This window comes from Ruegeria sp. BE10, from assembly GCF_056538905.1.
This window is the reverse complement of record NZ_JBQFTX010000003.1, coordinates 114,349-168,757: the sequence shown is the minus strand read 5'-3', so window position 1 is coordinate 168,757 and position 54,409 is coordinate 114,349. Positions and strand designations below refer to the sequence as shown.

Annotated in this window: 59 protein-coding genes (1 of these 59 cut by a window edge); 28 read left to right on the top strand and 31 right to left on the bottom strand. The window is 58.2% G+C overall.

Features of this window, described 5'->3' with window-relative positions; translation table 11 throughout:
- Nucleotides 1–54: 54 nt before the first annotated feature.
- Nucleotides 55–1,431 (bottom strand): multicopper oxidase family protein, encoded by a 1,377-nt coding sequence (locus tag ACR0M2_RS08945; RefSeq protein WP_480704697.1) that lies wholly within the window; start codon nt 1,429–1,431, stop codon nt 55–57.
- A gap of 157 nt (nt 1,432–1,588) precedes the next feature.
- Here ACR0M2_RS08945 and era point away from each other — a divergent pair, with 157 nt between their 5' ends.
- From era to ACR0M2_RS08930, 3 genes are all read left to right on the top strand, one after another.
- Complete coding sequence (era, locus tag ACR0M2_RS08940; RefSeq protein WP_170360038.1) at nt 1,589–2,497, top strand: GTPase Era; 909 nt, start codon at nt 1,589–1,591, stop codon at nt 2,495–2,497.
- Nucleotides 2,494–2,823: a DUF1491 family protein gene (locus tag ACR0M2_RS08935; RefSeq protein WP_170350375.1), complete on the top strand. Its 330-nt coding sequence runs from the start codon at nt 2,494–2,496 to the stop codon at nt 2,821–2,823. The genes era and ACR0M2_RS08935 overlap by 4 nt, the downstream gene beginning before the upstream one ends.
- A 112-nt stretch (nt 2,824–2,935) precedes the next feature.
- Nucleotides 2,936–3,835 (top strand): hypothetical protein, encoded by a 900-nt coding sequence (locus tag ACR0M2_RS08930; protein WP_480704695.1) that lies wholly within the window; start codon nt 2,936–2,938, stop codon nt 3,833–3,835.
- A 190-nt stretch (nt 3,836–4,025) separates the two neighbouring features.
- Here the strand turns inward: ACR0M2_RS08930 and ACR0M2_RS08925 are convergent, their stop codons facing one another.
- The gene (locus tag ACR0M2_RS08925) at nt 4,026–4,466 is read right to left on the bottom strand and encodes a cupin domain-containing protein (RefSeq protein ID WP_480704693.1); all 441 of its coding nucleotides are present in this window, start codon (nt 4,464–4,466) and stop codon (nt 4,026–4,028) included.
- 207 nt (nt 4,467–4,673) lie between these two features.
- Here ACR0M2_RS08925 and recO point away from each other — a divergent pair, with 207 nt between their 5' ends.
- Entirely contained in the window at nt 4,674–5,399 is a 726-nt protein-coding gene (gene recO / locus ACR0M2_RS08920) for a DNA repair protein RecO (protein ID WP_170398698.1), read from the top strand.
- On the opposite strand, the gene ACR0M2_RS08915 is transcribed toward recO, so the two are convergent.
- The 3 genes from ACR0M2_RS08915 to ACR0M2_RS08905 all read right to left on the bottom strand — a co-directional run bounded on the left by ACR0M2_RS08915 (nt 5,383) and on the right by ACR0M2_RS08905 (nt 8,222).
- A complete protein-coding gene (locus tag ACR0M2_RS08915; protein ID WP_425081475.1) occupies nt 5,383–5,775 on the bottom strand; it encodes an META domain-containing protein in 393 nt (130 codons plus the stop codon). The two genes, recO and ACR0M2_RS08915, sit on opposite strands and share 17 nt — an antisense overlap.
- Nucleotides 5,776–5,816: 41 nt before the next feature.
- The gene (locus ACR0M2_RS08910) at nt 5,817–6,371 is read right to left on the bottom strand and encodes a hypothetical protein (protein WP_480704692.1); all 555 of its coding nucleotides are present in this window, start codon (nt 6,369–6,371) and stop codon (nt 5,817–5,819) included.
- Between the two features lie 159 nt (nt 6,372–6,530).
- Nucleotides 6,531–8,222 carry an acyl-CoA dehydrogenase family protein gene (locus tag ACR0M2_RS08905; RefSeq protein ID WP_480704690.1) on the bottom strand — a complete coding sequence of 564 codons (1,692 nt, stop codon included), beginning with the start codon at nt 8,220–8,222 and terminating at the stop codon, nt 6,531–6,533.
- Nucleotides 8,223–8,367: 145 nt separating this feature from the next.
- On the opposite strand from ACR0M2_RS08905, the gene ACR0M2_RS08900 reads away from it, so the two are divergent.
- Nucleotides 8,368–9,132 (top strand): sulfite exporter TauE/SafE family protein, encoded by a 765-nt coding sequence (locus ACR0M2_RS08900; protein ID WP_170377528.1) that lies wholly within the window; start codon nt 8,368–8,370, stop codon nt 9,130–9,132.
- Here the strand turns inward: ACR0M2_RS08900 and ACR0M2_RS08895 are convergent.
- The 3 genes from ACR0M2_RS08895 to ACR0M2_RS08885 form a co-directional block, all read right to left on the bottom strand.
- Complete coding sequence (locus tag ACR0M2_RS08895) at nt 9,129–9,593, bottom strand: hypothetical protein (protein WP_480704688.1); 465 nt, start codon at nt 9,591–9,593, stop codon at nt 9,129–9,131. The two genes, ACR0M2_RS08900 and ACR0M2_RS08895, sit on opposite strands and share 4 nt — an antisense overlap.
- A gap of 111 nt (nt 9,594–9,704) precedes the next feature.
- Nucleotides 9,705–9,995: a hypothetical protein gene (locus ACR0M2_RS08890; RefSeq protein ID WP_170350384.1), complete on the bottom strand. Its 291-nt coding sequence runs from the start codon at nt 9,993–9,995 to the stop codon at nt 9,705–9,707.
- A 360-nt stretch (nt 9,996–10,355) separates the two neighbouring features.
- Complete coding sequence (locus ACR0M2_RS08885; RefSeq protein ID WP_170350385.1) at nt 10,356–11,954, bottom strand: phosphoenolpyruvate carboxykinase; 1,599 nt, start codon at nt 11,952–11,954, stop codon at nt 10,356–10,358.
- Nucleotides 11,955–12,299: 345 nt separating this feature from the next.
- Here ACR0M2_RS08885 and ACR0M2_RS08880 point away from each other — a divergent pair, with 345 nt between their 5' ends.
- The 7 genes from ACR0M2_RS08880 to ACR0M2_RS08850 are packed head-to-tail and all read left to right on the top strand — an operon-like array spanning nt 12,300 to nt 17,723.
- Entirely contained in the window at nt 12,300–13,004 is a 705-nt protein-coding gene (locus ACR0M2_RS08880; protein WP_170350387.1) for a response regulator transcription factor, read from the top strand.
- Nucleotides 13,005–13,036: 32 nt separating this feature from the next.
- Nucleotides 13,037–14,755 (top strand): ATP-binding protein, encoded by a 1,719-nt coding sequence (locus ACR0M2_RS08875; RefSeq protein WP_170377531.1) that lies wholly within the window; start codon nt 13,037–13,039, stop codon nt 14,753–14,755.
- A 4-nt stretch (nt 14,756–14,759) separates the two neighbouring features.
- On the top strand, nt 14,760–15,230 hold the full coding sequence (locus ACR0M2_RS08870) for an HPr kinase/phosphorylase (RefSeq protein WP_480704686.1): 471 nt from the start codon (nt 14,760–14,762) through the stop codon (nt 15,228–15,230).
- On the top strand, nt 15,215–16,108 hold the full coding sequence (gene rapZ, locus ACR0M2_RS08865) for an RNase adapter RapZ (protein ID WP_480704685.1): 894 nt from the start codon (nt 15,215–15,217) through the stop codon (nt 16,106–16,108). Before ACR0M2_RS08870 ends, rapZ begins: the two co-directional genes overlap by 16 nt.
- Nucleotides 16,105–16,512 (top strand): PTS sugar transporter subunit IIA, encoded by a 408-nt coding sequence (locus ACR0M2_RS08860; RefSeq protein WP_170350392.1) that lies wholly within the window; start codon nt 16,105–16,107, stop codon nt 16,510–16,512. The genes rapZ and ACR0M2_RS08860 overlap by 4 nt, the downstream gene beginning before the upstream one ends.
- A 2-nt stretch (nt 16,513–16,514) precedes the next feature.
- Nucleotides 16,515–16,784: an HPr family phosphocarrier protein gene (locus tag ACR0M2_RS08855; protein ID WP_170328297.1), complete on the top strand. Its 270-nt coding sequence runs from the start codon at nt 16,515–16,517 to the stop codon at nt 16,782–16,784.
- Between the two features lie 39 nt (nt 16,785–16,823).
- Nucleotides 16,824–17,723, top strand: coding sequence for a lysophospholipid acyltransferase family protein (locus ACR0M2_RS08850; RefSeq protein ID WP_425081470.1), 900 nt, complete (start codon nt 16,824–16,826; stop codon nt 17,721–17,723).
- 57 nt (nt 17,724–17,780) lie between these two features.
- Here ACR0M2_RS08850 and ACR0M2_RS08845 read toward each other — a convergent pair whose 3' ends face one another.
- Nucleotides 17,781–18,656, bottom strand: a complete 876-nt coding sequence (locus ACR0M2_RS08845; RefSeq protein WP_170350396.1) for a 3-hydroxybutyryl-CoA dehydrogenase — start codon at nt 18,654–18,656, stop codon at nt 17,781–17,783.
- 163 nt (nt 18,657–18,819) lie between these two features.
- Here ACR0M2_RS08845 and ACR0M2_RS08840 point away from each other — a divergent pair, with 163 nt between their 5' ends.
- On the top strand, nt 18,820–19,641 hold the full coding sequence (locus ACR0M2_RS08840) for a DUF6473 family protein (protein WP_480704683.1): 822 nt from the start codon (nt 18,820–18,822) through the stop codon (nt 19,639–19,641).
- Nucleotides 19,642–19,701: 60 nt separating this feature from the next.
- On the opposite strand, the gene ACR0M2_RS08835 is transcribed toward ACR0M2_RS08840, so the two are convergent.
- The 6 genes from ACR0M2_RS08835 to ACR0M2_RS08810 all read right to left on the bottom strand — a co-directional run bounded on the left by ACR0M2_RS08835 (nt 19,702) and on the right by ACR0M2_RS08810 (nt 23,915).
- A complete protein-coding gene (locus tag ACR0M2_RS08835) occupies nt 19,702–20,631 on the bottom strand; it encodes an electron transfer flavoprotein subunit alpha/FixB family protein (protein ID WP_226688925.1) in 930 nt (309 codons plus the stop codon).
- Nucleotides 20,631–21,389 (bottom strand): electron transfer flavoprotein subunit beta/FixA family protein, encoded by a 759-nt coding sequence (locus ACR0M2_RS08830; protein WP_170360063.1) that lies wholly within the window; start codon nt 21,387–21,389, stop codon nt 20,631–20,633. Before ACR0M2_RS08830 ends, ACR0M2_RS08835 begins: the two co-directional genes overlap by 1 nt.
- A 163-nt stretch (nt 21,390–21,552) precedes the next feature.
- The gene (locus ACR0M2_RS08825) at nt 21,553–22,125 is read right to left on the bottom strand and encodes a cob(I)yrinic acid a,c-diamide adenosyltransferase (protein ID WP_480704681.1); all 573 of its coding nucleotides are present in this window, start codon (nt 22,123–22,125) and stop codon (nt 21,553–21,555) included.
- Nucleotides 22,126–22,329, bottom strand: coding sequence for a twin transmembrane helix small protein (locus tag ACR0M2_RS08820; RefSeq protein ID WP_170350405.1), 204 nt, complete (start codon nt 22,327–22,329; stop codon nt 22,126–22,128).
- Nucleotides 22,330–22,409: 80 nt separating this feature from the next.
- A complete protein-coding gene (locus tag ACR0M2_RS08815) occupies nt 22,410–23,237 on the bottom strand; it encodes an SDR family NAD(P)-dependent oxidoreductase (protein WP_170398727.1) in 828 nt (275 codons plus the stop codon).
- A gap of 69 nt (nt 23,238–23,306) precedes the next feature.
- Nucleotides 23,307–23,915 carry an SH3 domain-containing protein gene (locus tag ACR0M2_RS08810; protein ID WP_480704678.1) on the bottom strand — a complete coding sequence of 203 codons (609 nt, stop codon included), beginning with the start codon at nt 23,913–23,915 and terminating at the stop codon, nt 23,307–23,309.
- A 203-nt stretch (nt 23,916–24,118) separates the two neighbouring features.
- Here ACR0M2_RS08810 and ACR0M2_RS08805 point away from each other — a divergent pair, with 203 nt between their 5' ends.
- The 3 genes from ACR0M2_RS08805 (at nt 24,119) to tuf (ending at nt 28,448) form a co-directional block, all read left to right on the top strand.
- Nucleotides 24,119–26,467 (top strand): DNA topoisomerase IV subunit A, encoded by a 2,349-nt coding sequence (locus ACR0M2_RS08805; RefSeq protein ID WP_170398730.1) that lies wholly within the window; start codon nt 24,119–24,121, stop codon nt 26,465–26,467.
- 98 nt (nt 26,468–26,565) lie between these two features.
- Nucleotides 26,566–27,159 (top strand): hypothetical protein, encoded by a 594-nt coding sequence (locus tag ACR0M2_RS08800; protein WP_170350410.1) that lies wholly within the window; start codon nt 26,566–26,568, stop codon nt 27,157–27,159.
- A 113-nt stretch (nt 27,160–27,272) separates the two neighbouring features.
- Nucleotides 27,273–28,448: an elongation factor Tu gene (gene tuf / locus ACR0M2_RS08795; RefSeq protein WP_170362959.1), complete on the top strand. Its 1,176-nt coding sequence runs from the start codon at nt 27,273–27,275 to the stop codon at nt 28,446–28,448.
- Nucleotides 28,449–28,549: 101 nt separating this feature from the next.
- Here the strand turns inward: tuf and ACR0M2_RS08790 are convergent, their stop codons facing one another.
- The gene (locus tag ACR0M2_RS08790; RefSeq protein WP_170351824.1) at nt 28,550–28,891 is read right to left on the bottom strand and encodes a RidA family protein; all 342 of its coding nucleotides are present in this window, start codon (nt 28,889–28,891) and stop codon (nt 28,550–28,552) included.
- Nucleotides 28,892–29,408: 517 nt separating this feature from the next.
- On the opposite strand from ACR0M2_RS08790, the gene ACR0M2_RS08785 reads away from it, so the two are divergent.
- Nucleotides 29,409–30,074: a Crp/Fnr family transcriptional regulator gene (locus ACR0M2_RS08785; RefSeq protein WP_170351823.1), complete on the top strand. Its 666-nt coding sequence runs from the start codon at nt 29,409–29,411 to the stop codon at nt 30,072–30,074.
- Here the strand turns inward: ACR0M2_RS08785 and rpe are convergent.
- Nucleotides 30,071–30,757 carry a ribulose-phosphate 3-epimerase gene (gene rpe, locus ACR0M2_RS08780; RefSeq protein WP_480645325.1) on the bottom strand — a complete coding sequence of 229 codons (687 nt, stop codon included), beginning with the start codon at nt 30,755–30,757 and terminating at the stop codon, nt 30,071–30,073. The genes ACR0M2_RS08785 and rpe overlap by 4 nt on opposite strands.
- Before the next feature lie 292 nt (nt 30,758–31,049).
- Entirely contained in the window at nt 31,050–31,760 is a 711-nt protein-coding gene (phnF, locus tag ACR0M2_RS08775) for a phosphonate metabolism transcriptional regulator PhnF (protein WP_480637548.1), read from the bottom strand.
- Nucleotides 31,761–31,863: 103 nt separating this feature from the next.
- On the opposite strand from phnF, the gene phnG reads away from it, so the two are divergent.
- The 9 genes from phnG to phnN are packed head-to-tail and all read left to right on the top strand — an operon-like array spanning nt 31,864 to nt 37,511.
- A complete protein-coding gene (gene phnG, locus ACR0M2_RS08770) occupies nt 31,864–32,322 on the top strand; it encodes a phosphonate C-P lyase system protein PhnG (protein WP_480704675.1) in 459 nt (152 codons plus the stop codon).
- A complete protein-coding gene (gene phnH / locus ACR0M2_RS08765; protein ID WP_480704673.1) occupies nt 32,322–32,897 on the top strand; it encodes a phosphonate C-P lyase system protein PhnH in 576 nt (191 codons plus the stop codon). The genes phnG and phnH overlap by 1 nt, the downstream gene beginning before the upstream one ends.
- Before the next feature lie 3 nt (nt 32,898–32,900).
- Complete coding sequence (locus ACR0M2_RS08760) at nt 32,901–33,992, top strand: carbon-phosphorus lyase complex subunit (RefSeq protein WP_480704671.1); 1,092 nt, start codon at nt 32,901–32,903, stop codon at nt 33,990–33,992.
- Complete coding sequence (locus ACR0M2_RS08755; protein ID WP_480704669.1) at nt 33,989–34,237, top strand: hypothetical protein; 249 nt, start codon at nt 33,989–33,991, stop codon at nt 34,235–34,237. The genes ACR0M2_RS08760 and ACR0M2_RS08755 overlap by 4 nt, the downstream gene beginning before the upstream one ends.
- Nucleotides 34,234–35,094 (top strand): alpha-D-ribose 1-methylphosphonate 5-phosphate C-P-lyase PhnJ, encoded by an 861-nt coding sequence (locus ACR0M2_RS08750; protein WP_480704667.1) that lies wholly within the window; start codon nt 34,234–34,236, stop codon nt 35,092–35,094. Before ACR0M2_RS08755 ends, ACR0M2_RS08750 begins: the two co-directional genes overlap by 4 nt.
- Complete coding sequence (locus tag ACR0M2_RS08745; protein WP_480704665.1) at nt 35,091–35,495, top strand: VOC family protein; 405 nt, start codon at nt 35,091–35,093, stop codon at nt 35,493–35,495. The genes ACR0M2_RS08750 and ACR0M2_RS08745 overlap by 4 nt, the downstream gene beginning before the upstream one ends.
- A 5-nt stretch (nt 35,496–35,500) precedes the next feature.
- The gene (phnK, locus tag ACR0M2_RS08740) at nt 35,501–36,271 is read left to right on the top strand and encodes a phosphonate C-P lyase system protein PhnK (protein ID WP_480704664.1); all 771 of its coding nucleotides are present in this window, start codon (nt 35,501–35,503) and stop codon (nt 36,269–36,271) included.
- Nucleotides 36,272–36,282: 11 nt separating this feature from the next.
- Nucleotides 36,283–36,966 carry a phosphonate C-P lyase system protein PhnL gene (phnL, locus tag ACR0M2_RS08735; protein ID WP_480704663.1) on the top strand — a complete coding sequence of 228 codons (684 nt, stop codon included), beginning with the start codon at nt 36,283–36,285 and terminating at the stop codon, nt 36,964–36,966.
- Nucleotides 36,963–37,511 (top strand): phosphonate metabolism protein/1,5-bisphosphokinase (PRPP-forming) PhnN, encoded by a 549-nt coding sequence (gene phnN, locus ACR0M2_RS08730; protein WP_480704661.1) that lies wholly within the window; start codon nt 36,963–36,965, stop codon nt 37,509–37,511. Before phnL ends, phnN begins: the two co-directional genes overlap by 4 nt.
- Here phnN and ACR0M2_RS08725 read toward each other — a convergent pair.
- Nucleotides 37,493–38,176, bottom strand: a complete 684-nt coding sequence (locus ACR0M2_RS08725) for a DUF1045 domain-containing protein (RefSeq protein WP_480704659.1) — start codon at nt 38,174–38,176, stop codon at nt 37,493–37,495. The genes phnN and ACR0M2_RS08725 overlap by 19 nt on opposite strands.
- A gap of 52 nt (nt 38,177–38,228) precedes the next feature.
- Between ACR0M2_RS08725 and ACR0M2_RS08720 the strand changes: the two genes are divergently transcribed.
- The gene (locus tag ACR0M2_RS08720) at nt 38,229–39,368 is read left to right on the top strand and encodes an alpha-D-ribose 1-methylphosphonate 5-triphosphate diphosphatase (protein WP_480704657.1); all 1,140 of its coding nucleotides are present in this window, start codon (nt 38,229–38,231) and stop codon (nt 39,366–39,368) included.
- Here ACR0M2_RS08720 and ACR0M2_RS08715 read toward each other — a convergent pair whose 3' ends face one another.
- The 7 genes from ACR0M2_RS08715 to ACR0M2_RS08685 are packed head-to-tail and all read right to left on the bottom strand — an operon-like array spanning nt 39,369 to nt 45,860.
- On the bottom strand, nt 39,369–39,845 hold the full coding sequence (locus ACR0M2_RS08715; RefSeq protein ID WP_170362481.1) for a class I SAM-dependent methyltransferase: 477 nt from the start codon (nt 39,843–39,845) through the stop codon (nt 39,369–39,371). It abuts the gene before it with no gap.
- A complete protein-coding gene (locus tag ACR0M2_RS08710; protein WP_480704654.1) occupies nt 39,842–40,609 on the bottom strand; it encodes a polysaccharide deacetylase family protein in 768 nt (255 codons plus the stop codon). The genes ACR0M2_RS08715 and ACR0M2_RS08710 overlap by 4 nt, the downstream gene beginning before the upstream one ends.
- Entirely contained in the window at nt 40,606–41,748 is a 1,143-nt protein-coding gene (locus ACR0M2_RS08705; protein ID WP_480704652.1) for a glycosyltransferase family protein, read from the bottom strand. The genes ACR0M2_RS08710 and ACR0M2_RS08705 overlap by 4 nt, the downstream gene beginning before the upstream one ends.
- Complete coding sequence (locus tag ACR0M2_RS08700; protein WP_480704651.1) at nt 41,745–42,329, bottom strand: histidine phosphatase family protein; 585 nt, start codon at nt 42,327–42,329, stop codon at nt 41,745–41,747. Before ACR0M2_RS08700 ends, ACR0M2_RS08705 begins: the two co-directional genes overlap by 4 nt.
- Nucleotides 42,326–43,402, bottom strand: coding sequence for a glycosyltransferase family 4 protein (locus ACR0M2_RS08695; RefSeq protein WP_480704649.1), 1,077 nt, complete (start codon nt 43,400–43,402; stop codon nt 42,326–42,328). Before ACR0M2_RS08695 ends, ACR0M2_RS08700 begins: the two co-directional genes overlap by 4 nt.
- Nucleotides 43,402–44,649 (bottom strand): glycosyltransferase family 4 protein, encoded by a 1,248-nt coding sequence (locus ACR0M2_RS08690; RefSeq protein ID WP_480704647.1) that lies wholly within the window; start codon nt 44,647–44,649, stop codon nt 43,402–43,404. Before ACR0M2_RS08690 ends, ACR0M2_RS08695 begins: the two co-directional genes overlap by 1 nt.
- Complete coding sequence (locus ACR0M2_RS08685; RefSeq protein WP_480704645.1) at nt 44,646–45,860, bottom strand: glycosyltransferase family protein; 1,215 nt, start codon at nt 45,858–45,860, stop codon at nt 44,646–44,648. Before ACR0M2_RS08685 ends, ACR0M2_RS08690 begins: the two co-directional genes overlap by 4 nt.
- A gap of 371 nt (nt 45,861–46,231) precedes the next feature.
- Here ACR0M2_RS08685 and ACR0M2_RS08680 point away from each other — a divergent pair, with 371 nt between their 5' ends.
- The gene (locus ACR0M2_RS08680) at nt 46,232–48,598 is read left to right on the top strand and encodes a mechanosensitive ion channel domain-containing protein (RefSeq protein ID WP_480704643.1); all 2,367 of its coding nucleotides are present in this window, start codon (nt 46,232–46,234) and stop codon (nt 48,596–48,598) included.
- Nucleotides 48,599–48,686: 88 nt separating this feature from the next.
- On the opposite strand, the gene ACR0M2_RS08675 is transcribed toward ACR0M2_RS08680, so the two are convergent.
- The 5 genes in view from ACR0M2_RS08675 to ACR0M2_RS08655 are tightly spaced (at most 14 nt apart) and all read right to left on the bottom strand, a layout consistent with a single transcriptional unit that may run on beyond the window.
- Complete coding sequence (locus tag ACR0M2_RS08675; protein ID WP_480704641.1) at nt 48,687–50,042, bottom strand: CoA transferase; 1,356 nt, start codon at nt 50,040–50,042, stop codon at nt 48,687–48,689.
- Complete coding sequence (locus tag ACR0M2_RS08670) at nt 50,039–51,193, bottom strand: ABC transporter permease (protein ID WP_170362473.1); 1,155 nt, start codon at nt 51,191–51,193, stop codon at nt 50,039–50,041. The genes ACR0M2_RS08675 and ACR0M2_RS08670 overlap by 4 nt, the downstream gene beginning before the upstream one ends.
- Nucleotides 51,190–52,218: an ABC transporter permease gene (locus tag ACR0M2_RS08665; RefSeq protein ID WP_170351800.1), complete on the bottom strand. Its 1,029-nt coding sequence runs from the start codon at nt 52,216–52,218 to the stop codon at nt 51,190–51,192. The genes ACR0M2_RS08670 and ACR0M2_RS08665 overlap by 4 nt, the downstream gene beginning before the upstream one ends.
- Before the next feature lie 14 nt (nt 52,219–52,232).
- Nucleotides 52,233–54,143, bottom strand: coding sequence for an ABC transporter substrate-binding protein (locus tag ACR0M2_RS08660; RefSeq protein WP_480704639.1), 1,911 nt, complete (start codon nt 54,141–54,143; stop codon nt 52,233–52,235).
- On the bottom strand, nt 54,136–54,409 hold the 3' portion of the coding sequence (locus tag ACR0M2_RS08655; RefSeq protein ID WP_480704637.1) for an ABC transporter ATP-binding protein. 1,499 nt of this gene lie beyond the right edge of the window; 274 of the gene's 1,773 nt are visible here — the last part of the coding sequence; its start codon lies beyond the right edge, outside the window; the stop codon is at nt 54,136–54,138. Before ACR0M2_RS08655 ends, ACR0M2_RS08660 begins: the two co-directional genes overlap by 8 nt.

Genomic DNA, 54,409 nt, shown 5'->3' with positions numbered 1-54,409 from the left:
CTTGGGCAGGGGGCAAGCCCCCTTTCGCCCGTATTGGTGTGGTCAAACTGAACCTCAATCCACCCGAATATATCCGGTTAGCCCGGTTTTTTGATGTTCGATCACGTGGCAATGAAACGCCCAGTCGCCCGGGTTGTCGGCGACCAACGCGATCTCGACCACCTCATCTTTCAACAGCAACATCGTGTCGGTCAGCAATGGTGGTAACGGGCGAAGGTTCGATTTTATCGGTACAAAAGCCAACCCATGCAGGTGGATCGGATGCAGGTTCGGTGACTCGTTACGCAATCGCAAAACATAACTTTTACCTCGTTGCAGCGTGGCCAACGGACCAACCCCTTTCGCCGCATCCCCCGGCCAAGGCCTTCGGTTGATCGACCAGAAGTTATACCCCAGAGAGCCACAAAACCCATTGGTCGGTTCGCCTCCTTCGGGTGTCCAGCCAAAGACAAATTCGTGCAATTCGGCATTCGCCAGATCCGGTTTTGTTGTGGGGTTCACGGGTAGGGGGCGCAGCTCGCGCAGTTCGCGCGAGACGGGCGCACCCACTGCACGCAAGCGGGTCATGGAGCGATGCGGCTGTCCAGGAAACTTGGCCATCAGATCGACAGTCTGACCCTCGCCTAGTGGCATTTTCAAAGCAAAATCCAAACGCTGTCCGGGTCCAATCAGCAAGGGGTCATCGGCACTGGGCAATGGAAAGTCAACTTCGACCGGATGACCGTCCCATGCGATAATTCGGGCCTCGGCACCGTTCAGATGCACCTTGTAGATGCGGGTTGTGTCCGTGTTTACCACGCGCAAACGTACAAGGCTGCCTGCGGCGTGATCATAAACCGGCCCATCCAGCCAGTTCGCCGTTTGCACATTACCAAAGGTTCCCGCCCTTGCGGCCCCGCGCGCAGTGTAGGCAGGCAGGAACGACCCGTCATCATTCAGGCGGAAATCACGCAGGTTGATCACCTGCTCGCTGTCAAAACCGGGATCTTCGGCCTCGGCGATCACCAACACTCCAGTCAGACCATGGGCCATCTGTTCCATCGTCATGCAATGAGGGTGATACCAAAAGGTGCCCGCATCCGGAGGCGTGAATTCATAGTCAAACGCCTCACCCGGTCCAATCGGCATTTGGGTCAGATAAGGCACCCCGTCCATGTCATTCGGAATACGCAGCCCGTGCCAATGCATCGCCGTATAATCAGGCAGGGTGTTGCGCACCGGCAGGCGCATCACCTCACCCTGCTTGCCATGTAAAACCGGAGGCGGCGCGTCGGGCGACAGGCTGACCATACCGGTGGTGACCTGATCGCGCAGGGCAAAGCTGGCGGGTTGGACGACCAGCTCTTGCGCACCTGCCGCTAAACCAAAGCCACCTAGACCCAACGCCCCTGTGGCAGCGCCACTACCCAAAAGAAACTCGCGACGGTTCATATCAGCCTCATGAAAAGAAGGATTGCCTGGCTGTTATTGGCGTGGCTTGATCCGGTGATGCCATTCCGACCGCTTGGCCGCAATGCGACAAATGCCTCTGGCCCGCGAGGCCTTTCTGCTATAGGGGTGCGCACTTGCAAACAGGATCGCATCACACATGACCACACGCGCCGGATTTATCGCCCTGATCGGAGAGCCCAACGCAGGCAAATCCACCCTTCTGAACCGCATGGTCGGGGCTAAGGTCTCGATCGTGACGCATAAGGTGCAAACCACCCGCGCCCGCATTCGTGGTGTGGCGATGGAAGGGGATGCGCAACTGGTATTCGTTGACACGCCCGGCCTGTTCAAACCCCGCCGTCGCCTGGATCGCGCCATGGTCGCGGCCGCCTGGGGCGGAGCTGCGGATGCTGATGTGGTGGTGCTGATGGTTGAGGCGCATCGCGGCATCACCGAAGGGGTCGAACGCATCCTCGAAGGTCTGGAAGAGATCGGGCAGGGCCGTACCATCGCGCTGGCCATCAACAAGATTGACAAGGTTCCGTCCGAGAAATTGCTGGCGCTGACCAGCGATCTGAACGCGCGCTATCCTTTTGCCGAAACCTTCATGATCTCGGCCGAGCGCGGCTATGGTGTGGAAGACCTGCGCAAGTGGCTTGCGGCGGAATTGCCCGAAGGACCTTGGCTGTATCCCGAAGACCAGATCGCCGATCTGCCGATGCGCATGATCGCCGCCGAGATGACGCGCGAGAAACTGACCCTGCGCCTGCATCAGGAACTGCCCTACCAGTTGACCGTCGAGACCGAGAACTGGGAGGAACGCAAGGACGGGTCCGCCAAGATCGATCAGGTCATCTATGTCATGCGCGACGGTCACAAAGGTATCGTTCTGGGCAAACGCGGCGAGACCATCAAGGCCGTCAGCCAGGCAGCGCGGGCCGAGTTGGAAGAGTTCCTCGACCGCAAGGTTCATCTGTTCCTGCAGGTCAAGGTGCGCCCGAACTGGCTGGAAGAATCCGAGCGATATTCGGAAATGGGTCTGGATTTCAAAGACGGCAACGCATGACGCGTCTGACGGCTGATTTCTGGGTCCACGCCTATCTGGCAAGGCTGCGGTTTCAGGACATCCCGGCCTACGTAGTGGCCCACGGGGACGACACGGCCGGCGCTGTGCTGGTTAAGCTGAACACTCTGGACGGGCGGGCCGTGGCCTTCCAACGCAGCTTTGATCTGATGAGCGGCGAGCGCAAATGGGTTGAACTCTCCAGCGGTGCGGAAATGGATGTGGATGAAGCCATCCGACGCCAGCGCAGCTTTGACCCAGACCTTTGGGTGATCGAGGTAGAAGACCGGCAGGGGCGGCATCTTCTTGGAGAAGAAGGGCTGGATTAACTGCAGCTTGGTCTGGCGGACAAAGTCTAACAATCTATTTCTATTTTACGTTACACCCTGCACACTAAAATACTACCTGGAATTGTGACCCCTTCCTAAAAGGCTGGAATTTATGAAAACCTTCTTGTTAGCCTGCCGTCTTCCCTTTTTGCTCTTGGTTTGCACAGCGACTTCCGCAGCGGCGCAGCCCAGATTGGGTTGGATCTATCAACTTGACGGGCTTGCTGCTTTTCAGGGCGATGCGAGTTTGAGTGGAGGTGGAGAGTTCTCGGCAAGCCGTGCTTTTGTGCGAACCACCGCGCTTTATAACATGGACGGAGGGAACTCCGTTGGGGTGTCGGCTAGCTTCGGTAGGTTCGATTACAACTTTAGCGAAGCAAATAACCAGCCTTGGGAAGATATCCGAGACATTCGCGTTTCCTTGCCAGTGCGGTTTCGAGTTGGAAATACAGCCACCGCCTTTATATCGCCACAGATCAGATGGGACTATCAAAGCGGCGCTACTGCCTCGGACGGACGTACCTATGGAGCTTTTGCGGGTATTGCATGGAAGCTAAGTGAGCGTCTTACCATCGGCCCTGCATTTGGCGTGTTTTCGCAGTTGGAGGATGACGATATCGATTTCTTCCCAGCCTTATTGGTGGATTGGGATATAAACGACCGCTGGAACTTGAACACAGGCTCAGGGATTGGTGCTACGCAAGGTCCAGGACTCACGCTCAGCTACGCGCTAAATAGCGAAATGAACCTGTCGCTTTCGGCTCGCTCCGAGAGAATACGGTTCCGATTGGATGGAGATGGCTTGGCTCCGGATGGGGTGGGTGAAGACAAAAGCATCCCTGTTGTGCTGGCATTAGGTTACAGTCCCAATCCTGGCGTTTCGTTGAATGTCTTTGCAGGGGCTGAGTTGGATGGCCGTTTGACGTTGGACGATGCAAATGGTTCGGAACTCAGTCGCCAGAATTACGAAACGGCACCATTGGTCGGCTTTGCATTCAGAGTAAGGTTCTAATTGCCCTTCTGGATCAGTTTTTCCCTCTAGACTACCCGACCTGCGACTATCCTCCGAAAACCTGGAGCCATGGGGGACCGGGATTGGCCTAGTGCGATCACTGCATACTTCTGAATCTAATTGTTGCGTCAAAATCGGAGGTATTGATACCGCACAGACAATTGTCGATTGACGCGCAAAGAAACCATTCTTATCCAGCCAGTTCCACCCCGGTTTTGCGCAATACCTCGGCAATTTTGGCACCGTCTTGAACCGGGCCTGGTGCTTCACGATCAAGGTCCGTGAACATCTCGATGGCGCGCGAACCCCTGCCGCTTATCTCAAGCAGATGTGCGCCCCCGGGGCCAAACTTGAAACTGTGTACTGTCCCGGCCGGGAAATGAACCAGCGTACCGGCGGGGGCGCTTCTGGTTTCCTCGTCCATGACAAATTCGACCTCGCCTTTCACCACAAAAAAGGTCTCATCCCAAGGGTGCGTGTGGGGCGGTGGGCCATTGCCTTCGTGACCGTAATTGAGCGTGACTGCATAATCCCCGATCTGTTCAAGACGTGCTAGCACAGTGATTTTGTCGCCAAGAACGTTCAGGGGTTCAGGGTAGTCGGAAGGTGAGGTGAAAAAAGGTGTTCTCATGGTGTACTCCTGTCTGTTCTCGGGGCGTATCCCGTTCAAATCAATCAATGAACCTGCCCCAGCAGCGCGCCGGTGCCGTTGATCATAGCATTTGTCGGAAGGTCTGGGGACTTTTACAGAATTGCAGCGGAACCGGCATATATCTTGCGCATGATCGGTTGTTGCGGTCTTGTGGCCGGGAAGTTCTATACCCATCAGGAGCCCACTTTGGATTGGCGTGATCACGGCATCCTTCTGACCTCGCGCCGCCACGGCGAAACGGCGGCGATCATCGAGGTTTTTACCGAAGGCCACGGTCGCCATGCTGGGGTTGTGCGCGGGGGCGCCAGCCGCAAGACCGCGCCGATCCTGCAACCGGGGGCGCAGTTGGACGTTCTGTGGCGCGCGCGACTTGAGGAACATATCGGAACGTTTCAGGTTGAACCCCTGCGATCCCGCGCGGCGGCGGCGTTTTCGGGGCGCTTGGCGCTGGCCGGGTTAAACGCTGTTGTCTCCTTGTTGTCCTTTTGTCTGCCGGAACGAGAGCCGCACCCTGCCGTCTACAATCAGACGGAACAGCTGATGGATTTGCTGGGCCAGGATGAAATTTGGCCGCTGGCTTATCTACGGTGGGAACTGGCCATGTTGGAAGAGCTTGGGTTCGGGCTTGATTTGTCCGTTTGCGCCGTGACGGGCACACGTGAGGGGCTTGTTTATGTCTCGCCCAAATCCGGCCGGGCGGTCAGCGGCGAAGCGGCAGGGGAATGGGCGGATAAGCTGTTACCTCTGCCGCCTTGCCTGCGCGGAGAAGGCGCTGCGCCGGACGCAGAGATCGCAGCGGGTTTGCAAACGACCGGGTATTTTCTGGAACACCGTGTGGCCCCGTCGCTGGGACACCACCCATTGCCAGAGGCGCGGGCACGATTTGTGGATCAGTTTACTCGACGGCTGTAAACACCATCTCGTGCCCGTCTTCATTTCGCAGGATCAATACATCACCTGAGACCTCGGACTGGGTCATGGCCATAAGGGCTGCGAAGTAGAACCCTTCAGCCTCAAGCCCGGCACAGGCGGCGCGGGTCGCAGTGAGGTCTGCAATCTCAAACCACGGATATGGCGCATTCAGAGTACCGCTGTAGCTGTTGCAAGGGGCATTTCCTGCTATCTTGCCTTGCTCGGGAAAGCGCAACAGGGCGCTGGTCTCAAAGGGTTGTCCGTCGATTTCCTGCAACGCCCATGTTTGATCAGCCGCGCCGTAGGCAGCGACGGTTTCGTCTTTGTCGCATTGGAAAAGGGCCAACAGGGGTAGGGTCAGGATCAGGCGGGTCATGGGATGGTCTTAGCGCAACCTTTGAGCGGACGGAACCGACGTCAGTAGGGGATTTCGCCGCTAATCAATTCTTCCCGGACCTCCAGACGAGGGCGCCAGTTATACTTGGTATCTTCCCGGACCGGCGCCCAAGTCAGCGCGCCGCTGGCCCGCCAAGGGTCAAGGATAATCCCGTCATACATCGAATCCCCCTTGGCACTGATCAGGGCCGAGTGGTGGATGATCCGAAACGCCGTCGGCGGGGAAGTCGCCCAGTGCAGGTCCAGCGTGCGGAAATTCTCTTGCTTCAGGCGTGTGGTCATGGCCTGAGCCCAATCATTGCACAGCCCAAACTCGCGAAAGCCGTTGATGACCTTGGCGTTGTGGATGATGGCTGTGTCTGTGACGTTCCATTCCTGCTTCAATTGCTGGGAATAAGAGTAGGCAATCGTGGCGGCTTTGTTTGCCTCGGCCGGATCGACCTCGGGGCCAAGGGCCTGGATGGCCATCGCGAGATCGTCAATATCGCTTTGGCCGACGGTCGGTTGCTTGGTGGCGCATCCGCCAAGGGCGATTGCGGCTAGAACCGCACACAATGCGAAAAGTCGTCTGGTCATTCTTCGTGCCATTCTTTCTTGAGCGCAGGATGCTCTAACCAGGTTCGTACCTGAGATCAAAGGGGAAGTTCGCTATCAGCGGATCACAACCTGCCCCGAACAGAAAAAGACCCGGCGCCAGGGCCGGGTCAGTTGGGGAAACGGGAATACCGAAAACGGTCAGCTCAGCAGTCGTCGTGCGATAACCTGAGCCTGAATTTCGGCAGCCCCTTCGAAAATATTCAGAATACGTGCGTCGCACAGAACGCGGCTGATCTTGTATTCCAGCGCAAAGCCGTTGCCGCCATGGATTTGCAGACCGTTGTCCGCAGCCGCCCAGGCCACGCGAGCGCCCAGCAGTTTGGCCATACCTGCCTCAAGATCGCAGCGCTGGCCGTGATCCTTTTCCCAGGCCGAGAAATAGGTCAGCTGCCGCGCGATCATGATCTCAACCGCCATCATCGCCAGCTTGCCCGAGACACGGGGGAAGTTGATCAGCGATTTGCCGAATTGCTTGCGGTCCTGCGCGTATTGCATGGCGATATCCAGCGCACTTTGTGCCACGCCGATGGCGCGGGCTGCGGTCTGGATACGGGCCGACTCGAAGGTTTCCATCAACTGTTTGAAGCCTTTGCCCTCTTCGCCACCCAGAAGGTTTTCACCTTTCACATGGAAACCGTCAAAACCCAGCTCATATTCTTTCATGCCGCGATAGCCCAGCACTTCGATCTCGCCACCGGTCATGCCGGGGGTGGGGAAGGGGTTCTCGTCCGTGCCGGGTGTTTTTTCAGCCAGGAACATGGACAGGCCACGGTGATCGGTAGTGTCCGGATTGGTCCGCGCCAGCAGGGTCATCACATGGGATCGGGCTGCGTGAGTAATCCAGGTCTTGTTGCCGGTGATCTGGTAATCGCCGTTCTCATCCTTGACGGCGCGTGTACGCAGGCTGCCAAGGTCGGATCCGGTGTTCGGTTCGGTGAACACAGCGGTGGGCAGGATCTCGGCGCTGGCCAGTTTCGGCAACCAGTTGGCCTTTTGCTCGTCGGTGCCGCCTGCGATGATCAGTTCGGCCGCGATCTCGGACCGGGTGCCCAGCGAGCCGACGCCGATGTAACCGCGCGACAGTTCCTCGGACACCACGCACATCGAGGCTTTGGACAGGCCGAAGCCGCCGAATTCCTCGGGGATGGTCAGGCCGAAGACGCCCATTTCGGCCAGTTCTTCGATGATTTCGATCGGGATCAGCTCGTCCTTGAGGTGCCAGTCATGGGCGTTCGGTTCGACCTTTTCCTGTGCATAGCGGCGGAATTGGTCGCGGATCATTTCCAGTTCTTCATCCAGACCCGAGGCGCCGAACATGGTGGAACCGGCCTGATCACCCATAAGACCAACCAGTTGTGTGCGGGCGGCCTGTGTGTTGGCCTGAGCCATCAGCGTCTGGACTTCAGTGCATTGGAAACCGGACAGGGCGTCCCAACCAAGGCCCATATCTTGCAGACGCACGACCTCACCCTGGTTCATCGGGATGCCACCTGCGACCTGATGCAGGTACTCACCAAAGGCGATCTGATGCAACAGCTGTTCCATTTCGCCAAATTTGCCATCTGCATCCAGGGCTTCGGCCCAGCGTTGCATCTGTTGTAGTGATTGGTTGTACGTCGCCAACCACGAAAGGCCGTGGGCGGCGGTTTGATTGGCTTCAATCAACGCGCCAGAGACCCGGCCGTCAGCGGTGACTATCCCGCGGACCGACTCGCGGGCGCGTTCAAAAACTGCTTCAACGGCAGGCAGGGCCGCGCGGGTCAGCGTCAGAAGGTCGGGCAAAATCGCGGATGTCGTCATCTGGGTCATATCCTGTCCGTCATGGGCCATGAATCACGTCCTTCTTTAGAGTCGTCTGGTCATACCATGCTGCACGTGCAGCGCAACAAAAATACGAATTAAGCAGTGAAAAAGTTCGAAAATTGCTTGGTCGATTTTGCGATGCAGCGCGCGCCAAGAGTGTTATCACGGGCGCATGACATTGTTTTCCTTACTCAGTCCGCATGACTTGATGCTGGCCGCCGCCCTTGCTTTTGTTGCGGGGTGGGTAAAGGGCATGGTTGGATTTGCCATGCCGATGGTTCTGGTGTCGGGGCTGAGTATGTTCTTGCCGCCCGATCTGGCGATCGCCGGGTTGATCTTACCAACGCTGGTAACCAACGTTTTTCAGGCCCTGCGCGAGGGGGTGCCCGCCGCCGTGTCCGCGATCAAGCAGTTCCGTACCTTCTTGATGGTAGGTTTTGTGTTCCTGCTGTTGGGGGCCCAGGTTGTCAGCGCCGTGCCCGCGTCCACGTTTCTGTTGATGATTGGTCTTCCGGTTACGGTTTTCGCGCTGTTTCAAGTGCTGGGAATGCAGTTGACCCTGAGCAAACCATCGGCACGTGTCGAGGTGGGCATAGGCGCGATTGCCGGGTTTATCGGAGGGATGTCTGGAATCTGGGGGCCGCCAACCGTCGCCTATCTGACTGCACTGAACACACCGAAGGCAGTGCAGATGCGCGTGCAAGGCGTGATATACGGACTGGGATCAGTGGCATTGTTGCTGGCGCATATAGCGTCGGGCATTTTGCGAGTCGAGACGGCACCGTTCTCGGTTGCTTTGGTCCTGCCGGCACTGTTTGGTATGTGGGCGGGCTTGCAGTTGCAATCACGAATCGATCAGGCGTTGTTTCGAAAGGTAACGTTGCTGGTTTTGCTGGTCGCAGGGGTGAATCTGCTTCGTCGTGCGCTAATCGGTTAGTGGCGCTTGTCCGCAAGCCGAAATGCAAAATATAGCCCCAGCATAAGGAAAAACAGGCCTGAGATATCACCGATCAGAAAGGCGACATATTCGACGCGCGCGCTGCCAAAAGCCAGATTGGTCAACCCCGAGACAAGGAAAGAGGTGACGATCCCAACCCCCATGACGCATAACCAACAAGGTTTGCGATCAGCGTGGGGATACAGATCCCAACCTGCCCACTTAAATAGATAGAACACCGCAGGAACGGTGGTGACGGCAATGAACATCGCCATCAGTCGGCTTGGCAGAAACACGTCGCTTCCGCCGAGAACGGCAAAAACCAGGAAAACGCCGGGCAACAAGGCGAATATCGCCCGCCATCCTAACAGCCACGCCGATAGAACCCGCACCCCGTGCGGAAGAAACAAAAGACTGGCCCGACTGGGGTATTCCGGAAAAAACACGTTCTGAAGCGGCATCAGGACCTCAAAAGTGAGGTACGATGCGGCGACATAAGCCGATGAGGCAAAGAGCGTGTCAGTAGCCCACCTGCGCACGTTGATCAGCCACCTGTACGCAGGAAGAAGGCATTACTTGGGTGCATGAACGATATACCGGCCCCGGTTGGCGGTACCGCTTTGCGACAGATACCCTTTCTGTACCAATGATTTCAGCGCACGAAAGAATGTCGGGCGCGAAACGCTTTGAACCAGCGTGTGTTCAATCAAGCCGAATGTGCGCACTTCGTCATCGGATTTGGACAGCTCTTCGGCGGCGTAATAAATGTCACGCTCAACCGGAGACAGCTGTTCCAGGCCCAGCGTCCGTTCCATGCTCTGCATCAGTTTACGCAGTTCGGTCAGTTTTGAGATTTCTGTCATATTCTACCTGTCGCTCTTCGTGTCGATGCCGCTGCTCGGCGACAAAATGCGATATACCGATTTCTTAAACAATATCAGTAAGTCTCATATTGACACTCATCCCCTTTAGCTTACACTAGTCACGTTTTCAGGTTGCTCATCGTGCTGATGTGAGAGTTCGCCCGAGCCACCCAAAGGTCTTTTTACTTTCCGCCCGGTGCGTAAGCGCCGGGCTTATTCATTTCAATAGCGTCGAAATTACCTCAGGCAGGCATGCCGGGCAACGCATTTGTACGTGAAGTCTGCATTATGCAACTTTAGAGAGAGTATTTTCGCGATACCCTCTAAGGAAAAAGGGGGCGTCAGCGCCCCCTTGTCCAATTACCCGATTGCAACGGCTTTGATGTCGTCGTCGATGAACGGCAGGTACTGCTCAAAGTTCTCGGCGAACATCTTCACCAGTTTCTCGGCCTGTTTGTCGAATGCCGCCTGATCGTCCCAAGTGCGGCGCGGGTCCAGCAGAACCTCGGCTACGCCGGGTACGGTCACCGGCACGTCAAAGCCGAAATTTGCGTCCTTGCGGAATTCGGCATCACGCAGCGAACCGTCCAGTGCCGCAGTCAGCAGCGCACGGGTGGCTCTGATCGGCATCCGCGAGCCAACGCCGTAGGCACCGCCGGTCCAGCCGGTATTCACCAGCCAGCAGGTCGCGCCGTGCTGAGCGATCTTTTCACGCAGCAGGTTGCCGTAAACTTCCGGACGGCGCGGCATGAACGGCGCGCCGAAACAAGTCGAGAAGGTCGGCTGGGGTTCGGTGACGCCACGCTCGGTTCCGGCCACTTTGGATGTGAAGCCCGACAGGAAGTGGTACATCGCCTGTGCCGGGGTCAGTCGCGCGATCGGAGGCAGAACGCCGAACGCATCGCAGGTCAGCATGATGATGTTCTTAGGGTGACCACCCAGTGCGCTGCTGGACGCGTTCGAGATATACTCGAGCGGATAAGCGCAGCGCATGTTTGCGGTCAGCGAGTCGTCGTCGAAATCCAGTTCCTTGGTTTCGGGGTCGAAAACCATGTTTTCGATGACCGTGCCGAATTTGCTGGTTGTCGCATAGATTTCCGGCTCGGCCTCGGCATTCAGATTGATGGTCTTGGCATAGCAGCCGCCTTCAAAGTTGAAGGTGCCGCGATCCGACCAGCCATGCTCGTCGTCACCGATCAACGTACGCGACGGGTCGGCCGACAGGGTAGTCTTACCCGTGCCGGACAGGCCAAAGAAAACAGCGGTGTCGACTGGATTGCCAACCGCGTGGTTGGCCGAGCAATGCATCGGCATCACACCTTTTTCCGGCAGCATGTAGTTCAACAGGGTGAATACGGACTTTTTGTTTTCACCTGCGTATTCCGTGCCGCCGATCAGGATCAGCTTGCGATCGAAGTTCAGTGCAATCACCGTCTCAGACTGGCAGCCGTGCTTTTTCGGGTCGGCCTGGAAACTGGGGCAGTTGATGATGGTGAAATCCGCGATGAATTCATCCAAATCCTCGCGATCCGGACGGCGCAACAGGTGGCGGATGAACAGGTTGTGCCAGGCCAGCTCGGTGACCATCCGAACGTTGATCGAATAGGCTGGGTCTGCTCCGCCAACGAGGTCCTGCACGAAGTAATCCCGGCCCTTCATGTGAGCCAGCATATCATCATAAAGCGCGTCAAAGCCTTTTGGGCTCATCTCGGCGTTGTTTTCCCACCAGATAGAGTCAAGGACGCTTTCAGTTTTGACAACATGTTTGTCCTTGGGTGAGCGACCAGTAAACTTGCCGGTAGTGACCAGAAATGCCCCGCCGTTGCCAAGTGTACCCTCGCCACGCTTCAACGCCTCTTCAATCAGCGCCGGTTCCATGAAGTTGTAATAGACATTGCCCAATCCCTCGATGCCCTGATCTTCGAGGCGGAATTGCGGGTTAACCCGTCCAGATGTCATGTGTGTCTTCTCCTGTGGCGGCGCATTGGCGATTGGCCTGGATGCGCTCTTGGGGCATTTGCCGGAAAAACCCGGCGGTCAAGCGCCTCTTATCACGGTCGTTTAGGGCATGAACAGGACGGTTTGGCGCAGTTAGCGCCACCAAGCTCAAGTTTAGCGCCACCAAGAATTTCCTGATGGAAATCTGGGCAGTATTTTGCGGGCTGCAAGGCATTTTTGCCGCATAGCTGCCGCAAGAATGGCATGATTCGCAGTTACGGATTGATTCGGCGCGTCAAAACCGCCAACAATGACTTACAAAAAAGCGTATTATTGCGTAGGTGAGCAGGAATAGGGGTGAACCCGATGTCAAAGATTGCACTGGTGGACGACGACAGAAACATTCTGACGTCCGTGTCCATGACGCTCGAAGCTGAAGGATTCGAAGTCGAAACCTATAATGATGGGCAGGCGGCTCTGGATGCTTTCAACAAGAAACTGCCCGATATGGCCGTGCTGGATATAAAGATGCCGCGTATGGACGGTATGGATCTGTTGCAACGGCTGCGACAGAAAACCCAGATGCCGGTGATCTTTCTGACCTCGAAAGATGATGAGATCGATGAGGTTTTGGGTCTGCGCATGGGCGCGGACGACTATGTAAAAAAGCCCTTTTCCCAACGTTTGCTGGTCGAACGCATCCGCGCATTGCTGCGTCGACAAGAGGCGACGGCGGGTGATGCGACCAACGCCAATACCGGTGAAACCAAGGTGATGGAACGTGGCGAACTGCGGATGGACCCGTTGCGCCATGCGGTCAGTTGGAAGGGTGCGGATGTCTCGTTGACGGTGACCGAGTTCTTGCTGCTTCAGGCATTGGCGCAGCGACCGGGCTTTGTCAAAAGCCGTGATCAGCTGATGGATGTTGCATATGATGACCAAGTCTATGTCGACGACCGGACCATCGATAGCCACATCAAGCGCCTGCGCAAGAAGATGCGCACCGCAGACCCTGAGTTTTCGGCCATCGAAACGCTGTATGGTATCGGATACAGGTACAACGAAGAATAAGTGTGGCCACTGAGAAGGGGTAACCGGGTCTCGTGCGCGATACGGAACAAGCAAACGAGTTGCGCGACGGTGACGTCGTTCTGGGGGATGATTGGGTCATCCCGCAAGATCCGGATTCGGCTGAACTCCGGGCCTCGCGCCGACGTCGCAACATGTTCTCGCTGCGCGGGTCGCCCCTTGCGCGTCGGATTATTACCTTCAATCTGATTGCCCTTGTGATCCTGGTCACCGGGTTGCTGTATCTCGACGATTCCCGCGAAGAGCAGGTCCAGCAGACTGCGCGCAACCTGATCGGGGACGCGCAGCTAGTCAGCAATGTGTTCGAAGCCCAGCTGCGTCAAAACCAATCCGGAACCGCACAGGATGCGGCGGCGTTGGACGTTAAGGATACGCTGGCGGGGCTTAGCCTGCCTGACGGCGGCGAGGTCTTTGTCTATGACATGGATGGAACGCTGATCGGCTGGACGCGCGGGGTTTCGACCTCAACGCAGACCTATGCATTGCTGAAAACCGAAGCCGAAGTGCAGACCGGAAGTACCCTGATCAGTGACGCACTGAACGCTGTGTGGACCGGGCTGTCCCGGGTGTTCACCCGTTCCGACCCCGACGAAGCACCAACGCTGGCGCAGCGCGTGCAGGAAATCATTCCATTGTCGATTCAGGGGCAGAAGCAGATTGAGGCGGTAAAGGATGACGCTGGTCAGACGGTCATCGTTGCCGCGGCTCCGATCCTGCAAAGCGGCGAGCCGGTGGGCGCCGTCGCAATGGCTGGTCCTGCTGGACAGATTGACGCGCTGGCCCGGCGCGCGCAGGAACGCATTTTGCAGATGTTTGTTGTGGCATTGCTGGTGTCCATCGGTCTCAGCCTTGTTTTGGCCTCGACCATCGCCAACCCGTTGGCCGATCTGGCCGCTGCGGCCGAGATGGGCAAAGATCGCGGTGCAGGGGTAAATCCCGGCCGTATCCGCATCCCGGACCTCAGTGCGCGGCCGGATGAAATCGGACGCCTCAGCCGCGCCCTGCGTGGGATGGTAACAGCGCTGTATAATCGTATCGATGCGAATGAACAGTTTGCCGCCGATGTGGCGCATGAGATCAAGAACCCGTTGGCCAGCCTGCAATCCGCGGTGGGAACCCTGCGCGTGGTCAAACGCGACGACCAACGCGACAAGTTGTTGGGCGTGATCGAACATGATGTGCGGCGGCTGGATCGTCTGGTCAGCGATATTTCGAACGCATCGCGTCTGGATGCCGAACTGGTCAAAGAAGAGGAACAACCCTTTGATCTGCTGAAATTGCTGGGCAATATCGGTCAATATCTGGGCGAAGAGGCCCGTACCAAAGGCATCGACTATATCACTGACCTGCCGTCTCAGCCGATTATCGTGAACGGGCTCGAAGCGCGGCTGGCGCAGGTATTCGTCAACCTGATCACCAATGCGATTTCTTTCTGCGAAGACAGCGATGCCATTCGGGTCTGGGTGCGGCGTCGCGAAAACCGGGTATTGATCGTGGTCGAGGATACCGGCCCGGGCATCCCGGAACAGGCGCTGACCAAAATCTTCAAACGGTTCTATTCACAGCGTCCCGACGAGCATTTCGGCAATAACTCGGGCCTTGGACTGGCGATCTCGAAACAGATTGTCGAGGCCCATGGCGGCGTGATTTGGGCCGAGAACATCCGCCCAACCGAGGCAGATATTACATCAGACCCACAAGGCGCGCGCTTTGTCGTGGGGCTGCCTGTATAAGCGCATGAGCGGCAAGACCCTCTTGGACATCCAACATCAAGACAAGGCCATCCTCCATGCGACATGTGTTGCCGTCGAGGGGCAAGGCGCATTGATTCTGGGGCAGTCGGGTTCGGGCAAATCGGTGCTGGCCTTGCAGATGATGGCGCATGGCGCAACTTTGGTGTCTGACGACCGAGTTACCCTGTCGATGGTGGGCGATACGGCTATGGCTGATACTGCTCCAAACCTACGTGGATTGATTGAGGCACGGGGCATTGGTTTGCTTCGGGCGCACACGGCGGGGACAACGCCGATCCGATATGTGGTGGATCTTGATCAAAACGAACCCGCCCGCTTGCCCGATCCCGATAAGACCCTAGTTCTAAAGCAATCCGTTCCCTTGCTACGGGCGGCAGGCGTCCCCAATTTGGCGGCAGCACTCATGCAACTTTTGAAAATGGGACGCGTGGACCCGGAATGGCCCAGCACATGACTTCGCAACGGCGCATCGTTCTGGTAACCGGCCCCTCGGGCGCCGGGCGCTCGACGGCGATTCGCGTTCTTGAAGATCTGGGTTTTGAAGCCATCGATAACCTGCCGATGGGTCTTTTGATGCGCCTGCTGGACGGTCCGCAAAGCGATCGTCCTATGGCGCTGGGCATCGACGCACGCAACCGCGATTTCTCGACCATCGGGTTTATTGAGCTGGCGGTCCGGCTGCGGCGGATGGAGCAGGTAGACTTGACTACCCTCTATCTGGATTGCAGCGACGAGGTATTGCTGCGGCGTTTCTCGGAAACCCGGCGTAGGCACCCTGTGGCCACAGATGCCAGCCCGGAAACCGGTGTGCGGCAGGAAAAAGAACTGTTGGCTCCGATCCGCGAAATCGCCGACACATTGATCGACTCCAGCCCGCTGAACGTCCACCAATTACGCGAAGAGGTCGAACGCTGGTTCGCTCCCAAAGGCGGACGGCATCTGGCTGTTTCGATTGAATCTTTCTCGTACAAGCGCGGTTTGCCGCGCGGGTTGGATATGGTGTTTGACTGTCGGTTTCTGGACAATCCGTACTGGCGCCCTGACTTGCGGGCGAAAGATGGTCGAAACCCCGATGTCGCGCGCTATGTACAAACGGACACGAACTACGCACCTTTTTTCGACCGGGTGGTGGATCTGCTAAAACTCTTGTTGCCGACCTTCCGTGCCGAAGGCAAAGCACACCTGTCCGTGGCCTTTGGGTGTACCGGAGGGCAACACAGATCGGTGGCCATGGCCGAAGCGGTTGCAAAGGCCCTTGCAGAGGAGGGGCAGCAAGTGGCAATTAGGCACCGCGAAATAGAACGTCGATCGTTGAATGTGAGGCCGGATTGATCGGGATCGTACTCGTAGCACATGGTGGGTTGGCCAAAGAGTATCTGGCCGCCATGCAACATGTGGTCGGAAAGCAGCCCGGCCTAGTCGCGATTTCGATCGAGGCTGACCACGACCGTGCCGCAAAACAGGCTGAAATCTGTGCGGCTGCTGACAGCGTCGATGTCGGGGATGGGGTTGTTGTTGTAACTGATCTGTTCGGGGGCAGCCCGTCGAACCTGAGCTTGCGGGCCTGCGCGCCACAGGATCGCCGTATCCTTTACGGTGCAAATCTGCCTATGTTGATCAAACTGGCCAAAACCCGCCACCTGCCCATAGCAGATTCAGTACGGCAGGCGATGGAGGCTGGACGCAAATATATCAATGCGCAAAACATTACATTAGAAGAAGACCGGACAGATTAAGAATGACCAATCGAAGCCTGAAAATCATTAATGAAAAAGGTTTGCATGCCCGCGCCTCGGCCAAGTTGGTTGAGGTGGTCGAGGGCTTTGACGCACAGGCCGAAGTATCCAAAGACGGATTTTCTGCATCCGGCGATAGTATAATGGGCCTTTTGATGTTGGCAGCCTCGCGCGGAACGACTATTGACGTCGAGACGTCCGGACCGGATGCTGAGGCGTTGGCTGATGCCTTGGAAACCCTGGTGAACGACAAGTTCGGGGAAGGTTTCTGATTTCATCCGCCGCGCAACGAAGAACGGGAAGACCTGGAATTGGCGGAAACAACGCACGAGACGAAGACCGGCCCAGTGGTGGATGGGACCACAGATCAGGGTGAGATCTACGATCGTAGAACCCTGACCTATGCGAATTCGTTCGATGATGTCTGGACGTCGACGGCCATTCGCGCCATCGAATGGTGTACTGGCAAGCTGACCATTCTGCGTATGGTCAACAAATTCGAAAAGAAGAACGAATATTATCGCGGCCAACGGTTCTGGGGTGGTGCGCTCAAGACGATGGGCATCGACCTGACCACCCCTCAGGAACAAATCGCCCGTATACCTAAAGAAGGTCCCGTTGTTGTGGTGGCGAACCACCCCCACGGTATGGTTGACGGGATGATCTTGGCTGAACTCATTGGCCAGGTGCGCAGCGATTACCGCATCCTTACCCGTTCTGTTCTAACGGGGCTGGACGAAGCCGCGACGTCGTTCATGATCCCGGTGCCATTTCCCCATGACCCCGAAGCGCAAACCAAGATGCTGGAAATGCGCAGCAAGTCGATGGACCACCTGAAAGAAGGTGGTGTTGTTGCCTTGTTCCCGTCAGGCGTGGTGATGTCCTCGGACGACTGGTTCGGCCCGGCGCAAGAGCGGGAGTGGAACGTGTTCACCGCCAAGATGATCCGCCGGTCCGGTGCCAAAGTGGTTCCGATCTTCTTTCCGGGCAGAAACTCTCGCGCCTATCAGATTGCCAACAAGCTGTCCCCGATCCTGCGACAAGGCCTTCTGCTGCATGAGATCGTGCGGTCGTGCAACAAACCGCAGTCTCCGGTTATCGGCGATCCGATCTCGGACGAGGACATGCAATTGTTGGAACGCGACCCGCGTGGCTTCATGGCTTGGCTTAGAAAACGCACGATGTCGCTGGCCGAAACGCAACAAAACTGATCCGTTTCTTCACCTGGCCAAAAATACCTTGGAGGTGAGGGGGCTGCCCCCTCTGCCTTAACGGGTCGGAATCGGGACCTCGCCCCGATAGTCATAAAACCCACGTTCGGTTTTTCGGCCCAGCCATCCGGCTTCGACATATTTGGTCAGCAACGGGCAGGGGCGGTATTTTGTGTCGGCTAATCCTTCGTGCAGCACATTCATGATAGCCAAACAGGTGTCCAAACCAATGAAATCGGCCAATTCCAACGGCCCCATCGGGTGATTGGCGCCCAATTTCATGGATTGGTCGATGGATTGCACATTGCCCACGCCTTCGTACAAGGTATAGACCGCCTCGTTGATCATCGGCATCAGAATGCGGTTCACGATGAAGGCGGGGAAATCCTCGGCGCTGGCGGCGGTTTTACCCAGACGATCCACCACGGATTTGCAAGTGTTGAAGGTTTCTTCGTCCGTAGCGATCCCGCGGATCAATTCGACCAGCTGCATCACGGGCACCGGGTTCATAAAGTGAAACCCCATAAACCGTTCAGGCCGGTCCGTACGACTGGCCAGGCGGGTGATCGAAATTGACGACGTGTTCGACGTCAGAATCGTGTGCGGCTGCAGGTGCGGCTGCAAATCCTCGAAGATCGCCTGCTTTATTGATTCTCGCTCGGTGGCGGCCTCGATCACCAGGTCCGTTTGCCCCAGTTCCGGCAATGCCAGTGTCGTCTTTACGCGTTTAAGGGCGGCTTGCATCGCCTCATCGGTAATTTTCCCGCGCGAGGCTTGACGCGCCATGTTGCCTTCGATTGCGGCGACGGCAGCTTCCAGTGCATCCTGGTTCACGTCATTCAGCAGAACGTCATATTCCGCAAGGGCCAGGACGTGGGCGATACCATTGCCCATCTGGCCTGCGCCAATCACTCCGACTGATTTTACGTCCATGTTCTGATGCCTCTGTGTCTCGGGATTGAAGGGACAGTACCGGCAGATCGGTAGGGGCGGCAAGGGGATCGGACCCATCGAATTTGTCTAAATTGCGCGCATTAGGAATTTCTCAAGACATGCGGCGGCAAGATGGCAACCGGGTGAAAAATGGGTGAGTGTTATGAGCTATCATCAAACAGGCTCGGCAGGTGCCGGGCATGCCGTATGCCAATACGGTCAATCACGTCTTTGGTTTCGGGGACCAGAGAGGTCTTTGGACACGGCCTATATGGCCTGTGTCGGCGGGGAAGAGACCTATGGGCGATTTGTTGACCGTCCTTATGCAGCGATTCTAGAGGACAGGCTGGACCGGCGCTGCCTGAATTTGGGCAGCCTGTTTTGCGGGGTCGAGGCGCTGTGCGGCGATGCAGGTCTGTTCACGCTGTTGAATGGGGCCGAACTGTGTGTGTTACAGGCGCCCGGGGTTCTGAGCCAGTCAAACCACTATTACCGTGTCCATCCCCGGCGCAACGACCGGGTTTTGGTACCAACTCAGGAGCTGATCGACCTCTACCCCGAGGTTGACTTTACCGATGTCCATTTTGTGGGCCACCTGATGCGGCGTTTGCAAGACTGTCAGGATGCCCGCTTTGAGGTTGTGGCAGAAGAGCTGCGTCGTAACTGGGTTCGGCAAATCAGCGACCTGCTGCAAAGGTTGAAGGTACCGGTCCTGCTGTTGGCGCTGAAGGTGCTGCCGCAAAAAAATGATGAACAACAGGAAGAGAGGGCGCCAATCACAGTCACTCCTGAAATGCTAAAGGCCGTGCGGCCTTTCTGCGCCGATTGTGTCGAAGGCACGGCTTATGTGTCCGGGCAATCTGATGAGCTTGAGGATATGTTGTTCGGTACATTGCAACAGCCGATGGCCGAGCACATGATTGGCCCGGCGGCACATCGGTCAATCGCGGAGGCATTGGTCGGATCCATTCGGAACCTGCAATGAAAAAGGCCCGCCACGTGGCGGGCCTTGCTAGATTTTTCGGCGAAAAATCTTTTTCTGCTATCAGCCAAGCTTTTCGGTCAGTTCCGGCACGGCCTGGAACAGGTCGGCAACCAGTCCGAAGTCTGCGACCTGGAAGATCGGTGCTTCTTCGTCCTTGTTGATCGCGACGATGACCTTGCTGTCCTTCATACCGGCCAGGTGCTGGATCGCACCCGAGATACCGACGGCGACATACAGGTCCGGGGCAACAACCTTACCGGTCTGCCCAATCTGCCAGTCGTTCGGCGCATAGCCCGAATCGACCGCCGCGCGCGAGGCACCAACCGCCGCGCCCAGCTTGTCGGCCAGACCTTCGATCAGTTTGAAATCGTCTTCCGAGCCGACACCACGTCCGCCCGAGACAACGACCCCAGCCGAAGTCAGTTCCGGCCGGTCGCTTTCGGCGACCTTGTCCTCGACCCAGGACGATAGGCCTTCGGAGCCCGGAACCGAAACGGTCTCGACCGCGGCCGATCCGCCTTCGCCCGCCGCGTCAAAGCTGGCGGTCCGCAAGGTGACGACCTTTTTGGCGTCGTTCGATTTCACGGTCTGGATGGCGTTGCCCGCATAGATCGGGCGCTCGAAGGTCGAGCCGTCGACCACGCCCGACGCGTCCGAGATCACCATCACGTCCAGCAGCGCGGCAACGCGCGGCATCACGTTCTTGGCGTCGGTGGTGGCAGGGGCAACGATATGTTCATAGTCGCCTGCCAGGCTGACGATCAGCGCAGCGGTCGATTCCGCCAGGCGATGACCCAGCGAGTCGTCTTCGGCAACCAGAACCTTGGACACACCGTCGATCTTGGCAGCGGCTTCTCCAGCAGCAGCGGCGGAACCGCCAGCGGCCAGAACGGTAATGTCGCCCAGAGCCTTGGCGGCATTGACGGCCTTGGCGGTGGCGTCCAGCGCCAGCTCGCCATTGTTAACCTCGGCAAGAAGAAGAACAGCCATTACACAGCCCCCGCATCTTTGAGTTTCGTAACCAGCTCATCAACCGAGCCAACAATGATGCCCGCAGCACGCGCCGGCGGCTCTTCGGTCTTGACGATCTCAAGGCGCGGGGAAACGTCTACGCCGTAATCGGCAGCGGTCTTCTCCTCCAGCGGCTTCTTCTTCGCCTTCATGATGTTGGGCAGCGACGCATAGCGCGGCTCGTTCAGGCGCAGATCAACGGTCACGATGGTCGGCATCTTGACGCTGATGGTCTGCAGGCCGCCGTCCACCTCGCGGGTGATCTTGGCGGCGTCGCCTTCGATGTCCAGCTCGGATGCGAAGGTGCCTTGCGACCAGCCCAGCAGGGCCGACAGCATCTGGCCGGTGGCGTTCATGTCATTGTCGATCGCCTGCTTGCCCGCCAGAACGATGCCGGGCTGCTCTTCTTCGACCACTTTGGCCAGGATCTTGGCGACGGCCAGCGGCTCGATGTCTTGATGCACGTCATCGGCGGCCACAACAAGAATGGCGCGGTCGGCGCCCATGGCCAGCGCGGTCCGCAGGGTTTCTTGCGCCTGCTTGACGCCAATCGAAACGGCCACAACCTCTTCCGCCTTACCGGCTTCTTTCAGGCGGATCGCCTCTTCCACCGCAATCTCGTCGAACGGGTTCATCGACATTTTGACATTGGCGAGATCGACACCGCTACCGTCCGCTTTAACGCGAACCTTCACATTGTAGTCAATCACGCGTTTGACAGGCACGAGTACCTTCATTTTAGCGCTTGCTCCTCACAAAAAACGGTAAGCCGCGTTGCGACTCCACCAATGCTCTCGGACGACTGAATAACGTCTGAATTCACCCTGCAACAGAGCAAAATCGTCACGTCATGGGTTTGGGACGTCGCGTTTCGTGTTTTTTGACGTTAAGGTCCGCGACTTAGCGGTTCGCTCCCGGAACCCAAAGCACATCCTGCGTGCCGTTTTCATTGGCACAGCGTGCGGCGACGAAGAACCAGTCGCTGAGACGGTTGAGGTATTTCACCGCAACCGTGTTCACCGGTTCCATATTGGTCAGCTCTACCGCCAGCCGTTCGGCCCGGCGTGAAACAGTGCGGCACACGTGAAGATGTGCCGCCAGTCGCGAACCACCCGGCAGAATGAAGCTGCGCAGCGGCTCCAATGCTTCGTTCATGGCGTCGATTTCCGCTTCCAACCGGTCGATCTGGGCCGGCACGACGCGCAGCGGGGGATAGTCGGCCTCGGCATCCTTTTCCATGTCGGGACGGCAGAAATCAGCGCCCAAATCGAACAAATCGTTCTGGATACGGGACAGGGCGGCTTCGACATCGCCCTTGGCTTCGGTGCGGGCCACGCCAACAAATGCGTTCAACTCGTCAACAGTGCCATAGGCAGCAACACGGCCGGAATACTTTGCAACGCGCTCACCATTGCCCAGAGCGGTTTTGCCGTCATCGCCAGTGCGCGTGTAAATCTTGTTGAGAACGACCATCTATTGGGCTCCTTGTCCACGCAACCAGACGTAAAGCACGATCAGCACTACGGCAATGAACTGAAACAGGATACGCAGGCGCATCATCTTGTTGCTTTTCATCGCGGCCTCTTTGCCGCTTTTGCCAAAGTTTGAGATGCCAATCGCCAGCACGACGACAACAGCCGCCATGGCCAACAGCAAAACGACCATCATTAGGTCCATGGGTACACCGTCCGCGTTTTTTGTTTCCTTGGGCTATCATCTAGCCCCGTAGGTGTGAAAAGCGAACGGGTAATATTGCCTCAGACGTCCGACAGAATGCGATCAATCGTGCGGGTCGGCAGAACGCGGCGCAGGTATCCGGCGATATAAGTCGGCGTCGTCACATAGTATCGCGCGCGTGGCCGTTTTGATTCGACCGCATGGGCCAGCTTGTCGGTTACCGCCGACGCGGGTAGTTCGAACCGATCCGGCCCCGAGGATTCGTACAGTCTTTTCAACAACGAAGATTCGTACCGCTCTCGCAGGGGCGAGTTCTGCCAGTTGATGAATTTTTCAAAGAAGGGGATCGAGTTTTCGCGGATTTTCGAGGTGATCGGGCCGGGCTCGATCAGGATAACCTTGATGTCGGTATCTGCCAGTTCCAGGCGCAGCGTGTCCGTCAGACCTTCGACCGCGTACTTCGTGGCCACATAGGCGCCGCGCCAGGGATAGGCCACCAGGCCCAGCACGGACGAGTTCTGAACGATTCGCCCATGTCCTTGCGCCCTCATGGCTGGAATCACCTGCCGGGTCAGCTCGTGCCAGCCAAAAAAATTGGCCTCGAAAATTGCGCGCAAGCCGTCCGTCGGCAAATCCTCGACCGCACCGGGCAGGCCATGCGCGCCATTGTTGAACAACGCATCCAGCGTGCCACCCGTCGCCTCAAACACCGAAGCCAGCCCCGCGGTGATGCTGTTGGCGTCGGTGTAATCAATATGCGGGCTTTCAAACCCTTGTGCCCGCAGCCGGTCGCAATCTCGCTGCTGACGGCAGGAGGCAAACACCCGCCAACCTCGGGCGCGCATGCCGTGCGCCGCATCCAGTCCAATGCCCGAGGAGCAGCCGGTGATAAGAATGGTTTTTTGCATGGTCTTCCTGAATCTGAACCTGATCTATAGCTATGGCGAGGTTCAGGTCAGGACAATGACACGGCTGCGTCAGTTCGCGATTTTTCGCACCAGCGAGGCCGAAATCCATCCGACCTGTTGCTGAGGCAACACGCGCAGGCGCAACCAGCCGGTTCCGGATTCGCTTAGTACTTCGACCTTCTGACCGATGGTGGCCTTGCCGACAATCGGATAGATCGTACCCGGCCCGTCGCGCATGTTCACGCGGGTTCCCGAAATCTCGCGAATGTCTTTTTCGGGCTCGGGGATGGCGGGTGTTTCGGCCACATCTTCCTGCACGTCATCCGTGATCTGGCGCAGCCCGGCCACACCGTCCTCAAGCGAAGCAAGCGTGATGTTGGCGTCTTGGTCCGCGAAAACCGTAATGGTTGAGAAAGACCCCAGCGTGGCATCATCGGCCACAAATTCGACCACCTCTTCCACGGCAGGCTTGGGTTTCACACGTGCAGTTGGCGCACGAACTGCGACATTGGTCACAAGCTCTTCGGCCTGGGCAGGAGCAATGGTTTGCGCCGGGGCGGTTGCAATACGAGCGGGTTGCTCAGCACGCAGGCCACGCGGTTCGAAATCCGGCCCGCCGCTCATTACGTAAAAGCACCAACCAAGTGCAGCGAAAGTAAAAACAACAAGGCGCGTCATGGCGCATCCCCCAGGGTCAATCGTAAGATACAAGAAATAGGCAGCAGTCTAATCCAGTCAGCGTAGCATATTTCAGGGTCCAAGTCGAAAGACGGGGGAAATCGGGGGGTTGCCTCCCCCTGTTGCAAAAAGCGCCACTTGTCCCCAGTAAAATGCGTGCTGCTCGCTTTACCAGCGCGCGGTTGCGGCGTATCACATCATGTATGACCGATACGATCGACGACCCCAACATGGAGGCCCCCGACAACGGGGGCGAGATAGCCGAACCGCTACGCCGCGCGATTGGCGAACGCTATCTGACCTATGCTTTGTCTACCATCATGCACCGGGCGCTGCCTGATGCGCGCGACGGGCTGAAGCCGGTTCACCGGCGAATCCTGTATGCGATGCGCGAGTTGCGACTCAGTGCGACGGGTGGTTTCCGTAAGTCTGCGAAGATTTCCGGCGACGTGATGGGCAACTATCACCCGCACGGCGACGCCGCGATTTACGATGCGATGGCGCGTCTGGCGCAGGACTTCAACGTCCGTTACCCGCTGGTCGACGGGCAGGGGAACTTCGGCAATATCGATGGTGATAACCCGGCGGCCTCGCGATACACCGAGGCACGGATGACCATCGTCGCCGAGGCGCTGCTTGAGGGTCTGAACGAGGACGCCGTCGATTTCCGCGATAACTATGACGGCACGCTGACCGAACCGGTCGTGCTGCCCGCGCAGTTTCCGAACCTGCTGGCCAATGGCTCCAGCGGCATCGCGGTCGGTATGGCGACAAACATTCCGCCGCATAACATCGCCGAGCTGTGTGACGCCTGCCTGCATTTGATCAAAACACCAGACGCGCGTGACGACACCCTGCTGAACTATGTGCCCGGCCCCGATTTCCCGACCGGTGGCGTCATTGTCGAGCCGCCCGAGAATATCGCGCAGGCATATCGCACCGGGCGCGGGTCCTTCCGTCTGCGCTGTAAGTTCGAGGTTGAGGATCTGGGCCGTGGCCAGTGGCAGATCATTGTCACTGAGATTCCGTATCAGGTTCAGAAATCCAAGCTGATCGAAAAGATCGCCGAGCTTATCCAGACCAAGAAAATTCCAATTCTCGCTGATGTGCGCGACGAATCTGCTGATGACATCCGCCTGATACTTGAGCCGCGTTCCAAGAATGTGGACCCCGAGGTGCTGATGGGCATGCTCTATCGCAACTCGGACCTTGAGGTGCGGTTCAGCCTGAACATGAACGTGCTGATCGACGGGGTCACGCCCAAGGTCTGCTCGATGAAGGAAGTCCTGCGCGCCTTCCTCGATCATCGGCAAGAGGTGCTGCTGCGACGTTCGCGTCACCGTATGGCCAAGATCGACCACCGCCTTGAGGTGTTGGAAGGCTTTATCGTCGCCTTCCTGAACCTCGACCGTGTGATCGACATTATCCGCTACGACGACGACCCCAAAGCCGCGCTGATGCGCGAGGACTGGGGGATCGATCATGTCCGTGCCACAAGTGAGGCCGACTATGTCTCACCCAAACCGGGTGAGGGCGAGCTGTCCGAGGTTCAGGTCGACGCGATCCTCAACATGCGCCTGCGCAGCTTGCGCCGTCTGGAAGAGATGGAGTTGGTGCGCGAGCGCGACGAGCTGATGATGGAGCGCGCCAATCTTGAGGACTTGCTGGCCGATCCGGCCTTGCAATGGGCCAAGATCGCCGAGCAGTTGAGAGAGACCAGAAAGACCTTTGGCAAAGATTACGAAGGCGGCGCGCGCCGTACCCAGTTTGCCGAAGCCGGACAGGTTGAAGAGGTTCCCCTTGAGGCGATGATCGATAAGGAACCGATCACGGTCGTCTGCTCTCAGATGGGCTGGATTCGCGCCATGACCGGGCATATCGACCTGAAGCGAGAGTTGAAATTCAAGGATGGCGACGGCCCGCGTTTCATCTTCCACGCGGAAACGACGGATAGGCTGCTGGTGTTTGCCTCGAACGGGCGGTTTTACACGGTCAGCGCCGCCAACCTGCCCGGCGGGCGAGGCATGGGCGAGCCGCTGCGTCTGATGGTCGATCTACCGAACGAGGCGCAGATCATCGACATCCTGATCCATAAACCCGGGCGCAAGCTGCTTGTGGCCTCGGATGCGGGTAACGGGTTCATGGTGCCCGAGGATGAGGTGCTGGCCCAGACCCGCAACGGTAAACAGGTGCTGAACGTCAAAGGCGAAGAAACCGCAATGATCTGTAAGCCCATCGATGGCGATCACGTGGCGGTGGTGTCTCAGAACGGTAAGTTCCTGGTCTTCCCAACCGAAGAATTGCCCGAGATGACCCGCGGCAAAGGTGTGCGTTTGCAGAAATACAACATGGCGCGTGGACGGCAGGGAACACTTGAGCTGGATGGTGGCTTGTCCGACCTGACCACCTTCAATTGGGAAGAGGGTCTCAAGTGGTCGATGGGTGGGGATAAAACCCGGCACGAGGCGGATATGTCCCAATGGCTCGCCAAGCGCGCTAGTGTTGGGAAAAAGCCACCCTATGGTTTCCCGCGTGACTATAAATTCTCGTGAATATGCGCTGGACGCAGGTAGAATTTCGCTGATACGGCTTGGCACAGGCCGTATCGGTGCGCTAGACCAAAGAAAAACAGGCCTATCGAGATGAACCTATGCTGCGCATTCTGACTTTGATTACCGGATTGGCCCTTATGGGCGCCTGCACGCAAACGCAGCTATATGAAGAGCCGGAATCGCTGGGCGAATTCAAGTTGCGGGTCAATTATGCCTTTGCTGAGAAGGCGGTGCAGGGGCCGGTCAGCCGCGATGCCACACCGGATGAATGGACCGCTGCTATTCAGAACGCAGTTGATATCCGGCTGGGTCGCTATGAAGGCGTGCAGGAATACGACATCGGTATCAGCCTCGAAGGCTATATGCTTGCGCCTCCGGGTATCCCGGTCATCTACAATCCGAAAAGCACGGCAATTGTCCTGGTCAACGTCTATGACGTGAACAAAAAAGAGTTCCTTGCCAAGGGCAAGCAGTTCCAGGTTCTCGAGGACACGACCGGCGGCAGTGCTTTGAAGGGCTCTGGCCACGAACGGACCAAAGAAGAGCAGATGAGCGGGCTTGCACTGAAGGTCGCGGACCGAGTCGAGGAATGGTTGGCCGAGGAACATAAAGACAATGGCTGGTTTGATCGTCGTCCAGACCTGATCCAACCGCTCGAATCCGGTGTTGTTACGCAAAATCCGGCATCTTAACCTGCTTTTCACGCAGGATGTGCTTGATTTTCCCCTTTGAACCAAATATCTCGCGCGCGCAGATGTAACCACGGGACCAAGGGTCCCCCAAATCGCAAAAGGGCGCCTGAGGAATGGCAAAGGAAAAGTTTGAGCGTACAAAACCGCACGTCAACATCGGCACGATTGGGCACGTTGACCACGGTAAAACCACGCTGACCGCAGCAATCACCAAGTATTTCGGTGACTTCAAAGCGTATGACCAAATCGACGGCGCGCCTGAAGAGAAGGCTCGTGGCATCACCATCTCGACCGCCCACGTGGAATACGAGACCGACAATCGCCACTATGCGCACGTTGATTGCCCCGGCCACGCCGACTACGTCAAGAACATGATCACCGGTGCCGCTCAGATGGACGGCGCGATCCTGGTTGTGAACGCTGCTGACGGCCCGATGCCGCAGACCCGCGAGCACATTCTGCTGGGCCGCCAGGTTGGTATCCCGAAGATGGTCGTGTTCATGAACAAAGTTGACCAGGTTGACGACGAAGAGCTGCTGGAACTGGTGGAAATGGAAATCCGCGAGCTGCTGTCTTCGTATGACTACCCCGGCGACGATATTCCGATCATCGCAGGTTCGGCTCTGGCCGCGATGGAAGGCAACAACCCGGAAATCGGCGAAGAGAAAATCAAGGAACTGATGGCGGCTGTTGATGACTACATCGACACCCCTGAGCGTGCTGTTGACCAGCCGTTCCTGATGCCGATCGAAGACGTGTTCTCGATCTCGGGCCGTGGTACCGTTGTTACGGGGCGTGTTGAGCGTGGCGTGATCAATGTTGGCGACGAGATCGAAATCGTCGGCATCCGCGACACCAGCAAAACCACCTGTACCGGTGTTGAAATGTTCCGCAAGCTGCTGGACCGCGGTGAAGCGGGCGACAACATCGGCGCTCTGCTGCGTGGTGTTGACCGTGAAGGCGTTGAGCGTGGTCAGGTTCTGTGTAAGCCGGGTTCGGTTACACCGCACACCAAGTTCGAAGCCGAAGCCTATATCCTGACAAAGGAAGAAGGCGGTCGTCACACTCCGTTCTTCGCGAACTACCGTCCGCAGTTCTACTTCCGTACAACGGACGTGACCGGCACCGTGACCCTGGCCGAAGGCACCGAGATGGTCATGCCCGGCGACAACGTGTCGTTCGAGGTTGAGCTGATCGCCCCGATCGCGATGGAAAACGGCCTGCGTTTCGCCATCCGCGAAGGCGGCCGCACCGTCGGCGCCGGCGTTGTGTCGAAAATCATCGAGTAAGGCGCTTAAGCCAATACTCAAAGAAAGGGCGTCCCTTGGGGCGCCCTTTTTTTGTTTGGATTTATCAGTTCCTAGGCGCGCAAACTGCCTTTGCCGAAGGCTTAATCGTAAGCAGCATCCACGATAAATTCCACTTTCAGTTCGGGGCGTGCCAGCTTGGCTTCCCCGCAGGCGCGGGCCGGTGCGTGACCTTTTGGAACCCAGGCATTCCAGACCTCGTTCAATCCGGCAAAATCTTTCATATCGGCCAGCCAGATCGTAACACGCAACATATTTTCACGTGATGACCCGGCTTGTACGAGCAGGGCATCGATTTTTTCGAGGCAAATTCGGACTTGTTCCTGAATAGTGTCACCCTCGGCGACTTGTCCGGTCAGGTAGGCCACGCCGTTGTGTTTTACGATTTTCGAGGACCGTTCGCCGGTGTCGATGCGTTCAATCATGGGGCATTCTCATTTAGATGTTTGATGCGGCTGTTCATGGTCACAAGATGACCTGCTTGGCAATTGCTATTTTCGTGGCAAGATCTGCGGTCGTTTTGGCGGTTTAATTTTACCTCCACTTCAACGCAAAGAAGTGACCCCATGTTTGCACTCGAAGCAAACGGCGCGAGACCCGCAGGGGTTGGTGTCAGAAAATCAGAGTTTGGGGTAAATCATGTTTGGACTTCCGTTCGTACACTACAGCACGCGTATCCTGCACAGCACCGATCTGGGCGACATGCAAGCCGCAATCCTAAGCGCCGATGATCCTGAGACGGGCACCAGATCGCACTTGCTACATCCGCAGCAGAAAGTAAGCCACATAACCTGTCTTTCAGAGAAACCGGAAAGATTCCGGGTGAAAAAGTAATAGGCCGGAGTCAACGCTCTAGCCCACCTAACAGCGACTGCTAAACTCAACATGCACCTGTAAAGCGCGCCTGGCCCCGGTCAGCGCACAAAACTGATGAGGTAGGGCATGGTGGGTTTGGACCTTTTGGTAAATGCGGCGAATGTCTTTTACCTGATATCTTATTCGGTCAGGGATATTTTCTGGCTGCGTGTTCTGTCGGTGATTGGCGCGATGATCCTGCTGCCCTATTACTATCTGCAACCCGCGCCGCTGTGGGCCCCGATCGGGTGGAACCTGTTTTTCACCGGTATCAACATCTTTTGGATTGTGCGTTTGTTGCTGGAACGACGCCCGGTGCCATTTACCGATATGCAAAGACACCTCTATGAAATCGCTTTGCGCAATTTCTCGGAGCGGGACGCATATGACCTGCTGAGAATGGGAGTTGCAAAAACAGTTCCGGTTGGAACCAATCTGTTAACGCAAGGTAGCCCGGTACACAGCCTATCGCTTATCGTGGATGGGGAAATCGGTGTTGAGATGAGCGGAGACCGCGTAGACACGCTGGGCGAAGGCCGGTTCCTTGGCGGGACGGCCTTTCTGGCCAAAGATCAGGGCTTTACCGCGCCGGTGACCGTGACAGCCCTTAAACCGTCACGGGTGATCGAATGGAACATGTCCGATCTGACTGCGGAACTGCAAAAACAGCCAGATCTGGCAATTTCAATCGAAGCCAGCCTTGGGCTCGAGATTTCGCGGTTTCTGCAAACCGCCAGGTTACAGATGGCCTAAACGGCGGATTCTGCGGCAGCCCGTACTGCGCGAATATTGTCGCCATAGACACCGGGGCTTTCAACTGATCCACCCTTGAAGACGGCTGATCCTGCGACCAGCACGTCAGCACCTGCGGCTGCAACCAATGGGGCTGTTTTCGGGTCAACACCGCCGTCGATCTCGATATGCACGGGGCGGTCACCGATCATCTGACGCAGTTTGCGGACTTTGCTGGTCATGTCGATGAACTTCTGACCACCGAATCCAGGGTTCACGGTCATGACGCAGACCAAATCGGTCAGGTCCAGAAGATGCTCGACGGCTTCGGCTGGCGTGCCGGGATTCAGCGCAACCCCTGCCTTCATCCCGGCTGCACGAATGGCTTGCATCGTACGGTGGGTGTGCGGACCGGCCTCGACATGCGCCGTAAGGATATCGGCACCTGCATCGGCATAAGCCTGAATATAAGGATCAACCGGCGCAATCATCAGGTGGACATCCATCACCGTTTTGACATGCGGGCGGAATGCCTTGACGGCGGGTGGGCCAAAAGTCAGGTTCGGGACGAAATGGCCGTCCATAACGTCGACATGGACCCAATCCGCGCCCTGGGCCTCGATCGCCTGAATCTCTTGCCCGAAATTGGCGAAATCGGCGGATAGGATCGACGGGGCGATCTTGATGGTGCGGTCAAAGCTCATGGTGGCCTCGTGTCAGCTGAAGAGTCGCGGTCGCGTATACCTGCGCTGCATTGCAAAGGGTAGCCCCCGCGGTTTGCCAAACGTTACAAAACTTTCACCGCGTTGCAGGAGTGCTTGAGCATTTTAGGAGCAGTCATGTCAAAGAGCGGAACCACTCCCGCACCCGCTGGCGCATGGGCTGTGCCGATACCCCCTGGCGGCTTTGGGCCCGGCGCCACGCGCAGCGCGGCGCTACGCCCAACGGGATGAGGCCTCCGCAAGGAGGTCGAAGACGGGCGAGAGCCTCCGGTGCTCAATCGTTATTCAGGGTCAGGGTAACCCGCTCTCCTGCAAAAACCGTGCGCCCGAATTCGACCGGTACGCCGTTTAGATCGGCATTGATCCCCGTCGAGAACAGCACCGGAGCGCCTTGCGACAGTTGCAGATGCAAACCCTGTGTCGCCGTGGCAGCCCGCGCGGTCAGGCGGGTAGACACACGGGTGTAGTCTGCGACGCCACAGCGTTGCAGTGCCTTGGTCACGGATCGCGTGTCTTGCAGCGCAGTCAGGATGTCGGGCAGACGATCAGCCGGAAAGACGCTCTGAAATAGGCCGATGGGCTGGCCATCGGCCAGAGACAGGCCGTCATACACGTGAACCGTGTCTCCGGGGGTAAGCTGCAGAGCTTCGGCTTCGGTTTCATCTGCCGCGCGGGTGGTCAACGACAGGATCGTCTTGCCCGGCATCTTACCGCTGGCCGATATGCTTTTGTGGTATCTCACCCGTTTGCCAATTGGATAATCGGTCGGGCGCGCGGCCACAAAAACGCCTGACCCGCGCCGTGGGCGGACCAGACCTTGTTCGGCCATGTCCGACAGCGCGCGCCGTACCGTATGCCGATTGACACCATGTTGCGCCGCCAATTGCGCCTCGGTCGGCAACCGGTCACCGGTATTGTATCGCCCCTCGGCTATGTCCGAGGTCAGGCTGAGCGCAATGCTTTTCCAGACAGGCGTTTTATTCATGTCACCAAACTTTCACGGGTGCGCGGATTGCGGGTTCTCCGCGAGGGGTGTAATATTTGTCTAGTTGTATAGTTCATATAGACAACCTGGCCAAGGGGGTTTGATGACCGATAAAACAAAAACCGCGAATGCTGCGCGTCAGGAATGGATGGGTTTGCTGGCCTGCGCTCCAGAAGAAGAACTGATTGCGTTGTTGGATGAAATTGGCGCGCTTCCGCGCTTTCAATGGATCCGTCACCCCGAAGTAGGTGGTGTGATGGTGCGCGGACGGATCGGCGGCACAGGCGCGCCATTTAATCTGGGTGAAATGACGATCACGCGCTGTTCGCTCGCGTTGCAGGACGGAACAATTGGTCATGGCTATGTGCAGGGACGTTCCAAGCGAAAAGCGGAAATAGCGGCGCTGGTTGATGCGTTGATGCAAACCGACGCCGCCGGAGACGTTCGTGCGCGGGTGATCGCTCCGCTTGGTCAACAGATGCAGACAGCCAAAACAACCCGCGCCGCCAAGGCCGCGGCCACCAAGGTCGAGTTTTTTACGATGGTGCGAGGTGAAGACTGATGACCGTGCAAAACCAATTTTCAGGCGGGTTCCAGAACGCACCAATTGAAGCGGCCCATGCTTTTCGTGCCGCGATGACGGTCATGGCGCGCCCGGGTGAGATCCGCCGGATGATCGGCACTCACCCACCCGCGCCCTTGTCCGTGGTGGCGGGGACGTTGCTGCTGACGCTTTGCAACCCGGACACCAGTGTGTTTTTGGCGGGTGAGGTTGATACGGATGCAGTGCGGCAATGGTTGACCTTTCACACCGGTGCGCCGCTTGTGGCAGCTGACCAGGCTGAGTTCGCAATCGGAACGTGGCAAGCGCTGATGCCCTTGGGGCAGTTCTGCATTGGAACGCCTGAGTATCCTGACCGTTCAGCGACGCTGATCGTGGAATGTGACGACCTGAATCAAGCGGGGGCAACGCTGACGGGGCCGGGGATCAAGGGCGTCGCCCGTCTGTCACTACCGGATATTCCGATGCTTCAAACCAATGCGGCGCTGTATCCATTGGGATGTGATTTTTTCTTCACCTGCGGTGACAAAGTCGCGGCGTTGCCGCGGAGCACGCAGATCAAGGCAGAGGGTTAGTCGATGTATGTGGCTGTAAAATGTGGTGAGAAGGCCATCGAAAACGCCCATGCCTGGCTGGCCGAGGAACGGCGCGGGGCGACCGATGTTGCTGAACTCAGCATCGCGCAGATCCGTGAACAGCTGAGCCTTGCGGTAAACCGGGTAATGGCCGAAGGGTCTTTGTTCGACCCCGATCTGGCTGCTCTAGCCATCAAGCAAGCGCGCGGCGATTTGATCGAGGCGATTTTCCTGATCCGTGCCTATCGCACCACCTTGCCCCGGTTCGGGTATACCAACCCGGTTAAAACAGACCGTATGGCCTGCGACCGCCGAATCTCGGCCACGTTCAAGGATGCGCCGGGCGGACAGGTGCTGGGTCCGACCTTTGATTACACACATCGTTTGCTGGATTTCAAACTGGCTGCCGAGGGCGAGGTTCCGCCCTCACCCAAAGGTCAGCCACGCACAGACCCGGTTCCTCATATCGCCGACTTTCTGAAGGATGAGGATATCATTCAAGATGAACCCGCAAGTGACGACGCTCCGGCTGATCTGACTCGGCAACCGATGGAGTTTCCGGCCGGACGCCCCCTGCGCTTGCAATCGCTGGCCCGCGGGGATGAGGGGTTTGTGTTGGGCATGGCCTATTCAACCCAGCGCGGTTACGCCCGCAACCACGCCTTTGTCGGCGAATTGCGCATCGGCAAAGTCGCGGTCGAGATGGATATTCCCGAGTTGGGCTTTGCCATCGAAATCGGCGAGGTGGAATTGACCGAATGCGAGACGGTGAACCAGTTCAAGGGCTCCAAGACCGAACCACCCCAGTTCACGCGCGGTTATGGTCTGGTCTTTGGCCAGTCGGAACGCAAATCAATCGCCATGGCTTTGGTCGACCGCGCGTTACGCTGGCAGGAATTGGGAGAAGACAATCTGGGCGCCCCTGCGCAGGACGAGGAATTTGTCCTGAGCCATGCGGACAACATTCAAGCGACCGGGTTCCTCGAACATATCAAGCTGCCGCATTACGTGGATTTTCAGTCCGAACTGGAATTGGTCCGCAAGCTGCGGCGCGAGGCCGAGGCGAGGACTACACCGCAGGAGGCAGCCGAATGAGCCTGACCAACGCACAGCGGATAAGCGGTTTATTGCTCCTATTCCGTGTCCTTCACCCTGTGATCGCCAAGGTCAGGGGCACCGATTGCTTTCCAAATACCGGCCTTGTCCCGCAGCATCGATTCTCGTCGCCGTCTGGAATGGCGGATATGCAGGATGAGATAAAACATAATGGCCAAAAAGACCGCTCCACATACAAAAACGTCCATAAAAATACCAAAACACAAAGTGATACTTCAAAATGAATGAGTACAACTTTGCATATTTGGACGAGCAGACCAAGCGGATGATCCGCCGAGCTATCCTCAAGGCTCTGGCTGTTCCGGGATATCAGGTACCTTTTGCCAGCCGTGAGATGCCCATGCCCTATGGCTGGGGAACGGGCGGCGTGCAGGTATCGGCTGCAACATTGACGCCGGACGATACGCTCAAAGTGATTGACCAGGGGGCCGATGACACCACCAACGCCGTTTCGATCCGCAAGTTCTTTGAAAACACCGCAGGGGTGGCGACAACCGAGGAAACCGCGAAGGCAACTGTTATCCAGACACGCCATCGCATCCCCGAAGCAAAACTGACCGAGGATCAGATCCTTGTGTATCAGGTACCGATCCCTGAACCCCTGCGTTTTCTCGAACCGCGCGAGACCGAGACCCGCAAGATGCACAGTCTTGAGGAATATGGCCTGATGCATGTGAAATTGTACGAGGATATCAGCCAACACGGGGTGATCTCGACCGCATATGCCTATCCGGTAAAGGTCTCGGGGCGTTATGTGATGGATCCGTCGCCGATCCCGAAATTCGACAACCCGAAGCTGGAAATGGACGCGACCCAGCTGTTCGGGGCTGGGCGGGAACAACGCATCTATGCGCTGCCGCCGCATACCAAAGTGGTGAGCCTGGATTTCGAAGATTACCCGTTCGAACCCACCAAGGCCGATCATCCCTGCGACCTGTGCGGGGCAGAGGACAGTTATCTGGACGAGGTAATCATGGATGATGCAGGCAACCGGATGTTTGTCTGTTCCGACACGGATTACTGCCGCACGCGACGCGCGCGGGGGAGCCAAGGGCGATTAAGCAAGGAAGGCGAGATATGATACGGCAGAATGTATTGGGAATTGATCACCTTGGCCTGACGGTCGCTGATCTGGACGCCTCGAAAGGGTTCTTTGTCGACGGGTTAGGCTGGGATGTAGTGGGTGGCAAGCCGGAGTACCCCTCGGCTTTTATCAGCAACGGTGCCGCCGTGTTGACCCTGTGGCAGCAGAAGGGTGACAACCGGCGCGGGTTCGATCGGCACGCAAATGTGGGTCTGCATCACGTGGCATTCAAAGTGCCGGACGAGGCCGCGCTGAACACCGTATTCGATGCCATCAAGGACTGGCCAGGGGTTATGGTCGAATTTGCGCCAGAGCCATCCGGCGCGGGTCCGAAAATCCATTTCATGATCCGGGAACCCGGCGGCAACCGGATCGAGTTTGCCTACGATCCGAGGTGACGGTTATGACACCCCTGCTAAGCGTTCAGGACATCACCAAGACATATGGTGCACGAATCGGCTGTACGGGAGTCAGTTTCGATCTCTATCCCAGCGAGGTGATGGGCATTGTTGGCGAAAGCGGCTCAGGCAAGACAACATTGCTGAACTGTCTGGCAGGTTATCTGGAGCCGGACATGGGGCAGGTGATCTTTGACACGCGCACGGATGGTCCGATGGACACAGTGACCATGTCGGAACCCGAACGCCGGATGCTGGGGCGAACGGATTGGGCCTTTGTCCATCAGCATGCAAGCGACGGTTTGCGCATGTCGGTCAGCGCGGGGGGGAACATAGGCGAACGGCTGATGGCCTTGGGTAACCGCCACTATGGGTCGATCCGAGGCGATGCTATGGATTGGTTGGGGCGAGTCGAGATTGACACAGACCGCATTGATGACCGCCCCACCGCGTTTTCCGGTGGGATGCAGCAGCGCTTGCAGATCGCGCGCAACCTGGTGACGGGGCCTCGGCTGGTATTCATGGATGAACCGACCGGTGGGCTGGATGTCTCGGTTCAGGCGCGCTTGTTGGACCTGCTGCGGGGGCTGGTGCGCGAGATGGGGCTGAGCGCCATAATCGTAACCCATGATCTGGCCGTGGTGCGGCTGCTGGCGGATCGGTTGATGGTGATGAAGGACGGCCACGTGGTTGAGGCCGGGTTGACCGATCAGGTATTGGACGATCCGCAGCACGCTTATACGCAGCTCTTGGTTTCAAGCGTACTGCAAGTGTGAAAGGGAAGGAGATGATCGAACTTAAAGGTGTCAGCAAAAGCTTTACCCTGCACAATCAGAACGGTGCCGTGATCCCGGTGATGGAAGGCGCTTCGCTGAAAGTCATGCCTGGCGAGTGTGTTGCTTTGACCGGGGCGTCGGGGGTGGGCAAGTCGACTTTGATGCGGGTGATCTATGGCAACTATCTGGCGGCATCCGGTCAGGTTCTGGTTGGTGGGCTCGACGTAGCTCAGGCTGAACCGCGTGAGATTTTGAACCTGCGCCGCGAAACGCTGGGATACGTCAGCCAATTCCTGCGTGTCGTCCCACGAGTGCCAACGCTTGAGGTTGTGGCCGAACCGCTGTTGGCCATCGGATTTGACCGGCAAGTGGCTCTGGACAAAGCAGCTAATCTGCTGGTGCGGCTGAACATTCCCGAACGCTTGTGGACCCTAAGCCCTACGACATTTTCCGGCGGTGAACAGCAGCGGGTGAATATCGCGCGAGGCTTTGTGCATGACTATCCGACGTTGTTGCTGGATGAGCCCACGGCCTCACTGGATGCAAAGAACCGCGAGACGGTTCTGGCGCTGATCACTCAGGCCAAGGCACGTGGCGCGGCAATTGCCGGCATTTTCCACGACGTGGACGCACGCAAGTGCGCCTGTGATCGCGAGGTCAACGTATCCGACTTTGCACCTGGAATGGCCGCATGAGCCTTGCCACTGTCATAGCGGTCGTGGGCCCGTCAGGCGTCGGCAAGGACAGCGTGATGCAGGCGTTGGTGGCCCGTGCGACCGGCATTTGTTTGGCACGCCGCGTGATCACGCGACCCGAGGGCGAAGAGGGTGAGGATTTCGACCGAGTGTCTGATACTGAGTTTCATCAGATGGTTGCGCGGGATGCCTTTGCGCTACACTGGTCCGCGCATGGTCTGTTCTACGGCGTGCCCCGCACCATTGAAAAACAGCGGCAAAGGGCAGATGCCATTTTGGTGAACCTGTCCCGATCTGTCTTGTTGCAGGCCCAAGAGGTGTTTGGCGATCTGATCGTGATCTCTCTGACCGCTGATCCCGAAGTGTTGGCGCAACGCCTGTTGATGCGCGGACGTGAGAGCGCACCTGAGCAGACACGAAGGTTGGCGTGTGCCAAAGTGCCTTTGCCCGAGGGGCTGAAACGGGTGATCGAGATTGACAACTCCGGGCCGCTGGAGGCTACGGTTGAAGCCATTCTCGATCAGCTTCAGCCGGAAAGGACGTAGCGATGGATCAGGTGAAACCGCCCATCCCTTGCCTCGCCCACCAAAGCCAGATCATTGATTTGAAAGGGCGCGGGCAGCAGGGGAACAAGGTGCGATTGCAGCGCGCGCTCAACTGTCGACAACGTGGGTTTGTCCAATTTACCGCTGAGGGTGATGTGAAAACGGAAAGACTCCATCACATGCGGATAACCCCATTGCACCAGGTTAGCCTCTTGCCGGGCGTTCAGGCCATGGGCGCGGCGGCGGTGCAGTTCGGCCTCCGATGGCGGGGCACGAAAGCTGTCCAGATCACGCACACAGGCGGCAGCCAGCGCGTTCAGAGCGACCTCATCCCCCATCGGACGCAAAGCCAGAAACCGACCCAATCGGGCGATCTGCAGCCCGCCCAGGGCGACCGGGGCCTGCGTGGCCGCAAGCCGCGCGCAGGCGTCGTGCAACGCTTCAACCGACTGCCTATCCCGCAGGCAAAACGGGGGCTTCATCGTCGCATGCAGCCCGTATTTGCGCGGCACCTCGGTCACGGCTGCAACGTCCACACCGTTTATCACCGGGTGGGCAATGGGCGTTCCGACCTCCATATCCCAGCCCAGCCAGCTGGTGGCGAATTTCGTCCATTCCGCCCGCGCCGGGGGCATAAAATAGATCGCGTATCGCGTGAATGTCACGTTGGCCTCCTGTGCGCGGCCTTTCCACTTGTTCAGACCGTGTGAAGTTCAGATGACAGAAGAAATGATCCTTGCCAATGCCACGCTTGTTCTTGCCGATGAGACGATCACCGGCAGCGTCCGTATCGTAGGTGAATCGATTGCCGAGATCGCCACCGGCCGCACGGTTCCCCAGGGCGCGATTGATTGCGAAGGTGACTATGTCAGCCCCGGTCTGGTCGAGCTGCACACCGACAATCTGGAACGCCATATCCAACCGCGCCCCAAGGTCGACTGGCCGCATGCGGCGGCCATCTTGGCCCATGATGCCGAGCTGGCCAGCACCGGGATCACCACTGTCTTCGATGCGATACGCGTCGGGTCAATCCCCAGCGGCCAGCGTTACCGACGATACGCCCGCGAACTGTCTCGTGAACTGTGGCAACTACGGGAACAAGACGTGTTGAAGATCAGCCATTTTCTGCATCTTCGGGCCGAGGTGTGTTCGGAGACCCTGGTCGAGGAGTTAAACGAGTTCGGCCCCGAAGATAGGGTTGGGCTGGTTTCGTTGATGGATCACACACCTGGCCAACGTCAGTTTCAAGATATGTCGAAACTTGAGATTTACCTGAAAGGAAAGCTGGGGTTGGAGGGCGAAGGGTTTCAGCGCCATGTCGCGGACCTCAAGGCAATGCGAAAGCGCAACGGAGACAAGCACGAGGTCGAAACCGTCAAGGCCGCCAAGCGGTTTGGGGCCATGCTGGCCAGCCATGATGACACCACACCGGAACAGGTGCGGGTCTCGGCAGGACACGGCATCCGGCTGGCCGAGTTTCCCACCACCGTCGAGGCCGCACGCGCCTGCAGCGAACACGGGATAAAGGTGATGATGGGGGCGCCTAATCTGATCCGGGGCGGGTCGCATTCCGGCAATGTGGCCGCTCAGGAACTCGCCGATCTGGGCCATCTCGACATTCTCTCCTCAGATTATGTTCCCGCCGCGTTGCTGTTGTCGGCTACACGTCTGGGGGAGATATGGGGCAATATGGCCCGTGGCCTGCGAACGGTGACGCGGACGCCAGCACAGGTTGTTGGTTTGGACGACCGCGGAGAACTGCGCAGCGGCGCGCGCGCAGATATCATCCGATTCTGTCTTCACCATGGCGCCCCGGCGCTGAACGGGGTGTGGTCTCGTGGACGGCGCGTGGCTTGATCAGGCGCGGTAGAACAGATACCGGTCCGGCGCGATGGTATCCGGACCTTTGATCTCTTCGAACCCGGTTAGAGGTTGCCCCGATATCAGCAACCCGCCGGGCCGCATTACCCGCGCAATTAGCGGGCTAAGACGCGCTGCTTCGGCAACATCGTCTTCTTTGATGCCACGTCCAAAATCATAATGGGCCAGCGCGATCTTTGGCCCGTCGATACCAAGCTTTTCAAGCATGGGCTCCGCTTCGCCCTGCAGAAAGTCCTCGGCCGGAGGGGTGCTGGACGGATGGCATTGCAGCACCCGGTCCATGACCCATATCCGCCGGTCCGGCAGAATTTCCCGCAAATGGTCATAGGTGCGACCGTTGCCCAGCCCCATGTCCAGAACATCTCCGTCCATGTCGCTGATCTGGGCGACCGCCCAATTCAACCCGTCGCGTTGCGCGGTCAGGCGGCGTAGCATGGAATCCAGTCGGCTCATTCGGGTTCTCCGGTTGGTATTGTGGGGCCTGCCCAGGCAAAACCGGGGCCGTCCAGAAGTCGGCTCAGCAGCTCTTGGGTAAAGGTCCAGATCTCCTGATCATGGACCAGATGGTGGGTCAAGACGCCAAAAGGTTCGGTAATGTCGGCGCGTCTTTCACGCCGGTCGCGTAAAAGGTCTGTTGTCTGAATGATCAACTTGTCCGCTGCCACCAACCCGCGCGTTCCGCGCCAGTCAATCGGGTCCAGATGGGTGTTGATCTGCTCCAGCCTTGGGACAGGTTCCCGTGTCTTGCGCGGTGTCGCTGTCGAGACGATGCGATACCCAAGATCAGGTAATTCCTGCACCACCTCGGGCGCGATGCGGTTCCAGGGCGGTACAAACATCGGACACAGCCTGTCTCCGAACAAAGTACGCAGGCGCTCCAGCCCGGATTGCGCGTCGACGATTATGGCCTCAAGCGGGCGGTGCAACCGGAATTCGGATTTCTTCTCGTCAGGCGGTGCGTGGTTTTGATGAGCCCAGCCATGCACCACAGGAGTCAGCCACGGCTGCTGCGTGACGTAATCGCCCAGCCCGGCATCGGCATCACGAGGAATGATCGCCAGATGAACCGACAGGCCAAGCGACCGTGACAGCTCTGACAGCCTTTCAAGCTGCGGTGTCCTTGATATGGCGTCATCATCCCGCCACCACAGCGGCAGCGACAAGCCCTGCGCCTGCCAGATGTCCAACTCCGCCTCCAAAGGGCGCCAGTCCATCATCTTGTTTGCTCCCGCAAGTTCACGGCAATCTCGACCGATCTTGCGGCCCCGTCAAAGCCCTGCGCTGAAACCGGGCGTGGGCCATCTGCCATGACCGACGCAACGGCCCGCGCTAATGAATCCCCATTAAGGGATTTGCTAGGCAACACATCGATGGCCGACAGGTCCGAGAGGCTCTGACCACGCAACCCCTGCTCAACCTCTTTGCCGTCGTCGAACGGGATAAAAACCGCAGGCGTTCCTGATTGCAAAATATCCAGCGCCGTGTTGTAGCCGCACATACTGACCGAAGCCGCCGCGTGGGGCAGCATTTGCCGGAAGTCCGGGCGCACCGGTTCCAGCGTCACTTGGGCATCGACCACGAGTTGTGACAGTTGATCAATACGTGCCCTTGCGTCCTGCCCGCCCACCAACAGGCGCCAGCGCCTGTTGGGCATCTTTTGGGCGGCCTCGATGGCCGCGCGAAAGATCGGCTGGCCCACAGATCCGCCACCGGCGCTGACCAGTATTTCGCCATCGCCCACCGCGTCAGGATGCGGCACAGGCGCCTCGGGCGCAACAAAACCGGTATAGAACAACCGCGGGCGCAATCGATCGGTCACCGGCCAGCTCACCTCCAGCGGAACAACGCTTTGATCTGAATGGACGAGGATACCGTCGTAATACCGGCACACGATCTCTTCCGTGCGTTCCGCCTTTGATGCCTTCGATGGCGGGGCTAGAATATCGCGGATCGAGCCCAGAACGACCGGCCGTCGCGGTAAGTTCCAGGCGGCCTCCAATGCGGCATTGAACTCTGCCGCCAGTGACCTGCGACCAAAGGGAAAAAGCTCGGTGATCAGCACATCAGGTGCGAAATTCTGCACGGCTGCGACCAATGCGGTTTCGCGCGATGTCAGATAGGCGGCATCGGCCACTTCGTCGCTTTGGGTCAAAAGCCGGGTGAAATCCGTGCCGTCCGAACGCAGCGGTGGAAGCCCCAACAGGGTCATGCCCGCGCTGTCTAGCTGTGGTGCCGGCATTCCACCCGAGACAACAAAGGTCTCGTGCCCGGCCCGTACGAAAGCCCGGCCCAAAGTCAGCGCCCGGCTCAGATGCCCGGTGCCCAACAAGTGCGTGACAACAATCATCACCTTCATTGTGATGCCTCTGGTCTGATCAGGCGGACGGGTTCGGGCTGGGGACGTAGTGTCGGCATATCGACGATATACATGCGGTTGCGTTTGATTTTAAAGGGGGCGGGGCCATTGAAATCCCATCCCCAGGCCCGCGCCAGAATGACCCGCATAATACCGATGTGGCAGACGGCAACCGTGTCGTCTGACAAAGCGTCCAGCCAGGGCTGCAGACGCGACCAGACCTCAGCTGGGTTTTCACCGTTTGGCGGACGAAAATCCCAACTCCAGTCTTCGATATGGCGGTATCCGCTGTCTGGGTCGGCAATCAGGTCGACCCCGTGTAACCCTTCCCAATCACCCCAGTTCATCTCGGTCAGCGCGTCCGAAGTCTGCGGCTCGCGTCCCGCGACCAGACGGGCGGTTTCGCTGGCCCGCAGCAGGGGGCTGGACCAGAGGTCCGCGTCCTTCCATGGCGCGGGCAGTTGCATAGCGGATAGCTCTGCCCGCGCATCTTCGTCTAACGGTATATCACTGCGCCCTTGAATGCGGCCCGCGCGGTTCCAATGGGTGTGACCGTGCCGAAGCAGTGCTAGCCGGGTCATAACCGAACCTCCATCAAAGGTCGCGTTGCCTGCCAGAACCGGTCGGTTGCTGCAGGCATCAGGTGACGTTCGGCCACGCGCGCGCGGGCGTTGGCCCCCAGCGACAGGCGGGAAGAAAGGTCATCCAGCAAGGTGCGCAGCCGTGCAGCCAATCCTTCGGGGCCAGCGTCGACCGAAGGATAGTCCGACGGGGACAGCACATCCCGCACGCCGGGCCGGTCCTGCGCTACAACAGGCACACCGCTGGCCTGCGCCTCAAGATAGATCATGCCATAGGCCTCGTTCACTCCCGGCCACAACAGTACCGAGGCCGCACCGTACAGCTTCTGCAAAGCGTCGCGGTCACATTGCCCCAGAAACCGGATCTTTGATCCGAACGGCGCCATCAGCACCTCGACTTCGGGACGTGCTGGGCCATCACCCGCAATATCCAAGGACCAGTCGCCGTCCAATAAGGCCAGAGCCTGCGCTAGAAGAGTGTAAGAAGCCAGCTTGTCACCGTGCCGCATCATGCCCACGGTCAGCATTGGCCCCTCACAGCCCGAGGCGGGCGGCAAATCCGACCGGGGCAGGAACGGGGGCAGTTCCACAAGGCTTTGATCCCCGTACCGTTCCCGTTCCAGAGTGATCAGGTCATTGGAGGTGTGGTAGAAAATCACCTGCGCCGCATCACAGGCGTCATGTGCAGCTTTTGCAAACCCGGCCCAGGGACCTGTCAGGCGGCTGGTTGCGCGGGTGCTTTCCAACTGAACGTAGGGAATGTTGCGCGCCTTGCAGACACGCGGGCCCAGCAGATCGGGGGCCTTGTAATAGTTGTGATAGGTCACCCAAAGCGCGGTGTCCGCGGGAAGATCGGCGAGCAGACGTTGCACCTCGGCGTCAGCTTCGGCGCGCAATGCGGCCTGCACCTGCGCGTCCCCGGCTTTGTCGTAGATGCGCAGCCGCGAGGCCAGTTCGACCGTATCCTCTTGCGCGGCGATCGCGTGCATCAGGTTGCGGGCCATTTCGCGATCCCCTGACGGCACCAAGCTGTCCGGCGCTTTCATTGGGGAGTAAAAGGCCACTCGTGCCATCAGCCTATGTCCGAACCCAATGCGCGCAGTCGTTTGGACAGGCGGGCAATGCCGGGGTCCATGCGGAAATCGGCGATCAAACGATCATAGGCGGCACTTGCCATCAAAGCAGTTTGCTGCGGATCGGCGGCCAGATGGATGATGGCGCTGGCCAATGCGGCAGGATCATCGTCGGACAAGACGCCGTGGGTGCTGGTTTCAATAAACTCGGGGATGGCCGATACCGGCGTCGACAGGATCGGCAAAAGCTGTGATGCGGCCTCCATCAAAACATTGGGTAGCCCGTCGCGGTCTCCGTCACTGGCGATCCGGCTGGGAAGCACAAACAAGTCTGCGCTGCGCATTGCTTCGATCACTTCGGGTTGATCACAAGCGCCTTGCCACGTTATCCGTTGCGACAGGCCAGCGGCGTCGGCCCGATCACGCAAGGCATTGCCAAGTGTTCCGCCGCCAATGTGCGTCCAGTGCCAGTCCAGCGTTTCTGGCAGCATGGCAAACGCGTCGATCAACCGGTCAAAGCCCTTTTTCTCGACTAGACGACCGACCGAGAGCATGTGAAATGGCCCGTCCGGCGCGCGCGGTGTGCGGTTTGGCGGAGAAGGAAAACGGTTCAGATCCAGCCCGTGATAGATCAGGTCAACCCGCGCGGGATCGTCGGCCAAACTGCGTAGATGGTCGGCCCCGATGGCCGTGCATGTCGCACCAAATGCCGCTCCATGAGTGTCGGCCCGCAGTTTTTCGACCTTTTCCCACTCGGGCGAGGTCCAGATATCTTTAGCGTGGGCCGAAAAACTCCACGGCAGGCCGCGCATAATGGCGGCGTAGCGCGCGACCGAGGATGGGGTGTGCATGAAATGCGCGTACATCACTTGTGTCGCGTCGGGTAATTCGGCGGCCAGAACGCAGGCCTGACCAAAGCGCCGTATGCGGTTGTGGGTCGGATCACGGCGCAGATCGGCGCGCCAGACCCGGTAGGCCTCGGAATAGCCCGGCAGGGCTTGCGCAGTCTGTCGCGCAGCCCAGACACGCTGTGGTTCTTCGTAAAGGTATTCTGGCAGGTAATGCACCTGACCCTGAAAACGGTCGTGCAGCGGGTGCCGTTTTACGTCGGTCGGATGGCGCAAAGACCAGATGTCAAAGCTGTGCCCGGCCTCTTGCAGGGCGACAAGTTCCTGGGCAATGAACGTCTCGGACAGGCGCGGCCACCCTTTGACCAGCACCGCCAGTTTCGGCTGGGCTGTGGTCATCCGATGGCCCGTTCCTGTTCCTGGCCTAGCAACGCGTCAACGCGGTCGATGACATAATCCAACCCGTCCAGCAGCCCGTCCTGAATGGTCTGCGATGGCAGGGGTTGGTGCGGCAGTTCGCGGATCGCCTCGATCATCGCATCCGCTGTCAGCCCGTCGCGGTTTTCGTCCAGCATCCGCACAAGGCCCAGCCCTTCCGCGCGCGAGGCGCGAATCCACTGTTCTAGTCGTGGCGTCGTGCGAGGCACGATGACGGCACGTTTGTCAAAGGACAGAACTTCGCAGAAAGTATTGTAACCGCCCATACAGACCACCCCGGCGGCCCCCGCAAAAAGCGTTTCGATCTGGGATTCGAACCCCACGGCGGTCACCCGGCCATTCAACGCGGCAACGCGGGTCTCGAATTCTTCACGCAACTCACCGGAAAGAAAGGGGCCGTAAACCAGCACTGCACGCGGCGACAGGGTAGGGTCTTTTTCGTAAGCGGAGAGAACCTGGTTCACCATCGCCTTACCGTCGCCACCGCCACCTGGCGTGATCAGGATGTAGGGTTGTTCAGGTGGCTCGCCTACAGGGCCAAGATCCCGCCGCAGGTAACCGGTCCAATGCGTGCGCGATTGCGCCGCGTGGCTAAGCGGCAGCCCTTTGGTCGGATCATAGATCGAGCGCAGACCGTAAACCCAGATTTCGTGATAGAAGCGCTCGGTCGCGGCAAGGGCCTCTTTCCGCTCCCACTCGGCGGCCAGAACTTCGGGTTCGTCCAGCACGTCGCGCAGGCCAAGAACCAGCTTGGTGCGTTGGGAATGCAACAGATGTTCCAGTGTCGGCAGCAACTCCCCACGAAAACCGGTGGGTTCCTTGTCGACGATCAGCATATCGGGGTCGAATTGCTGGACGGCAGTCTGGATCAGACCTGCGCGCAGTTCGGTTACCTCTTCGATCCCCATGCCAATGGTGCGCGCTGCATAAGAGCCATCGGCACGTTTGGTCACACCTGGCAGGCGCACGTGGTCGACCCGGCGCGGAAAGGTGAACCGACCTGCCACGGGTGACCCGGTCAGGATCAGGGCTGACGCTTGCGGGTTGGCTTGCGTGATAGCTGCGGCAAGGGCGCGCGACCGGCGCAGATGCCCCAATCCAAATGTATCGTGGCTGTAGAACAGTATGCGCGGCGCACGGCCGGTGATGTTGTTTTGTATTCCTAGGCTCATGCCTTCGCCTGTCGTGTCCCTGGGTGCAAATCCGCGCGTTTAACTCCGTTACCGTATATTCTTTGACGCCGCTTGCCAAAGGGGGTGCCGAGATTGTGCAAATTCGTCAAACATGGCGAAATGGCAACAGCCAAAGTACAGATGGTATTGGGGCGTTTTTCCCCGTTACACCCGGCGTTGATCTTGCCATTCCACTCATACTACAGGGTCGGTCATATTCAGTTTTTTCAAGGTTGCAAACACTCTTGTCGCCTGCATTGCAGCCGAAACACGAAATGACACGAACTTGAGCCGTGAAACGCTGAATATTTGAATACGCTCAGGCGCTTCTGTAACCTGCGATGCAACATACGACTTGGACAGAAAAATTGATGAAACTCAGACTAATTGCTGGAATGGCTCTGATCCTGTGGGCGTTTGCGGCGGCCTTCGTCACAGAGGCATCGGCGCAAGTCCCTTTGATCCCCGGATATACCTCAGGGCCTGAGGCCGAAACTGGGGCCGATGGTGATCTGGCTGCCGCGATCAAGGCGGCAACCGAGGCCGGCGCCAGCGTAATTGTCATCGACAGCGCGGGGCAGATTGTGTCTTCAGGCGGTCAGCCAGGTGCTGATGCCTCGGCCGAGGACGCGCACGGGCCGATGGGCGACGGATCGCAGTTGATGAAAGCGCAGGAAAGGTTCTCAAAGTTCCGCGAGTCCATGGAATCGCGCCTAGAGGCTTTGCCCTATTCTATTTTCGAAGTTCAGTACGTCCTGCGGCAGACCAGCCCGGATGGCCGCATTCAGACCTATGTCGAGGTTCTGGCGTGGAACATTCTGTTTCTGCTGCTGGGGCGCTGGCTGTCCACCGAGATTTACGGCAAGCGCATGGCCAAAAATCTGGTTGTGGCACGGTCCAAGGAAAACCCGCAGGGCTATCGGGAGAAAATGCCGTTTTTGGTGTTCCGGTTTTTCATGGGGATCGGGGGCACGATCTTTGCGATGCTGATGGCGCTGATCGTGGGGTACCTGTTCTTTGGTGAAGCCGAAGATATCTCGATTCAGTTTACGGTCACGGCGATCTTTACGGCGTTTTTCCTGTCGCGCACGATATCCGACCTGTGGCGGATGGTTCTGTCCCCTTATCTGAGCCAATACCGCTTGCCGCCCTTCTCGGATCGGGACGCAAAGCGGCTGTATTTCTGGGCGTCGGCGCTGGCGACCTACGACATCTCAGTTGTGTTGTTCGCCACCTGGGTGGCGGATTTTGGGTTAAACTACAATGTCTATGCCTTGGTCTATGGTGGCCTGACCATGTTGGGCGCGTTGGGCAATTTGTTGATGATCATGTTCAATGCGCGCGCCATTTCGAATGCCATTCGCGGCGGACGCGCACCGGACCAAGTGTCGTGGATTTTGCGGTTCATCTCATTCGCGTGGGCGCCTGTGCTGGTTGTCTATATCGTATTCAGCTGGTTCAAGCTGGCGGTGGATCTGGTGCTTGAGAATGAGAATTCTCTGCCGATCGTGGCCAGCAGCTATTTGATTTTCATGTCTGTGGTCGTGGCCTACGGCGGAATGAATTACCTGCTGGAGCGTTACTTTGACCGTAACCGCCAAATGGAAGACATGAATGCGGCGGCCACGGAAGAGGATGACGAAGCCGTCGAGACACCCGAGGCGGAACTGCGCCAACATTCGATCCTGACATATGAGGATTTGGCCCGTCGCGTGGCAGGGATTTTGGCCTTTGTGGTCGGGCTTTATGCGTTGGTGGTGATCTGGAACCCCGAAGCCAGCTGGAGCGAGGACCTGCCGGTCGAGCGTGCGCTGGATGTGATGGTCATCCTGTTCATAGGCTATATTCTCTTCCACTTCTTCCGCATCTGGATCGACTCGAAAATTGCTGAAGAAACCGATGATGGCGGCGAAGAGGCCGAGTTGGGCGATGAAGGCGGCGAAGGCGGGCAAAGCCGCCTAGCGACGTTGCTGCCCTTGTTCCGTGGTGCGATCCTGGCCGTTGTTGTCGTCACCATCGTTTTGATTGTGTTGATGGAGTTGGGGATTAATGTCAGCCCGCTGTTTGCCGGTGCTGGTGTGGTGGGTCTGGCTGTTGGGTTCGGCTCGCAAACGCTGGTGCGCGATATCTTTTCGGGGGCGTTCTTCCTGATGGATGATGCCTTTCGTAAAGGAGAATACATCGACATCGGGGATGTGAAGGGGACGGTCGAAAAAATCTCGGTTCGGTCATTCCAGCTGCGTCACCATCTGGGCGCGCTGAACACTATTCCCTTTGGTGAGATCAAGGTGCTGACCAACTATTCCCGCGATTGGGTGATCATGAAATTGCCGTTACGTGTGACCTATGACACCGATGTTGAAAAGGTGCGCAAGCTGATCAAGAAGCTGGGTCAGCAATTGCTGAGCGACCCTGTGATCGGCGACAACTTTATCCAGCCCTTGAAATCGCAGGGCGTGATTGAGATGCAGGATTCCGCGATGATCATCCGGGTCAAGTTCATGACCAAGCCCGGTGACCAGTGGCTGGTGCGCAAGAGAGTCTATCAAGATATCCGCGAGCTATTCGCACGCGAAGGGATCAAGTTTGCTCATCGCGAAGTCACCGTGCGGCTGGCCGAAGGCAAAGAACCCGAGGATCTGACGCCGAAGCAGCGTGAAGCCGTGACCGGCGCGGTGCAGGCGGCGATTGATGAGGATTATCTGGACGATATCGGCCCCGGCGGGGATGATCGCTAGGGAAGGCTCCCGCCCCCTTGGGATGCGTCTCTGACGAGACGCCCCCCAAAGTGTTGGGCCGGGCCGCGCGTACCGCGCAGCGGTTGGCTCAGGTGGTCAGCGAAGGCCAGATGGGTTGGGATGTGCCCAGCTTCGCGGCTGGCAGAGGCCATGACATATGGGCCTGGCCAACGGACAAAGCCGGTTTCAGGCGACGCCCGGGGCCCCAGCCGGATGCTTCAACCTCTTGTGCGTAATCGGATGTTGTGGGGGTTGTAATCTCTTCGTCCTGCTCGGATTTCGCCAACGCAGCCAGTAGTTCCGCTGTGCGGGCCAGGGACAGCTGCGCCAGCATGATAGAATTTGCGGACGCGGCTTCGGTCAGTGCCGACAGGACCGTTGCAGCCATCAGATAGCCTGTCGCGTGATCCAGCGCCTGAACCGGCAGAGGGGTGGGTTTTTCGGCCTTGGCCCAAGCGCGACCCGCGTCTGCGATGCCAGCGCTCATCTGTACGAGGCTGTCAAAACCACGTCTGTTGGACCACGGCCCCTGCCAGCCATAAGCGTTCAGAGTGACCTCAATTCGGTTGGGAGCCAGTTCATCACGTTTTATCTTGGTCAGTCCAAGCGCATCCAGCGCACCCGGGCGGTAGCCATGAATGAAGACATCTGCTTGAGCCAGCAGGTTTTCCAGCTTCTTCAGACCGGTTGGCGATTTCAGATCTAGATAGGCGCAGTGTTTGCCCAGTGAAATACCCGGAATGACACCCGGCTCATCCCATCCAGGCGGGTCGATGCGCAGAACTTCGGCACCGAACCCCGCAAGCGTGCGAGTCGAGACCGGTCCGGCCAGAACACGCGTCAGGTCCAGAACGCGCAAGCCTGCCAGCGGACGTCGAGCCGTTGCCTCGGGACGGTCGCGCGGCGTGATATGCCGCGGGCTGTGCCATCCGATCAGCGGATCGCGCGACACCGCTCGCCCTTGCGGGTGTTCCAGCCATTCGGTCCGACCGCGCATCGCGGCGGCCGCGCCGCCCTCGGCCACAACCGAGGTTTCCAAATCGGCGATGGACCAGTCTTTCACAGCCTGTGCAACTGCGTCCCGGTTGGCTTGCGCCTCCAGCACCTTCAGCGCCGCTGCCCGGTGGGAGGGCAGATTGGTGTGCAGCCTGATCCAGCCATCCGACGCCTGATAATCCCCGGCGATTGGGTCCCAGAGGCTGGGCATCTCCCACCCGCCTGGTTTGAACGAAGACCCGTACCACAGCGAAGCCAAACGATGATTGACCGATATCTCAGGCGTTGTGGGGGCAAGGTTCATTGCTGTGATCAGGCGCGCCAACTCTTGACCAACGGCAGCGAAACTGGCGGTTGCCAGTTCGGAAACCGCGAAAGCGCTGGGCCATGCGCCCTTTCCGGTCGACTTGTAGCTGTCTGCGGCGGGGAGGGCGGAAATCAGGCTCATTGCTGGTACGGGTCCAGACTGTCGCGCAATCCGTCGCCCAGGAAGTTGAACGCCAGTACAACGACAATGATTGGCAGCATTGGAATTGCCGTCCACGGATAGATCTCGATCGAGGCCAGGTTCTGCGCGTCATTCAGCATCACCCCCCAGCTGACGGCAGGAGCGCGCAGCCCAAGGCCAAGGAAGCTGAGCGCCGTTTCTCCAAGGATCATCGCCGGGATCGACAAGGTGGCCGATGCGATCAGGTGGGACATGAAGTTGGGCAGCAGGTGTTTGCGGATCACGCGGCCCGAGCTTGCGCCCATCATCTCGGCGGCGCGCACGTATTCCTCTTCGCGCAGCGACAGGAATTTGGCGCGCACGGATCGGGCCAGACCGGGCCAATCGAGGATGCCGAGGATGATCGAGATGATAAAAAACACCGCCACCGGGCTCCAATTCGAAGGCACCGCGGCGGACAGGGCCAGCCACAAGGGTAGTTCAGGCAAAGAGCGCAGGATTTCAATGACCCGGTTGATCACCCAGTCGATCTTGCCGCCGAAATAGCCGGCCATCGAACCGAAGATAATTCCAAGGGTGAAAGACACCGAGATGCCGATCAAACCTACGGTCAGCGACAGCTGCGCGCCGTAGAGAATGCGACTGAACACATCCCGGCCCAGACGGTCCGACCCCCACAGGAACAGCGTCGCCCCTTCGGGCGCGCAGAACAGGTGAGTGTCGGATTTGATCAGGCCAGCCAGTTTGTATTCCGAACCTTCACAGAAAAACTTGATCGGGCGCGGATCTTCGAGGTCGGGTACGAATTTCCATTGGAAGGTTTCCAGATCAGCCTCGGCAACGATGGGAAAGACATGGGGGCCGATGAATTTGCCCTCATAGAACCAGTTGACGCTTTGCGGCGGCGCATAAAGATGCTCTCCGTTGCGTTCATTCGGACCATAAGGCGCGATGAACCCTGCGAAAGGCAGCATCAGATAACACAGCAGCAGGAAAATGCCCGAGATCAAGCCCAGCTTGTGAGTTTTGAACTTGCGCCAAACCAGCACCCAGTTTGGCGCGTCCAGATCGGCACGCTCAAGCTGTTGCAGGGCGGCGTCCGGGTCATAGGGGGCGTCGTCGACATAGCGACCATCGGGATGTTGGGTCATGCTTCACGCCCCTCGTACCGGATGCGCGGGTCAAGCATGACCAGCAGAATGTCAGATATCATGGTGCCGATGAGGGTCAGCAGGGCCACGAACATCAGAATAAAGGCGGACAGGAACTGATCCTGCGTTTTCAGTGCCGTCAGAAGGGTCGGGCCGATGGTTTGCAGGCCAAGAACAACCGAGACCAACACCGAGCCGGACACCATCGAGGGTAGCAGGTTGCCGATATCCGCCACGAAGGGGTTGAACGCCACGCGCAGCGGGTATTTCGCCAGCATCCGCGACGGGGCCATCCCTTTGGCGATTGCGGTTTCCACATAGGGTTTCCCCAACTCGTCCAGCATGTTGGCACGCAAGCGTTGCATCATGGCCGAAGCCCCCGAGGTGCCGATCACAAAGGTCGGGACGATCAGGTGGACAAGAATGGACTTCAACTTGTCCCAGCTCATCGGCTGGCCTTCAAAGGATGGGTCCATCAAGCCGCCGATGGGTAGGTTGAAGTAACGGTGGCCGTAATAGAACAGGATCAGCGCAAGCAGAAAGTTCGGCGTGGCAAGACCCAGATACCCCACAAAAGCCGACGTATAGTCGATCCACGTCCGGGACTTGGCAGCAGCAAGGACACCAAGCGGCAGCGCGACGGCGTAGACGAACAGGATGGCGGCCAGGTTGACCACTACGGTCAACCACAGGGTATCGCCTACAATCTCGGCCACGGGGCGGTCGAATTCGAAGGACCAACCATAGTTGCCTTGCAGAAGCCCCTCGAACCCGTGCGGGCCGGGCCAGAATCCCATCCAGATCAGATATTGTTCCCAGACGGGCCGGTCCAGCGCATATTCCGCACGCAGAAATTCTGCCTTGGCCACGCCGGCAGACTGGCCGGAAGCCTGCAATTCGGCGATCTGATTGCTCAGGTAATCTCCAGGCGGAAGGTTGATGATCACGAAGATCAGCACCGACACCACCAACAGAGTCAGCAGCATCGTGAAAAAGCGATACACCGCATAGCGCAGCATGACCATTTAGCTGCTCCTGATCAGTCGGCGAAGAAGAATTCGTCCGGCCGGTGAATGCCGAAATGGGCGCCGGGCTCCCATGCCCACATGGCCTGTTCGGGCACGTTGCGCAGGCGGTTCGACACCACCACAGGCTGCGGTGCGCCGTTCAGAATGCCGATGGCAAATAGCTGTTCGGCATGAATGTTCAACATCTCGGTCCAGATTGCCTTGCGATCGTCGTCGTTGGTGGCGACCTCCCAATCATGGGCCAATTGCATCAGGCGTTCTGCCTCGGGCATGTCGGGGGCTTCGCCTGCGTCGCCGCCGGTTTGATAAAATTGACCCCATTTGGGCCAGGCCAGAAAGACCTGATCAGTCGGAGCCAGATAAGCGGGCGAGGTGTGGGCCTGCGGAATACCGTCATCCCAGCCAAACCAGACCGAAGCCATTGTGTTTCCAGCAAAAACGCGGTTGCGCAAGATGTCCCTATCCAGCGGTCGCATGACCAGAGCGACGCCAATCTCGCGCCAAGTGTCGGTGACGATCTGCAGCGCGTTCTCGACCTCTTGCCGTTCACCGGCGGTTTCGATGATCAGCTCCATCGGGCGGCCATCGGGTAGCATGCGGATGCCGTTCTTGTCCCGCTCGGTCAATCCGGCCTCATCCAGCAGGGCATTGGCCATTTCGATGTCATATTGCGCCCAGGCCTGAGCATTTTCCTCATCATAGAATGGTGACGCAGGCAGCACCGACATCGCGCCGGGTTGGGCCAATTTGAAATACAGCGCCTGATTGATCGTCTTGCGGTCGATGGCTAGTGACAGGGCACGGCGCACGCGGACATCGCGCAGAACGTCGCGCCAACCGTCATCAGCAAAGTTCAGATTCGGATAGATTGCGATCTGCGACGCGACACCGGTTTTCCACAGCCGTGTCTTGTAGTTCCCGACTTCTTCGCCCTTTTTCAGGATCGACGCATCGCGGAACGCCAGCCCACGCCCCTGCAGGTCGGTTTCACCAGCGTTGGTTTTTGCTGCGACCAGACCGGGGGCGACAATCTCCATCTCGACCACGTCGATATAGGGCAATTGCACACCGTTGCTGTCGATGCGGTGGTAATAGGGGTTACGTACAAAATTATGCCGGATTTTCTTGCCTGAGCTGGCATTCAGCCATGGCTGAAGTGTGGGTAGTTCGTGGTTGTCGAATTTATAAAGGTTATCAAGCTTGTTGTGCAGTGCCGCCCAGCTTTTGACCCGGTTGTCTTCGACCAGCGCGGCCATTTCTTCGGGATCTGCATATTTCTCGTGATACGGCTTCAGAAATGCGGCCGGTCGGTAAATGAAGGGCGGACGCGCCTGTGCCAGTGATTGCAGGAAATCCGGGTTCGGGTCCTCCCATTCGAAAACAACCGTGGTTTCGTCGGGGTAGCTTACCGTTGGCGTTTTGCCTTCGACGATCAGAAAATCGGGCGGGCCGGACGGGCTGAGCAGCTCGTTATTTGCGACATCTTCCCACCAGTACCGGAAATCCTCGGATGTAAACGGCGATCCGTCTGACCATTTATGCCCCTCGCGCAGGTTCAGAGTAAACTTGCGGTTATCTTCGCTTTCGTAGGACTCGAGCAGGTCGGGTACAAGTTCGTAATTCTCGTTGAAACCCACCAGCCGGGCATAGCCATAGACAACCATCTGGCGGATGTCCTTGGACCGGGTGACCATGGTGCGCAAAGTGCCGCCTGGTGTTCCAAATTCACGCCCCTTTGCCGCCAGATCGACAACCAGCGGTTCATCGGGCAGGCGATCCTGAACAGGTGGCAGATTGCCCGCGCTCACCTCACTTTCCCAAAATCCGCTTTCCTTTGGGGCGGGTGTTTCCGCCGAGGCGGGCAGCATCCACGCAGCCGTCAGCGTGGCAGCCAGAAGCAGGGGGCGAGTGGTCTTAAACATGGCATCGTACCTTATGGCCGGGTTCCATCTCTACCAGCGAAGGTATCACGGAGTCAGTAAATCGGAAGGCGTCATCCCAACTGTCCGGCGAACCTGCGCCCAAAGCAACCAATTTCAGGTCGATTGGGCGGTTGATGTCAGGTTCTGGCTGGGCGGCAATCAGCGCCTTGGTGTACGGGTGGCGGGGATTGTAGAAAAGGGTCTCGGGCGGGGCCTGTTCAACGACCAGCCCGCGGCGCATCACTGCAACCTCGTCGGCAATGCGC

What these genes read in the sequence shown, in the direction of transcription:
- ACR0M2_RS08885 (WP_170350385.1), bottom strand. Translation starts at nt 11,954, where the DNA reads ATGACATCTGGACGGGTTAACCCGCAATTCCGCCTCGAAGATCAGGGC.
- ACR0M2_RS08880 (WP_170350387.1), top strand. Translation starts at nt 12,300, where the DNA reads ATGTCAAAGATTGCACTGGTGGACGACGACAGAAACATTCTGACGTCC.
- ACR0M2_RS08930 (WP_480704695.1), top strand. Translation starts at nt 2,936, where the DNA reads ATGAAAACCTTCTTGTTAGCCTGCCGTCTTCCCTTTTTGCTCTTGGTT.
- ACR0M2_RS08800 (WP_170350410.1), top strand. Translation starts at nt 26,566, where the DNA reads ATGCTGCGCATTCTGACTTTGATTACCGGATTGGCCCTTATGGGCGCC.
- ACR0M2_RS08815 (WP_170398727.1), bottom strand. Translation starts at nt 23,237, where the DNA reads ATGCAAAAAACCATTCTTATCACCGGCTGCTCCTCGGGCATTGGACTG.
- ACR0M2_RS08750 (WP_480704667.1), top strand. Translation starts at nt 34,234, where the DNA reads ATGAATGAGTACAACTTTGCATATTTGGACGAGCAGACCAAGCGGATG.
- ACR0M2_RS08835 (WP_226688925.1), bottom strand. Translation starts at nt 20,631, where the DNA reads ATGGCTGTTCTTCTTCTTGCCGAGGTTAACAATGGCGAGCTGGCGCTG.
- ACR0M2_RS08695 (WP_480704649.1), bottom strand. Translation starts at nt 43,402, where the DNA reads ATGGCACGAGTGGCCTTTTACTCCCCAATGAAAGCGCCGGACAGCTTG.
- ACR0M2_RS08675 (WP_480704641.1), bottom strand. Translation starts at nt 50,042, where the DNA reads ATGAGCCTGATTTCCGCCCTCCCCGCCGCAGACAGCTACAAGTCGACC.
- ACR0M2_RS08895 (WP_480704688.1), bottom strand. Translation starts at nt 9,593, where the DNA reads ATGCCGCTTCAGAACGTGTTTTTTCCGGAATACCCCAGTCGGGCCAGT.
- ACR0M2_RS08685 (WP_480704645.1), bottom strand. Translation starts at nt 45,860, where the DNA reads ATGAGCCTAGGAATACAAAACAACATCACCGGCCGTGCGCCGCGCATA.
- ACR0M2_RS08785 (WP_170351823.1), top strand. Translation starts at nt 29,409, where the DNA reads ATGGTGGGTTTGGACCTTTTGGTAAATGCGGCGAATGTCTTTTACCTG.
- ACR0M2_RS08855 (WP_170328297.1), top strand. Translation starts at nt 16,515, where the DNA reads ATGACCAATCGAAGCCTGAAAATCATTAATGAAAAAGGTTTGCATGCC.
- ACR0M2_RS08915 (WP_425081475.1), bottom strand. Translation starts at nt 5,775, where the DNA reads ATGACCCGCCTGATCCTGACCCTACCCCTGTTGGCCCTTTTCCAATGC.
- ACR0M2_RS08805 (WP_170398730.1), top strand. Translation starts at nt 24,119, where the DNA reads ATGACCGATACGATCGACGACCCCAACATGGAGGCCCCCGACAACGGG.
- phnG (WP_480704675.1), top strand. Translation starts at nt 31,864, where the DNA reads ATGACCGATAAAACAAAAACCGCGAATGCTGCGCGTCAGGAATGGATG.
- ACR0M2_RS08670 (WP_170362473.1), bottom strand. Translation starts at nt 51,193, where the DNA reads ATGACCCAACATCCCGATGGTCGCTATGTCGACGACGCCCCCTATGAC.
- ACR0M2_RS08945 (WP_480704697.1), bottom strand. Translation starts at nt 1,431, where the DNA reads ATGAACCGTCGCGAGTTTCTTTTGGGTAGTGGCGCTGCCACAGGGGCG.
- ACR0M2_RS08905 (WP_480704690.1), bottom strand. Translation starts at nt 8,222, where the DNA reads ATGGCCCATGACGGACAGGATATGACCCAGATGACGACATCCGCGATT.
- ACR0M2_RS08660 (WP_480704639.1), bottom strand. Translation starts at nt 54,143, where the DNA reads ATGTTTAAGACCACTCGCCCCCTGCTTCTGGCTGCCACGCTGACGGCT.
- era (WP_170360038.1), top strand. Translation starts at nt 1,589, where the DNA reads ATGACCACACGCGCCGGATTTATCGCCCTGATCGGAGAGCCCAACGCA.
- ACR0M2_RS08690 (WP_480704647.1), bottom strand. Translation starts at nt 44,649, where the DNA reads ATGACCACAGCCCAGCCGAAACTGGCGGTGCTGGTCAAAGGGTGGCCG.
- ACR0M2_RS08840 (WP_480704683.1), top strand. Translation starts at nt 18,820, where the DNA reads ATGAGCTATCATCAAACAGGCTCGGCAGGTGCCGGGCATGCCGTATGC.
- ACR0M2_RS08705 (WP_480704652.1), bottom strand. Translation starts at nt 41,748, where the DNA reads ATGAAGGTGATGATTGTTGTCACGCACTTGTTGGGCACCGGGCATCTG.
- phnL (WP_480704663.1), top strand. Translation starts at nt 36,283, where the DNA reads ATGATCGAACTTAAAGGTGTCAGCAAAAGCTTTACCCTGCACAATCAG.
- ACR0M2_RS08935 (WP_170350375.1), top strand. Translation starts at nt 2,494, where the DNA reads ATGACGCGTCTGACGGCTGATTTCTGGGTCCACGCCTATCTGGCAAGG.
- ACR0M2_RS08680 (WP_480704643.1), top strand. Translation starts at nt 46,232, where the DNA reads ATGAAACTCAGACTAATTGCTGGAATGGCTCTGATCCTGTGGGCGTTT.
- phnN (WP_480704661.1), top strand. Translation starts at nt 36,963, where the DNA reads ATGAGCCTTGCCACTGTCATAGCGGTCGTGGGCCCGTCAGGCGTCGGC.
- ACR0M2_RS08715 (WP_170362481.1), bottom strand. Translation starts at nt 39,845, where the DNA reads ATGAGCCGACTGGATTCCATGCTACGCCGCCTGACCGCGCAACGCGAC.
- ACR0M2_RS08755 (WP_480704669.1), top strand. Translation starts at nt 33,989, where the DNA reads ATGAGCCTGACCAACGCACAGCGGATAAGCGGTTTATTGCTCCTATTC.
- rapZ (WP_480704685.1), top strand. Translation starts at nt 15,215, where the DNA reads ATGGCCCAGCACATGACTTCGCAACGGCGCATCGTTCTGGTAACCGGC.
- ACR0M2_RS08700 (WP_480704651.1), bottom strand. Translation starts at nt 42,329, where the DNA reads ATGACCCGGCTAGCACTGCTTCGGCACGGTCACACCCATTGGAACCGC.
- ACR0M2_RS08925 (WP_480704693.1), bottom strand. Translation starts at nt 4,466, where the DNA reads ATGAGAACACCTTTTTTCACCTCACCTTCCGACTACCCTGAACCCCTG.
- ACR0M2_RS08900 (WP_170377528.1), top strand. Translation starts at nt 8,368, where the DNA reads ATGACATTGTTTTCCTTACTCAGTCCGCATGACTTGATGCTGGCCGCC.
- ACR0M2_RS08820 (WP_170350405.1), bottom strand. Translation starts at nt 22,329, where the DNA reads ATGGACCTAATGATGGTCGTTTTGCTGTTGGCCATGGCGGCTGTTGTC.
- ACR0M2_RS08870 (WP_480704686.1), top strand. Translation starts at nt 14,760, where the DNA reads ATGAGCGGCAAGACCCTCTTGGACATCCAACATCAAGACAAGGCCATC.
- ACR0M2_RS08825 (WP_480704681.1), bottom strand. Translation starts at nt 22,125, where the DNA reads ATGGTCGTTCTCAACAAGATTTACACGCGCACTGGCGATGACGGCAAA.
- ACR0M2_RS08910 (WP_480704692.1), bottom strand. Translation starts at nt 6,371, where the DNA reads ATGACCAGACGACTTTTCGCATTGTGTGCGGTTCTAGCCGCAATCGCC.
- ACR0M2_RS08845 (WP_170350396.1), bottom strand. Translation starts at nt 18,656, where the DNA reads ATGGACGTAAAATCAGTCGGAGTGATTGGCGCAGGCCAGATGGGCAAT.
- phnK (WP_480704664.1), top strand. Translation starts at nt 35,501, where the DNA reads ATGACACCCCTGCTAAGCGTTCAGGACATCACCAAGACATATGGTGCA.
- ACR0M2_RS08720 (WP_480704657.1), top strand. Translation starts at nt 38,229, where the DNA reads ATGACAGAAGAAATGATCCTTGCCAATGCCACGCTTGTTCTTGCCGAT.
- ACR0M2_RS08790 (WP_170351824.1), bottom strand. Translation starts at nt 28,891, where the DNA reads ATGATTGAACGCATCGACACCGGCGAACGGTCCTCGAAAATCGTAAAA.
- phnF (WP_480637548.1), bottom strand. Translation starts at nt 31,760, where the DNA reads ATGAATAAAACGCCTGTCTGGAAAAGCATTGCGCTCAGCCTGACCTCG.
- ACR0M2_RS08760 (WP_480704671.1), top strand. Translation starts at nt 32,901, where the DNA reads ATGTATGTGGCTGTAAAATGTGGTGAGAAGGCCATCGAAAACGCCCAT.
- ACR0M2_RS08810 (WP_480704678.1), bottom strand. Translation starts at nt 23,915, where the DNA reads ATGACGCGCCTTGTTGTTTTTACTTTCGCTGCACTTGGTTGGTGCTTT.
- ACR0M2_RS08830 (WP_170360063.1), bottom strand. Translation starts at nt 21,389, where the DNA reads ATGAAGGTACTCGTGCCTGTCAAACGCGTGATTGACTACAATGTGAAG.
- ACR0M2_RS08890 (WP_170350384.1), bottom strand. Translation starts at nt 9,995, where the DNA reads ATGACAGAAATCTCAAAACTGACCGAACTGCGTAAACTGATGCAGAGC.
- rpe (WP_480645325.1), bottom strand. Translation starts at nt 30,757, where the DNA reads ATGAGCTTTGACCGCACCATCAAGATCGCCCCGTCGATCCTATCCGCC.
- ACR0M2_RS08710 (WP_480704654.1), bottom strand. Translation starts at nt 40,609, where the DNA reads ATGATGGACTGGCGCCCTTTGGAGGCGGAGTTGGACATCTGGCAGGCG.
- ACR0M2_RS08745 (WP_480704665.1), top strand. Translation starts at nt 35,091, where the DNA reads ATGATACGGCAGAATGTATTGGGAATTGATCACCTTGGCCTGACGGTC.
- phnH (WP_480704673.1), top strand. Translation starts at nt 32,322, where the DNA reads ATGACCGTGCAAAACCAATTTTCAGGCGGGTTCCAGAACGCACCAATT.
- ACR0M2_RS08665 (WP_170351800.1), bottom strand. Translation starts at nt 52,218, where the DNA reads ATGGTCATGCTGCGCTATGCGGTGTATCGCTTTTTCACGATGCTGCTG.
- tuf (WP_170362959.1), top strand. Translation starts at nt 27,273, where the DNA reads ATGGCAAAGGAAAAGTTTGAGCGTACAAAACCGCACGTCAACATCGGC.